The sequence below is a fragment of the Plantibacter sp. LMC-P-059a genome, from assembly GCF_030209505.1.
GTDB lineage: Bacteria > Actinomycetota > Actinomycetes > Actinomycetales > Microbacteriaceae > Plantibacter.
On sequence record NZ_JARVRZ010000011.1, the window covers coordinates 1 to 57671 of the forward strand.

Sequence of the window (57671 nt, forward strand, 5' to 3'; positions counted from 1 at the left end):
CCCTTCGACAAGCTCAGGAACCGAAAGTGGTCGCGCGCCCTTCGACAAGCTCAGGAACCGAAAGTGGTCGCGCGCCCTTCGACAAGCTCAGGGACCGAGAGTGGTCGCGACGCCCTTCGACAAGCTCAAGGACCAGGGGTGGTCGCGAGCCCTTCGACAAGCTCAGGGACCGAGGTGGCGGGGTGCAGCACGAAGCCCCGCCGTCGACCGGAGTCGAGGACGGGGCTTCGTTGGAGGTGAGTCAGCGGTGACTAGGCCGTGACCTGCGCGCCCTTGCGGCGAGCAGCAGCGACGAGCATGCCGGCAGCACCCAGGAGCAGCAGCGCAGCAGCGCCACCGACGAGGACACCCGAGTCCGAACCGGTGTCAGCCAGCGTCGGAACGACCGGAGCACCAGCGGCGACCGGGTCAGCGATGACCGCGATGGAGTCAGCGCGGGCGATGCCGGCGCTGTCGGTCACGGTGAACGTGTAGGTACCGACCTGGATGCCCTCGCCCTCGAGGGTGAGGCCCGCAGCTGCGAAGCCACCGGTCTCGTCGGCGATGACCGTGTTGGCACCGTCAGCCGAACCGAAGATCTCACCGTTCGGGTCGGTCACCGCGAACGACAGGGTGTCGCCCGGGTTGAAGCCCGTGACGGTCACGCTGAAGCCGGCGCCACCGGGGCGGACGTCGGAGAAGTAGATCGTGTCGGGGTCGACGACAACCAGCGGGTTGAAGACCGGTGCGACGACCGCAGCAGCGAAGTTGTACGTGTCGGCACCGAACGTGATGGTCTGCAGCGTGTCGACCGTGCCGGCGTTGGCGAAGACACCGAACGCGAGGAGGTTGAAGTCTCCGAGCGCAGCGTCGACCTCGGCGACCGTGTAGTTGGTGTCCACGTCGAGGCCAGGAACTGCCTGGCTGACGACCCAGTCGCCGCCCAGGTTCTCGACACCGGGAAGCGCGGGACGCAGGGTGGTGAACGTCGCGTCCGTGCCGTCGGCGAAGACCGGGATCTGCGCGTACAGGTCGTCCTCGACCGAGGTGTACGTGAGGCCGCCTGCGACGGTCGTGAAGCCGCCGGCCTCGACCGCGATGCCTGCGTCTTCGTTGAACCCGTAGATGATCTGCGAGTCGCCGGTCATGGTGAGGCCGGCCTCGCTCAGGACGGCCGGAGCACCGGGAGCGGCGACGCCCTCGTGCCAGCCGGTGTAGTTCGTCTCGTCGGGCGCGATCTGGTCTGCGGTGACCTGGATCTCCGCTGCGGACGCGGGGCCTGCGATGAGGAGGGTGGAGCCGGCGACAACTGCGAGGCCGGTGGCGAGAGCCGCAGTGCGGCGTGACGTCTTCAAATTCACTGAGGTGAGTACTTTCGTCTAGGGGTCCGACAGCGTGACGTACGCGCCGGTTTCCTGAGACTAAGCGGATTCACAGGCAAAGGTAATAGGGGGAACCACTCATTCTTTTGTCCTCCGCTCGGGGGACATAGGTGAGTGACACTTCGACAGGCTCAGTGACCGGAGCCCGTTCGCCGGGTTCGCCAGCGGATGGCGCTCGGGCCGCGTCTTGCGCGGGTCGCCGGGGCCGCCCTTCGACAGGCTCAGGGACCAGGGATGGCCGCGGAACCCTTCGACAGGCTCAGGGAGCGGGGGTCGCGTCCAGGACGGCAGCACCCTTCGACAAGCTCAGGGACCGGGGATGGTCGCGGAGCCCTTCGACAGGCTCAGGGACCGGGGGTCGCTAGGCCAGGGCGGCGACCGTCTGGCGGGCGATCTCGAGTTCCTCGTTCGTCGGGACGACGAGCACTGTGACCGGCGAGTCGTCCGTCGAGATCACTCGGATGCCACGCACACGCTCCGCGTTGCGCTCCTCGTCGAGGACGATGCCGAGCCCCTCGAGCCCCTGCACCGCACCGGCACGGATCTGCGGCGCGTTCTCCCCGACGCCGGCCGTGAAGACGACGACGTCGAGACCACCGAGCACCGCGAGGTACGCGCCCAGGTAGTGCCGCAGGCGGTGGACGGTCACGTCGAGCGCGAGCTGCGCCGCCTCATCACCGTTCGACGCCGCGTCCGAGACGTCGCGCATGTCGCCCGTGCCCGACAGGCCGAGCAAGCCGCTGCGACGGTTGAGCAGCGTGTCGAGCTCGTCGAAGCCGAGCCCCGCCTTCCGGTGGAGGTGGAACAGCACCGCCGGGTCGATGTCGCCCGAGCGCGTGCCCATCACGAGGCCTTCGAGCGGGGTCATGCCCATCGACGTGTCGACCGAACGGCCTCCGTCGACGGCGCACACCGACGCCCCGTTGCCGAGGTGGAAGACGATCTGCTTCAGCTCACCGAGCGGGCGGTCGAGGTAGGCGGCCGCCGCCTCCGACACGAACTTGTGCGAGGTGCCGTGGAACCCGTACCGACGGACCCGATGCTTCGCCGCGAGCTCGGCGTCGATCGCGTAGGTGTACGCCGCTGCCGGGATCGTCTGGTGGAACGCGGTGTCGAACACGGCCACGTGCGGCACGTCCGGGAACGCCGCCTGCGCGGCGGTGATGCCCTGCAGGTTCGCGGGGTTGTGCAGCGGGGCGAGTTCGGAGATGTCCTCGATGTTGATCTTCACGAGATCCGTGACGACCGTCGGCTCGAAGAAGCGCTTCCCGCCGTGCACCACCCGATGCCCGACCGCGATCGGCGCATGCTCCTGGAGCGACGGACCGTGCTCGGCGAAGGCGTCGAGCATGACGCGGAACCCGGCCGTGTGGTCGGGGATCGCCCGCTCGATGATCCACCGCTCCTCGATGGGCGTCGCGTCAGTGTCGGTCGCATCACCCTCGGTCTCGTCGGCCTCGCCCGAGGTCGCGTCCTCATACGTCATCGCGCGGTGTTCGGCCGCGCCCGTCGCGTCGCCGATCCGTTCGACGAGCCCGCTGGCGAGCGTCCGCTCCGTCTCGACATCGATGAGCTGGTACTTGAACGACGAGGAACCGGAGTTCACGACGAGGACGGTGGGCATGTGCGTGTGGACCTATTCCTGCTCTTGCGCCTGGATGGCGGTGATGGCGACCGTGTTGACGATGTCCTGCACGAGGGCACCGCGCGACAGGTCGTTGATCGGCTTGTTCAAGCCCTGCAGCACCGGCCCGATGGCGACGGCACCGGCCGAACGCTGCACCGCCTTGTACGTGTTGTTGCCGGTGTTGAGGTCGGGGAAGATGAACACCGTCGCGCGGCCGGCGACCTGCGAGTCGGGCATCTTCGTCGCGGCGACCGCGGCGTCGGCGGCAGCGTCGTACTGGATCGGCCCCTCCACGAGGAGGTCGGGGCGACGCTCCCGGACCTGCCGTGTGGCCGACCGCACCTTCTCGACGTCGGCACCCGCACCGGAGTCTCCGGTGGAGTAGGACAGCATCGCGATCCGCTGCTCGATCCCGAACTGCTCGGCCGTCTCGGCCGAGGAGATCGCGATGTCGGCGAGCTGGGCGTCCGTCGGGTCGGGGTTGACCGCGCAGTCGCCGTACACGAGCACGCGGTCGGCGAGCGCCATGAGGAACACGCTCGACACGACGGAGACGCCGGGCTTGGTCTTGATGATCTCGAACGACGGGCGGATCGTGTGCGCCGTCGTGTGCGCGGCACCCGACACCATGCCGTCGGCGAGGCCGAGGTGCACCATCATCGTGCCGAAGTAGGAGACGTCGGTGACGGCGTCGTTCGCCATGTCGATCGTGACGCCCTTGTGGGCCCGCAGGCGTGCGTACTCCTGAGCGAACTTGAAGCGAAGCACTGCGTCGAAGGGGCTGACGATCGTCGCCTTGCTGAGGTCGATGCCGAGCTCGATCGCCCGCGACCGGACCTCGATCTCCTCACCGAGGATGGTGAGGTCGGCGACCTCGCGGGCCAGCAGCGTGCCGGCGGCACGCAGGATGCGGTCGTCGTCGCCCTCCGGCAGCACGATGTGTTTGCGGTTCGACCGGGCCCGCTCGAGCAGACCGTACTCGAACATGAGCGGCGTGACGACGTCGGCTCGCGCGACGTTGAGCAGCTCGAGCAGCAGCGGAGCGTCGACGTTCTGCTCGAACAGCGCGAGTGCGGTGTCGTACTTGCGCTGCGAGTCGGCGGCGAGGCGACCGCGGGTGTTCATGACGCGGACCGCCGTGTCGTACGTGCCGAGGTCGGTGCTGACGATCGGCGGGATCTCGCCGAGGCCCGAGATGAGCTCCTCGACGGCCTCGGGCAAGGGGAACCCGCCGTTCAGGACGATGCCGGCGATCGACGGGAAGGTGTCGGAGGCGTTCGCCATGAGCGCGGCGAGCAGGACCTCGGTGCGGTCGGCGGGGATCACGATGACCGCGCCCTCCGTCAGCCGCGGCAGCACGTTGACCATCGACATGCCGGCCACGACGACGCCCAGTGCCTCACGGGTGAGGAGTTCGGCGCTGCCCTTCACGAGGGTGCCGTCGACGGCTTCGAGGATGCTGTCCATCGTCGGCGCGATGAGGAAGGTGTCCTCCGGGATGGCCCAGACGGGCACCATCGCTGCGCCGGCGGCGTGACCCGCCGGGGCGACGACGGACGCACCCGAGGAACCGTTGGGGTGGATCGCGTCGCTGATCGCCGCCGTGATCTCGAGCAGCTTGTCGGGGTCGGCACGGTTCGCGACGACGGCCAGCAGCTGGGCGTGGGCGTCGGCCAGCTCACCGAGTGCGAGCTCCGCGATGTTGCGCATGTCGTCGGGCGTGCGCGCGAGCGACTGACCGAGCTGCTCCCCCGACCCCTGGCCGGCGCGGCCGCCGAGCACGAGGAGGACGGGCGCACCGAGGTTCGTGGCGATCCGGGCGTTGTAACCGAGCTCCGTCGGGCTGCCGACGTCGGTGTAGTCCGAGCCGAGGATGACGACGGCGTCGCACTGCGCTTCGACGTGCTTGTACCGCTGGACGATGCGCGAGAGCGCCGCCTCGGGGTCGGCGTGCACGTCGTCGTAGCTCACGCCGATGCAGTCCTCGTAGGAGAGGTCGACGCCGTCGTGCTCGAGCAGCAGCTGCAGCACGTAGTCGGGTTTCGTCGTCGAGCGTGCGATGGGCCGGAACACCCCGATCCGCTCGATCTGATGACTCAGGGTGTCGAGCACCCCGAGGGCCACCGTCGACTTCCCGGAGTGTCCTTCGGCAGAGATGATGTAGATGCTTCGCGCCACGCGTTCCAGCCTACGGGGGCGGCGTCCGTGGGGGCTGGGTAACCGCACAATGTCGGGTTGCACTGGCGCGAGCAGGCCCGGTGGAGGAAGGTGCCGGGCGCACGAAAAGACTCCCCGCGCACCCGCCAGAGCCCGGTTACCCTTGCTGCGTTTCCGCCCTGGGGGAGTTGGCCTGGATGGCGCCACGCGGGGAGCCGTCACCCAGTGTACCCGAGCCGCGGCCGGGTTGCGTACGCTCCGTCGGAGGCGTTGACTGGCGGATCTGGGGCCACCGGCCACAGACCCTCGATCGACCGCCGCCCCCACGAACGCGCGGCGCGAGGATCGACACCGCATCGAACGAGAGGACTCACATGACCGACGTCGTCATCGCCGGAGGACACGGACAGATCGCGCTGCACCTGCAGCGGCTGCTCGCCGAAGCAGGCCACACCCCCGCGGGCATCATCCGCAACCCCGAGCAGGTGGGCGAGCTCCAGGGCATCGGCTCCCGCGCCATCGTCCTCGACCTCGAGCACTCCTCGCCGGCCGAACTCGCCGACGAACTCGCCGGAACCGACGTCGTCGTGTTCGCGGCCGGAGCCGGCCCGAACAGCGGCGCCGACCGCAAGCTCTCCCTCGACCGCGACGGGGCCGTCCTCCTCGCCGAGGCAGCCGAACTCGCCAAGGTCCCGCGCTACATCATGGTGTCCGCAATGGGCACCGACGACTTCGACCCGGAGTCGGACGACGTCTTCCAGGTGTACCTGCGCGCGAAGTCCGAAGCGGACGCCGACCTGCGCGGCCGCGACCTCGACTGGACGATCGTCCGCCCGGGCGGCCTGACCGACGACGCCCCCGCCGGCACGATCACCGCCGCGAAGACCACCGACCGCGGCTCGATCCCGCGCGCCGACGTCGCCGCCGTGCTGTTCGCGCTCATCGAGTCCGGTGCGGCCTCCCGCACGCAGTTCGAGGTCATCGGCGGCGAGACCCCGATCCGCGAGGCGCTCTCCGCGCTGTAAGACATCCGCACCTCGACAGGCCCGGCGAACGGCTCCCCGTTCCCGGGCCTGTCGTGGTTTCCGGCGCCCTCGGTCCATGTCCCGGTCCCTGAGCCCGTCGAAGAGTGGGCACCGCCGCAGCTTCGACCGTGTGCGATCGACCCCGAGCACATATGAAGCTCCTGTGCGGCATCGCCTAGGGGTGTTACCTGTTCGTTATCAGTCCTAGGATCGGGCAGACGGGTTCCGGCCCGGACGATGCACGCAGCGCGACGGAGGCCGACGATGGACCAACGCTACGACCCCGCGTTCCAGCGCGGACACACCGACCAGCGCTCCCGCCCGAACGCCGTCGACTCCGGCCGTCGGAGCCGCCTCGCCTCCCTCGAGGAGGTCGCGCCGCAACTCATCCAGCCGCCGACCGACGGCCGCCCGGTCCGTCCGCCCACCGACGACCGCTTCGACGACGGCCCACGCGCCCGCGTCGAACCCTTCCGCCAGGGAGCACCGACCGGCACCGCCCCGGAAGCCGGCCCGTCCGCCGAGGACCTCGCCCGCTGGGCCGACGAGGACGACGCGGCCCGCGCCGCCGCATCGGCCCGTGCCGCGCAACTGGAACGCGCGCTGTGGGCGGTCGGTGTCGTCCTCGCGGTCGGCGGTGGCCTCGCCATCTGGTTCGCCACGAGCAACGGCTACCGCGGTTGGAACGGCACCGGAGAAGGCCCACCGATGGCGTTCCTCGTCTTCCAGACCATCCTGTCGATCGGTCCGTGTCTCGTGACGGTCGGGCTCGCCACCATCGTCGCGCTGCTGTTCAGGCGTTTGCACGACCACGACCGCAGGAGCCGACCATGACCGAGCAGAGCAGTCTGGGCCGCGCGACGAGGGACTCCGTCGCCGAACTGAACCCCGCCTTGACCGCCGTGGAGTTCCAGCTCCTCGCCGAACGCATCCTCGACAACGTCGAACGCGTCATCGACGGCAAGCCGTTCGCCGCCCGCATGGCGCTCATCGTGATGCTCGCCGAAGGGCACCTGCTGATCGAGGACGTCCCCGGCGTCGGCAAGACCGTCCTCGCAAAGGCCCTCGCGGCCTCCGTCGGCAGCTCCGTCCGCCGCATCCAGTTCACGCCCGACCTGCTCCCCTCCGACGTGACCGGCGTCTCGATCTTCAACCAGGTCGATCGCGAGTTCGAGTTCAAACCGGGCGCCGTGTTCGCGAACATCGTCATCGCGGACGAGATCAACCGCTCCTCCCCGAAGACGCAGTCGGCGCTCCTCGAATCGATGGAGGAGGGCCAGGTCACGGTCGACGGCGAGACCCACGCGCTGCCGTCACCGTTCACCGTCGTCGCCACCCAGAACCCGCTCGAGATGGAGGGCACGTACGCCCTGCCGGAAGCCCAGCGCGACCGCTTCATGGCGCGCATCTCCATGGGCTACCCCGACCCCGACGCCGAACTCGCGATGCTGCGCCAACGCGACACGGTGAACCCACTGGACACGATCGGCCCGGTCGCCTCGCGCGGGGACGTCGAACGCCTCATCGCCTGGGCACGCGGCGTGTTCGTCTCACCGATCGTGGAGCAGTACTGTGTGTCGCTCGTGCAGGCGACGCGGGTGCACCCGGAACTCCGCCTCGGGGCGAGCCCCCGTGCCACGCTGCAACTCATCCGCGCCGCGAAGGTCCTGGCGGCGCTCGACGGCCGCGAGTTCGTCCTCCCCGACGACATCGACCAGCTGCTCGCCCCGGTGCTCGCGCATCGCCTCATCCCGACGCGCCGCGCAGTGAGCGCCCACGACCGCTCGGGGGTGCAGGCGGTCGCCGAGGTGCTCGTCGAACTCCTCGAACGGACCCCGGTGCCGCACTCCGGCCGAGCCGAGGCGAGGTCCTGACCGTGCACCCGCACAGCGAACGTCGGGTCCTCGCGACGCGTCGGGCGGTTCCGGGCCCATGAAGCGTCGGATCCCGTTGACGAGACGCGCCGTCGGCGTACTCATCGCGGCCGGCGCGTGCCTCATCTTCGCGCGCGGGATCGGGTCGCCCGAGCTCCTCGCCGCCGCCGGACTCCTCATCGCCCTCGTCGCCGCCAGTTTCGGCGCCGTCTACCTGGAACGCCCCTCGCTCCGGGTCGACCGCACGACGCGGCCGGACCTCGTCGCCGTCGGCGGTCGAATCTCGGTCGAGGTCTCCATCGCCGAGACGAGCGCGCTGCCGCACGTGCACACCGAGTGGAAGGACCGCATCCCGTCCGGGCTCGACGGCGACGCGAGCGGCACGCTCCCGAGCACGGGCGTCGCCGGCATCGGTTCGCGCCGGCGGACCGCCGAATACACGGTGACGGCGTTGCGACGCGGCCAGCACGAGCTCGGTCCGCTCGGCCTGGCGGTGAGCGACCCGTTCGGGCTGGTCGTCCGCCGGCGGAACGTCGGTGGGACCCACGCGGTCGTCGTCCTGCCTGAGGTCGTGGTCCTGCCGGAGATCCCCGCGCTGACCGCCAGCCGCGACGGCTCCACCCGGCCTTCGTCCCTGCGCGCGGGCGCCGGGGAGGACGACGTCATCGCCCGCCCCTACCTCCCCGGCGACGCGATCCGGCGTCTGCACTGGCGGGCGAGCGCGCACCACGGTGAGCTCATGGTCCGCCAGGAGGAGCAGCGCAACGACCCCGAGGCGACCGTGCTCCTCGACACCGCCGCCGCCCACTGGGCCTGGCCCGACGACGACCCGTCCCACCTGCCGGCGTTCGAGCAGGCCGTCTCCCTCGGCGCATCGATCACCGCGCACCTCGTCGACGCCGAGTACCGGGTGAACCTCGTCGGTGCCGGGAACGAGGCACTCTCCCGCGAGGTCGGCGCCGGCTCGGCGGCGAACGGCCTGCGCTCCAGCCCCGTCGGCGGCATGGGCGACGCACTCGAACGCGGCGGGCAGCACCTCGAGGACGACGACCTCGACGCCGCGCTGCTCGACCTCGCGCTCCTGCGTCCGTCGCACGAGCCGACCCGGTTCCTCGACCTCTCCCCCGTCATCGCTGCGCGTCGCACGCAGCCCGTCATCGCGATCCTCGGCGATGTGGAGGAGGGCGACCTCGGCGAACTGACGGAGGTCGCACGGCTCTCCCCGCTGCCCATCGCGCTGCTGCCCGCCGGCGCGCGACGCCGGACCGTCGAGCTGCTGGAGCTCGCCGGGTGGCGGTGCCACGTCGGCGAACGCGGCGCATCGTTCGCGGCGCTGTGGCTCGACAGCAGTGGCCCCGCGACCACCGCCGGGTCGTCCCGGTCGACCGCCGGAAACGGTCGTCGCGGGGGTGCGTATGTCCGTCGCTGAGGGACGTCGCGCGGCCGAGACCGCCAGCGCCAGACAACGGGCGGCCGGTCCCGCCTCGCGCGACCGGGCACGCCCGACCGGAGCCGGGACCAGCGGCGGATCGTGGTCCGGGGTCGACAGCGGTCGACCGGAAGACCCACGTGCGTCCGCGACCACCGGAGACCTCCGGCTCGCCCTCGCCGCGTTCGCCCTCCTCGTGACCGGCGGCCTCGGTTTCGGCCGCGTGCTCGACACGCTCGACTGGTGGGTCGTGGCGAACGTCGTCATCGCGATCGTCCTCGCCAGCGCCGTCCTGCTCCGACGCACCAGGCTGCCGGCGGTGTTCGTGTGGATCGGTTCCGCCGTCGTCTGGCTCATCACCATCACCATCGGCTTCGCCAGCGGCACCGCCATCCTCGGCGTCGTGCCGACACCGACCACCCTCGCAACCTTCGAACGCCTCCGCGACGCCGGGTTCCAGACCTTCCACGACGGGTCCGCGCCGCTGGACACAGACGCCGGGGTCGTCTTCGTGATGGCCGCCGGCGGTGGCCTGGTCGCCCTCGCCGTGGCCTGGCTCGTCCTCGGCCGACATGCACCGGTCCTCGCGGGCGTCCTCGTCTTCGCGGTCTACGCCGGCCCCACCGTCGCCGTGTCGTTCCCGCTCGACCCCTGGGTGTTCGCCGCCGTCGCGCTCGCTTTCCTCTGGTTGCTCCGCGAGGACGTGCGACGCCGGGAACGGTTGCGAGAGGCCGCCTCGGCCCGTGCGGCCGGCGCCACCCGACGGACGGGAACGACGGCGATCGCGGGGCGCTTCGGCAGTGTCGGCCCCGCGGTCCTCGTCGGCGCGGTCGCCGTCGTCGTCGCCCTCCTCACCCCGGCCGCCCTCCCCGACCTCGCCGTCCGCGACGTGACCGCCGGTGCCCGCGGCAACGGCCCCTTCGCCAACGGCATCAACCCGCTCATCTCCCTCGGCCAGAGCCTGCGACGCCCGGCGAACACGACCGCGCTCGAATACACGACCACCGCCGACGACGCGCCTTACCTCAAGGTCACCGACCTCAGCGACTTCACGGGCAACGTCTGGGGCCCCGACAACTCCGGCTACAACGACGGCAACTCACTCGACGCCTTCCCCGCGCCGGCCGGGCTCAGCGAGGCTATCCCTGTGGAGACGTTCGAGACCACCGTCACGGTGGACTCGCTGTCGAGCCCGTGGCTGCCCCTGCCCTATCCGACGCAGAAGGTCGACGGGCTCCGCGGTGACTGGCGGTTCGAAGCCGCCGGGCTGACGGCGATGGCGGAGCGCGGGTCCACCCGTGGCCAGACGTACACGGCGACCAGCACGGCGATCCTGCCGACGGCGCAACAGATGCGCGACGTCCCACCCGTCGCCGACCCGGCGTCCGCGGCCCCGTACCTCGAGCTGCCCGATGAGCTGCCGCAGATCATCCGTGACACCGCCGCCGAGGTCACCGCGACCGCCTCGACCGACTACGACCGGGCGATCGCCCTGCAACGGTACTTCCGCAGCTCGTTCGAGTACTCCGAATCGGCACCCGTGGAAGAGGGCTTCGACGGCAGCGGCGCGGAGGTCATCGCGACGTTCCTCGAACGCAAGGCCGGGTACTGCATTCACTTCTCCTCCGCGATGGCCGTGATGTCGCGCGTCCTCGGCATCCCGGCGCGCATCGCCATCGGGTATCTGCCCGGCACGACCATCGACAACACGCCGTCGAACCGCGGCACCTACATCGTGACCTCCGACCAGCTGCACGCGTGGCCGGAACTGTACTTCGAGGGCGTCGGCTGGGTGCCGTTCGAACCGACCGCGAGCCGTGGGGTCGTGACGCAGTTCACCGACACGAGCGCTGCGACACCGGGAAGTGGATCGGTGAGTCCCGACAGCCGTCCGGCTCCGACCGCGGCATCGACGCCCACGCCGACGGCTGGGGCCCTCGGCGGATCGACGGCCACCCAGACCGGCGGTGGCCTGCCCGCCATGCTGGTGCCGCTCGCGATCCTGCTCGGCGTGCTCGTGCTCCTCGCCACACCCTCGATCGCCCGCGGTGTCCGGCGGGCGGCCGGGCGTCGACGGGCGCACGCCGCCGGGACCTCGGCCGGCTGGGCGTGGGCGGAGTTCGTCGACAGCGCTAGGGATCTCGGGTTCCCGGTGACGACGTCGGAGTCGCCGCGCGGTTTCGCGGCGAGACTGCACGGGCAGTTCCAGGTCGATTCGCCCGCGATCGAGCGGCTCGTCACCGCCGTCGAGCGGGAGAGTTACGCGCGGGCCGACACCGCCCGCGCGTCCGGTGGCGAGCCTGCGGCGAGCGCCGACGCCGTCGAGGCCGCGCTCGGTGAGGCGAGGGTTGCCCTGCGCGCCGTGAGCCCGCCGATCGAACGGGTCCTGTCGGTGGTGTTCCCGCGGTCGCTCGTGTCGCACCGGGACCAACGCGTCGACTGGCGGCCCCCTGCCGCGAGCTGATCCGCCGGTGGCGACCGGTGCGAGGTGCCGGCAGGTGGCGCGCGGGGGTCCGCGAACCAGGTATGCTGCTATCTGGCCGTTTTTCACAAACAGCCGAGGAGAATTCGCCTAGTGGCCTATGGCGCACGCTTGGAAAGCGTGTTGGGTTAACGCCCTCGGGGGTTCGAATCCCCCATTCTCCGCCAGCAATACACAGAACGCCCCACGGATTCGTGGGGCGTTCTGTGTTTCCGGGGTTTGTGTCTTCGGGTCCGCCCCCTCTCCCAGCGCGGTGCGCTGACGTGAACGCGGGTCGTACGCGTGAGCGCGGGTCTCCGGAGGGGTGCGCCCGCGGCTCCGACCCGCGCCCGGGCCGAACTGTCGGTTTTCGCGTCAGAGCACCGCGCTGGCAAGAACAGATCGTTCATAGGTTGACGGTTAGAGATCGAAGCGTTAGTGTTCTAACCATGGACGACGAGACACCCGCCTTCACCAGCACCCTGCAGATGGTCCGTTGGATCGGGTGGGCACAGCGCAAGGCCGGCGAGGACTGGATCCGCGCCCGCGAACTCAGTCACGAACAGGCCTTCGTCCTCGGGTACCTCGTCCAACATCCAGGCTCGATCCAACGCGACATCGCCGAGGTGAGCCGGACGAGCGCCGCCAGTGTCTCGAGCCTCCTGCAGGGGCTCGAGCGCCGGGACCTCGTCGAACGCCGTGCGGAGGACGGGAACGCGCGCACCAAACGCGTCTTCGCCACGCAGCTCGGCGCCGACCTCATCGACGGGTTCGAAACCGCGATGGCCGACGCCGACGACACCATCCTCACCCCGCTGGACCAGAGCGAACGCGACACCCTCCACGCTCTGCTCACGAAGCTCACGGCGAACCTGCCGCAGCCGACCCGCTGACCACCGCTCGGGGAACCCGAGCTCCCTGACCGCCCGGCGAGACCAATCGCCACGCGCGTCACCCACCGCCGACGGCGATGGCCACCGCCATCACGCTCACCATCGCCACGACGGCGCTGTCCGTCGCGCCCGGACGCCCGCTGAGCTCGTCCGCCCAGCCCCCGACCGTCACCCTCCTCGCAACTCACCCCTCGCCTCGCCGGCGCTCATCGTCGCGCCCGGAACCTGCCCGAAACGGAGCCTCCCATGCACCCCGAACACCACGCCCATCACGAAGCCGACGCGTCCGTCGCCGACAACACCGCTTCCCCGACCGCCGCCACCGTCGAGCCCGGCGCGTCACCCGACCACACCCCGACCCTCGCCTCGTCCGCTGCGGACACGGTCGGGAGCAACCGCTGGTACCTCTCGACCGCCCCGATCATCCGAGCGCTCGTCCACCTGTGCGTCCCGATGGCGGCCGCTCTCGTCGTCAGCGCCGTCTACAACCTCATCAACGCCGGCGTCGTCGGTTCGCTCCACGACACCACCCTGCTCGCCGCGATCACGCTCGGAGCGCCGATCCTCGGACTGATCATGGCCATCGGCGACCTGTTCGGCGTCGGCGGCGGCGCGCTCATCTCGAGGCTCCTCGGCGCCTCGGAACGCGACCCCGCGCAGGCCGGTGACATCAAACGCGCCGCCACCTTCGCCGTCTGGGGAGCCTTCCTCACCGGTGCCGTCCTGGGCGGGATCGGCCTCGTCTTCCTCGGCCCACTCGTGTCGCTGCTCGGGGCGGATGCCGTCACCGCGCCGGCGACCTCCGCGTTCATCGGCGTCATGCTCGCGTTCGTCCCCGTCATGGCGACCGCATTCTGTCTGGAACAGCTCGTCCGAGCCGAGGGTGCTGCCCGTCAGGTGATGATCGCGCTCATCGCCTCCGCCGTCGCCAACCTCGTCCTCGACCTCGTCTTCATCCTCGGGTTCGGCTGGGGTGTCGCCGGTGCGGCACTCGCGATGGGCCTCGCCAACCTCGGTGTCCTCGTCTACTTCGTCGCGTGGTTGCAGCGCAACAGCGAGTACGTGAGCCTGGCACCGCGCTGGTTCACGCTGTCGTCGACCATCCTCAAGCCGATCCTCAGCGTCGGCGTCAGCACCCTGCTCCAGTCGGGATTCCTCATCGTCACCGCGCTTGTGCTGAACACGCTGGCCGCGGGCTACGGAGACGCGCCGCTCGCCGCCATGGGGGTCGCGGTCCGGATCGCCCAGGTACCGGAGTTCCTCGTCATGGGGGTGACGTTCGGTGTGCTCCCCCTTCTCGCCTACGCGTTCGGCAAGGGTGACGGTGCGCGTCTGCGTTCGGCCCTCCGAGCCTCTGCCCTCACGGTCGGCGGGATCTCGGTGCTCTTCGCCGGCGTCGTCTTCGTCCTGCGCGAGCCGATCGTCTCCGCGTTCATCGCCGATCCGGCCGTCCTCGGGCTCGGCGTCACGATCCTCGTCGCGCAGCTCACCGCGATGATCGCCAACGGCTTCACCGGGCTCATCACCTCGCTCTTCCAAGCGACCGGGCGGGCACTCGCTGCGACGGTCATGGCCGTCACCCAGGGGGTGTTGTTCGTCCCCATCGTGCTGCTCGGCAACCTGTGGTTCGGACTCGGGGGCATCGTCTGGTCGCTGACCGTCACGGAGGTCATCGTCTTCCTGGTGGGCGTGCTCCTGTGGCTCGGCTCGCGGGCGGCCATCGACCGAGGGCTCGCCGCCGGCTCCCCGGAACGAGCCGACGCGCAACTCGCCGACGCCTGACGGGCTGCCAGCGCGGTGCGCTGACGCGAGCGCGGGTCACCCGTGTGGGCGCGGGTCTCCAGAGGGCCGCGCCCACGCGCATGACCCGCGCTCACGCCGACAACCCCGACCTCACGTCAGCGCACCGCGCTGGGGCCCGAACCAGGGCGCTCGGGTCGGCGCACCGCGGTGGCGACACCCCCCCCGGGAGCACGGGCCGTCCCGGGAGCATCACCGCACCGGGGCGTCCAGGGGGATCCGCATCACCGCGTTCTCGATGAGCACCCCGCGACGCTCGACCCGCTGCTCGCGGACCACGACGAAGCCGTGACGCTCGAACACCGGCTGCGCGGTCCGACTCGCCTGCACGGTCACCTCCCGGAGCCCCACCGCCCGGGCTTCGTCGAGCACCTGACGGATGAGTGCGGAACCGACACCGCGTCGTCCGGCGTCCGGATCGACGAACAGCATGTCGAGGTAGCCGGTCTCGAGGTCAAGGTCGGTGAATCCGACCACCGCGTCGTCGATGACGGCGACCCACGTCGTCACTGCGGCACGTCGCGCGGCCCAGTCGTCGAGCACGGCGCCGGCCGGGTCGTCGGGCACCCATGCGGCGAGCTGCTCGGCCGCGTAGTGGGCGGCAGCGGTCACCCGCACCGCGCGTTCGAAGACCTCTCGGGTCGCTCGGGCATCGGCATCGCGGTAGGGGCGGATCAGGACATCGTCGAGCACGCGGGTCAGCCTAGCCGGACCGCCGCGACTCCGCGGGCGGCGGCGTCAGCCCTCGATCGCCGGGATCTGCGCGAGGTCGGTGTACACGGGGATCCCACGCTCGCGGGCGATCGCGACGTCGGTGTCGGCACCGGAGGACTCACCCGGCAGCCGGAGCACCGCGTCACAGTGCTGCAGCAGGCGCCTCGCCGTCTCGTACATGACGTCGCCATCGCCGGCCGCGGTTCCGGCGTCGATCCCGCGGAGGATCGGAAGAGCGACCCACTCGCCGATCATCGGCACGTGACCGAGGGCGTAGATCGGCGCGGCAGCGGCTTCGAGGCGTTCAAGGTTGCGGGCGATGGCGGCCGGGTCGCCACCGGTTCCGGAACGGTAGGGGCCGGCGATGAGGATGAGGAGTGGTGTGTTCATGCCCAGCACTGTAGCGTTAACCACGCACAAACGTGCAACATCGTGAAGGAGTACGCATGCTGAGCGCACAACGTCGAACGCACCTCCTCGACCTCCTCGAGCGCGAGGGCCGGATCGTGGCCAAGGAGGCCGCGGCCTCGCTGAGCGTGTCTGAGGACTCGATCCGCCGCGACCTCCGCGACCTCGCCGACGCCGGTCAGTGCATCCGCGTCTACGGCGGAGCACTGCCGGTGCCCGCGGCAGACCGCCCCTTCGCGGAACGGCTCTCCCTGGAGACGGACAGCAAGGAGCGCGTCGCCCGGGTCGCCGCTGCACGCATCCGCCCGGGCAGCACCATCATCATCGACGCCGGCACCACGGCCCTCGCCCTCGCCCGCCTGCTCCCCGACGACCCGACCCTCACCGTCATCACCCCGAGCCCCGCCGTCGCCCTCGCCGTGGCCGAGCATTCGCCGGCACGCGTGATCATGATCGGCGGCGAACTGGGACGGCACTCGATGGTCGCCAATGGAGCCCTTGCAGCCGAGGCGATCCGACGGCTGAGCGCCGACGCGTGCTTCCTCGGCGTCACCGGGGTGCACCCGGAGCAGGGTCTCACCACCGGGGAACTCGACGACGCCGCGACGAAACGCGCCCTCGCCGAGCGCAGCACCGAGGTCTACGTGCTCGCGAGCGAGGAGAAGATCGGCGCCGTCTCCCGGTACCCGGTGCTCGACCTCGACGAGGTCACCGAGGTCATCGTCGACCCGGAGGGCACGACCACGACCCCGTGAGGTGGCGTCAGGCGCGCCGGCGCGTCAGATGGCCGGAACAGGCAGGCGACGAGGACGGCCAGGCGAGCACACCGGCCAGACGATCGGGGACCTCAGACGATCCGCGAGCTCAGACGATCGGGTACGTCTCGGCGAGGAACGCCGCATACCCACCCGGCGTGCGACCACGGCGACGCCCCGAGGTCTCGACCGCGCCGTCCAGCGTCGGCACGACCCGGAATCCCGCCGCCCGCGCCCGCTCGACGACGTCGACGTCCTCGTGCTCGGCCAACTCGCGGAACCCACCGATCGCCTCGAGCCGATCGGCCCGGACACCGAGGTTCGCCCCGTGGACGTTCCCCGGCAGATGCCCGGCAGGATGCGTCTCCAGCCACCGCTCCACATCGCGCTCGGAGAAGTCGCCGAAGTCGGGACGGACTGTACCGAGCAGGACGTCCACGCCGGCGTCGAAGGCGTCGGCGTGGACGGACAACCAGTCCGCCGGGACGCGAGAGTCGGCGTCCGTGTTCGCGATCCACCGCTCCGTCGGGCCGGCCTCGCCGAGTTCAGTCGCGGTGTCGACACCCGCGCGGCGGGCCGCGCCCACGCTGCGCTCATCGACAGCCACCACCGCCGTGGTCGGCCCGCCGTCGTTGCCGGACCCGGCGTCGACGCCAAGACCGGCGAGGCGCTCCATCACGATCCGGGCGGTGTCGTCACGGCAGTCGTCGAGCACGACCACGAGGCCCACCTGCAGGCCGGGGCGACGACGCTGCACCTCGGCGCGGGCGATGAGCACCGCGTCCAGGCAGGCGCCGATCAGCTCCTCCTCGTCGTGGGCCGGCACGACGACGTCGATCCGTCGCAGCATCAGGACGTCAGACCGTCCACCGAGGCGACGCTCGCCTCACCAGCCGGCACGAGGACGTCGAGCAGGAAGTCGTCCTCGACGTGCTGGACCGAACGACGGCCGGGCCAGCGTTCGAGCAGCCGACGGTGGACGAACTCGGCCGAGGTCGCCGCGTGATCGTCGGGATGACGCCAGTGGCACGCCACGATACTGCCGTCCGGGGTGAGCGATCCGAGGATCCGGTCGATGACGCGGTCGAGGTCCGCCTCGGACAGGTAGTAGCCGACCTCGGACAGCACCACGAGGTCGAACTCGCCGTCCGGCCACTCGTCCGGTACGGTCCGGCGTTCGAACCGGGCGGTGGGGACGTGTCGTCGGGCGAGCTGCAACGGCGCCTCGGCGATGTCGACACCGAGCACCTGGTCACTGCGTTCCGCGAGCCTCGCGGTGAGCACCCCGGTGGCGCAGCCGAGTTCGAGCACCGAGCGGTACCGCTGGCGCGGCAGCGCGGCGAGGAGCACCTGACGCTTCCGCGCCTCGTACCAGGACCCGAAGTCCCAGCCGTCGGGGTGCTCGCGGTAGTGGTGTTCGAAGGACTCCTGCGACCGCGAGCCGTCAACCTGCCCGACCGCCGCCGTTTTGAGCACGTCAGGTTCCGCGGCGAGGTCGAGTGCCCGCTCGTTCGGGAAGAGCACCTCGAAGCGACGCGCGTAGTGCTGCAGGTGGTGGTGGTCGACGATGGCCTCGTCGCCGGGGGCGTCGGACAGCGGTTCCGTCTGGGACGGGTAGGCGTCCATCGCGGCGATCTTCGCCCCGTGCGCCGCGGCGTCGAGCGGCACGATGCGCGCCTCGTTCCACGGCAGCGTGTCGTCGTCAGTGTCGGCCCAGTGCCAGAGCCAGATCGGGAACTCGACGAGCGCGAGGTCTCGTTCGATCGCGAGCGCGGCGGCGAGCTCACCGGCGATGCGGTGGTCGCGGTGGCCGTCGCCGCGCCAGGGGGCGACGATGAGCGGCTGCGTTCCGGCTGCGTCGACCGCCGAGCGCAGGGACGCGGCGATGGCGGAGCGTTCCGCGTCGAGCCCGCCGTCCGGGACCCGCAGGACCTCGTGGGCGACCCGGGCGCCGAGTCTGGTGACGGCCTCGATGAACTCGGCCTCACGGCGGGGAGCGAGCTCCTCCGGGGTGGTCGTCGGCGAATCGGGGTGCGAGCCCTCACCGAGCGTGACGAGGAGGACGGTGACGGGGATCCCGGCGGCTGCCGCTGCGGCGATCAGCCCGCCGGCGCCGAGCGACTCGTCGTCCGGATGGGGCGAGAGGACGACGAGGCCCGTCGCCTGCCGCCAGCCGTCCCAGACGGGCAGGTCGAGCTCGTGCAGGCGCGTGCCCCAGGCGGCTGCGGAGGTGCCGGGGTCTCGGTGGTCGAAGGCGGGCATCAGTCGGCCTCTACCAGCATGCGGCCGTAGCGCGCGAGGTCGCGATCGCCGTGGTCCTGCTGCACGTACAGCTCGAGGTCGGACATGCGCTCGAGGTAGGCGGGTTCTGCGGTGAGCGGACCGGGCCCGAGCGCGCCGAGGACGCCGGAGCGGATCGCGTCGACCCGGGCACGGACCGTCGACCGCACGCGCTGCGCGAGACGAGGACCGGCAGCGCCGTCGGCCTGGCCCCCTTCGATCGCCGTGGCCGCGTCAGCGATGGCCTGCTCCGCGATCGCGAGATCGATGGCGGCCGACCCGAGGGTGCGGAGGAGGAGTTCGGCGTCCGGTCGTGCGCGTGCCGCAGTGAGCAACCGCTCGACGAGGGTGCTCGCGCCGCCCCACCAGCAGGCCGCGACGCCGATGCCACCCCAGGAGAAGCCGGGTCGCCGGAGGTACCAGCCGTCGTCGCCGACGGGTGCTGCGGGAACGACGTCGAAACCGACGGGGGCGCTGGGGACGAGCGGCATTCCGCGGGCGAGCCACGCGCTGTCGTCGGTGGTGACCCCGGGTGCGGACAGCGCGACGGCGAAGAGGCGCCGCACGTTCGGCCCGGTGTGGGCGGTGACGAGGGCGTCGCTGAGGCTCGAGGCGAGCGAGCACCACGGCTTCGTCCCGCTGAGGACCCAGCCGGCGTCGACACGGACGGCGTCGAGCCGGACGCCGGGTGCTTCGGCCGCGAAGACCCCCCACGTGGTGTCGGGCGAGGGCTCGAGCTCCGCCTGGCGCAGGATGGCGAGCGCGTCGAGGTGCGGTTCGACGACGCGCGCGAGGGTGACGTCGACGGCGGCGATCGCGGCGAGACCCGCGAAGACGCGCCCCGCGGTGTGCTGTTCGAGCGGACCGACGAGCTCGACCGCCTGTCGGGTGAACGCGAGCCGCGATGCGAGATCGGTGATCGAGCCCGCCGCCGCAGCGTCGAGGGCCGGGAGGTCGAGCGTGATGCCGCTGGTCGGCCAGGCGGTCGACTGCAGACGGATCATGCGATCCGGTTCTGGTGTCGGGGTTCCATCGGTGCGCGCATGCGACCTCCTCGCGTCGTGGAGCTCCCAGTCTCGCACCCGCTCGCGCAGACCCGACCGGGTGGACCGAGGTGATCGACCCTGCTAATGCGGCCAGCGCGGTCCGCTGACGCGAGCGCGGGTCACCGGCACGAGCGCGAGTCAGGGTCATCCGACCAGCGCGATGCGCTGACGCGAGCGCGGGTCACAGCGGTGAGCGCGGGTCTCCGGAAGGGCGCGCTCACGCGCCTGGCCCGCGCCCGCGCCGATTCCGTGCCACTCGCGTCAGCGCACCGCGCTGGCAACCGACCACGACGCACTCCGACGCACGCCGTGCGAGGAGCCGGCGGGATCAGTCGCGGAAGAGGGCGCTGTACGCGTTGATCGCCGGCTGCCCACCGAGGTGCGCGTAGAGCACGTTGCTCGACGCCGGAATGTCACCGCTCGTCACGAGGTCGATGAGCCCTGCCATCGACTTCCCCTCGTAGACCGGGTCGATGATGACGCCCTCGAGTCGTCCGGTCAGCCGGATCGCCTCCATCGTCGATTCCACCGGGATCCCGTAGAGGTCGCCGGCCCAACCCTCGAGCACGGTGATCTCCTCGTCCCGCAGATCGCGGTCGAGCCCGATGAGCGACGCCGTGTTGCGGGCGATGCGCGCCACCTGGTCGCGGGTCTCCTGGATCTTGGCGGAGGCGTCGATCCCGATGACCCGGCGGGGTCGATCCTGGCCGGCGAACCCGGCGATCATGCCCGCGTGCGTCGAGCCGGTGACGCTGCAGACCACGATGGTGTCGAAGAACACGCCCAGCTCGCGCTCCTGCTGCTCGACCTCGGCGGCCCAGTTCGCGAACCCGAGCCCGCCGAGCCGGTGGTCGGAGGCACCCGCCGGGATCGCGTACGGGACGCCGCCGCGGTCGCGCACGTCGTCGAGGGCGCGCTCCCAGCTCGACTTGAAGCCGATGCCGAAGCCGGCGGGGTCGAGACGCACCTCGGCACCCATGATGCGCGACAGCATGATGTTGCCGACGCGGTCGTTGACCGAGTCGGGCCAGTCCACCCAGTTCTCCTGGACGAGCACGGCCCGCATGCCGAGCTTCGCCGCGACCGCCGCGACCTGCCGCGTGTGGTTCGACTGGTACCCGCCGATCGAGACGAGGGTGTCGGCCCCCTGGGCGATGGCCTCCGGGATGAGGTACTCCAGCTTGCGGGTCTTGTTGCCGCCGTAGGCGAGACCGCTGTTGACGTCCTCGCGTTTGGCCCAGATCGTCGCGCCACCGAGGTGGGCGGTCAGCCGGTTGAGTTCGTGGACGGGGCTCGGTCCGAAGGTGAGCGGGTAGCGGGCGAAGTCGCTGAGGGACATGGTGCTCCTGGAGGTCGGTGGTGCGGCGGGTGTGCTGGTGGCGGTGATGCGGCTGTGACGGTTCGGCGGGTGGCGCAGGGGAAGCGGCTGTCCGTTTGGACCGCGCTCGTCAGTCCTCGTCGAGGTGGGCGACGACGAGGTCGGCGAGCGTCGTCCAGTTGCCCCGGACGAGTGCTGCGGCGGCGTCGACGTCTCCCGCCGCGCACCGATCGACGAGCGCGTCGTGCTGCGCGATCGACCCCCGGGCGGCGACCGAGGAGAACCGGAGGCGTTCGACCCGGCGCAGCAGGGGCGTGACGGCTTCGAGCGCGTCGCGGACGAACGGGTTGCCGGCGACGTCGACCGCGACGGCGTGGAACGCATCGTCGGCCTCGAGCGCGGCATCGGTGTCGTCCCGCTGCAGGGCTGCCTCGAAGTCGCGGTTGGCCGCGCGCATGCGGTCGAGGTCGGCGTCGGTCAGGTGCGGCACCGCCTCGCGGACGGCGAGTTCGTGCATGGCCGCAGCGACGGCCTGTGCCTGCAGCGTCGCCCTCGTGTCGAGTGGGGCGACCACGGTGGACCGACCCGGTTTCGCGATCACGAGCCCGCTGCGAGCCAGCCGGAGGACCGCCTCCCGGATGGGCGTCCGGCTCACGCCGAGCCAGCGCTCGAGTTCCGTGTCGACGAGCTTCTCGCCGGGCGTGAACGTGCCGTCGACGATGGCGTTCCGCAGGGAGCGGTAGACGTCGTCCCTGAGGAGGGCTCGGCGGTGCGGCTGGGCGGTTGCGGGAGCGGGCATGCAATATATTGCACATCGCAAAGCGGAGAAGTCAAGTGACGGCCGTCGATGCATGGGGCTGGTTCCCCCGAGACCGCCGGAGTAGGACATTCGTCCTACTTGTCCCCCAGATGGCGGATTGTCGCACCACTGAAAGCACGCCACGATGGTCGGCGGGGAAAGAGGTGCGCGTGATGCAACGGGGGGATGAACCGGTGACGGTCCGGCCGCACCCGCGCATCCTGTTCAACACCGTCCTGAGCGCCGCCATCGTGATCCTGCCCGTCTGGGGCGTCTCGCTCTGGCTCGTCGGCCCCGCCCCGAGCATGGAGCACACCTGGGTGGTCACGCTCGGCATCGTCGGCCTGATCGCCCTGCTGATCCTCGCGACCCTCTCGCGTCGCCGACGCATCGTCGTGTGCCACGACGGCTTCATCGAGCAGCCCGTCCTCGGACGCCAACGGTTCGTCCCTCGTCAGGCCATCGGCCGCAGCCTGCTGTTCGAATTCGGCGGACGCGGCCAGCGGACGAGTTCACAGTTCTTCGTCTGCGACACGGAGAACCGACCCCTGCTCCGCATGCGCAGCAGCCGCTGGAGCAACGACAGCATCACGGCCGTCGTCGCCGCCTACGAGGGTCCGGTGGAGCGGCCTCGGCAGCCGGTGTCACTCGACGACCTGCGGGAGGACCACCCCGGTCTCCTCACGCCCCTCGAGCGCCTGCGGTGGGCGCGCGCCGAACTGCTGTAGTCGGTACCCGCGGAGCGCCCGGAGTCAGAGCGCTTTCGCGTACCAGACCGCGCCAGGGTCACCGTCGACGCGGGTGAAGCCCGTCCGCTCGTAGAACCGCTGTGCGCCCGTGTTCGAGACACCGACGCCGAGGTGGACCCCTGGCACGCCGCGTTCGGCGAGCAGCCCGCAGAACGCGTCGATGAGTCGCCTCCCGAGCCCCATGCCCTGCGTCTCCGGGAGGAGGTCGATGTGCAGATGCGCCGGGTACTGCGCGAGGAGCTCGGGTGCCAGGCCGATCCGTTCTGTGGCCGACCGGACGATCCCACGCTCCTGCTCGGAGGCGGCACCGGAGGACGCGGCCGCCTCGTACTTCCCGACGACCGTCGGCCACCAGCGTTCGACGAACCAGCGGTCGAAGGCGGCGGTGTCTGCCGTGCCGAGGATGTAGCCGATCGGGCCGGCGCCCGCATCGACGAGGAGTGCCAGCTCCGGCTCGTGGTCGACGTAGGGCAGCGCGTAGACGTCCGGCAGCAGCTCGTCCGTGCTGAAGTGCCCGGTCGCGTCCGCCCCGGAGTCGCCAGTCCGGGTGCAGATCGTCGCGACGGCGGAACGGTCGGTGGGGCGGTAGGCGCGGATCTCGGTCACCGCGCCAGCCTAGACCCCGGCCCCCTCGCCAGACCCCGGCCTCTGCTCCCCGGCCCGCGGCCCCTGGTCTCAGAAACCCCGGTCCCTGAGCTTGTCGAAGGGCGGCGTCCGCCCGGAGGCCCGTCGTCCAACGGAGCAGCCGAGGTGCGGTCCAGCATTCCGCGCGGCAGGGATGCAGGCCCGGCTGTCTAGGCTGGCTCCCATGAAGTGGCGAGCGGGGACGGTCGACGCAGCCGTCGAGCAGTGGGACCTCGTCCGCGACGGCGAGCTGATCGTCACGCCGTCGAGCCGCCTGCTCCCGGTGACGCACCGTGGCCGACCGGCGATGCTCAAGGTCCCCCTCGTCCACGAGGAGGCGCTCGGTGGGCGGCTCCTCGCTGCCTGGCGTGGCGTCGGGTGCGCGGCGGTGTTCGTCGGCGACGAGCATTCGGTCGTCCTCGAACCAGCGGTGGGCGGACGCGACCTCACCTCGTTGACCCGGGCGGGTAACGACCTCGGGGCGATCGGGGTGCTCGGCTCAGTGCTCGGCGTCCTGCACGGGGCCCTCGCGGCTCCCGCACCCGCTGCGACCACGGCTCACGACACGGGCGACGTCCTCGCCGAGCTCCCCTCGCTCGACGAGTGGTTCCGCGCGCTGCTGCTCACCGATGCTGCGGCGCTCGGCGCACTGACCGACGACCCGGCGAGCGCCGCGTTCCTCGGTCGCGGGCGGATCCTCGCGCGTCGCCTCCTCGACGACACGACGCCCGCCGACACGGTGGTCCTCCACGGCGACCTGCACCACGAGAACGTGCTCGAGTTCGCCCCCGGGGACTGGCGGGCGATCGACCCGAAGGGCATCGTCGGTCATCGTGCGTTCGACGCGACGGCGATGCTCGCGAATCCGGACCGGGCGACGGCGCAGGACCCCCGGCTGCTCGAGCAGCGGGCGGAGCTGCTGGGTCGCTCGCTCGGGATCGGCCGGACCACGATCCTCGAGTGGTCGGTCGCCCGGTCCGCGCTGTCCGCCGTGTGGTCACTGGGGGACGGGTTAGTCGAGGACTCCCGCGACAGCATCGCCGTGGGTCTCCTCGCGGAGCGCGCCCTCCGCACCGGACGCTGAGCCCCGCGACTCAGGGGCTCATCGACTCAGCGGCGGCGGCGCGTCCCGAAGATCCCCTCGACCACGCCCGTGAGGATCGAGCGCGTCGCCTTCGACCCGAGGATCTCCTCGAGCGGGCTCTTCGACGAACTCGACGTCGACCTCGTGGACGTCCGCCTCGTCGTCCCGGCGGTCTTGCGGAGCAAGCGCTCGTACTCAGCGTCCGCCTTGCGCTGGGCGGCGGCCTGCGCCTTGTCCGCAGCGGCCTGCTGTTTCGCGAGCTCCGCGGCGATGCGCTGACGTTCGAGTTCGGCCTCCGCGGCGAGTGCGGCCTGGTTCGCCTCCTCGAGCTTCGCGGTCAGGATCTCCCGCGCCGACTCCCGGTCGACGGGGGTCCCGTACCTCGCGAGCAGCGGTGACGCGGCGATGGTCGCGTCGATCGCGGCGTCAGGTGTCGGCGACATGAGTCCCTCCGGCGCGCGCAGTCTCGTCCAGGCGACCGGCGACGGCGCACCCTTCTCGTTCATCACCGTCACGACCGCCTCACCCGTACCCAGGGAGGTGAGCACTTCGCCGAGGTCGTACCCCGACGTCGGGTAGGTCGACACCGTCGCCTTCAGGGCCTTCGCGTCGTCCGGCGTGAAGGCGCGGAGGGCGTGCTGCACCCGCGAACCGAGCTGCGCGAGCACCTCCCCCGGGACGTCCTTCGGCGTCTGCGTGACGAAGAAGATCCCGACGCCCTTCGAGCGGATGAGCCGCACCGTCTGCGTGATCTGCGCGAGGAAGTCCTTCGACGCGTCGCGGAACAGCAGGTGCGCCTCGTCGAAGAAGAACACGAGCTTCGGTTTCTCGGGGTCGCCCACCTCGGGCAGGGTGTTGAAGAGGTCGGCGAGCAACCACATGAGGAACGTGGAGTACAGCGCCGGCTGGTCCTGGACCCCGGGCACCTCCAGGAGGCTGACGATGCCCCGACCGCTCGGGTCGAGACGGATGAAGTCCGCGGTGTCGATCTCCGGTTCGCCGAAGAAGACGTCCGCGCCCTGGTCGGCGAACGTGATGAGTTCGCGCAGGATCACCCCGACGGTCGCACCCGACAGCCCACCGAGGTCCTTCAGCTCGCTCTTGCCGTCGTCGCTCCCGAGGTAGGTGAGGACGGCGCGCAGGTCGCTGAGGTCGAGGAGCGGGAGGCCGGCCTGGTCGGCGTAGTGGAAGACGAGACCGAGGCTCGACTCCTGGGTGGCGTTCAACCCGAGGACCTTGCTCAGCAGCAGCGGGCCGAAGGCGGCGATGGTCGCCCGGATGGGGACGCCCTTGCCCACCCCGCCGAGCGCGAAGTACTCCGTGGGCGTGGCGGCCGGGGTCCAGTCCTGGCCGATGCCGCGGGTGCGGTCGAGGAGCTTGGGGCTCGACTCCCCCGGTGTCGCGATGCCGGAGAGGTCACCCTTGATGTCGGCGGCGAACACCGGGACGCCCGCCGCGGAGAGCTGCTCGACGAGCCCCTGGAGGGTGCGGGTCTTGCCGGTGCCGGTGGCGCCCGCGACGAGGCCGTGCCGGTTCATGACGCTGAGGGGGATGCGGACCTGCACGCCCGGAAGCGGATCACCGTTGACCAGCGCACCCATCTCGAGCGCGGGGCCGTGCACGACGTAGCCGTCGCGGATCCGCACCACGTCGTCGAGACCGAGGGGGCCCGGGCCGATCGTGTCGATGGTGAGCGCATCGGCGGGGAGCGCATCGGCGGGGAGCGCATCGGTAGCGAGCGGTTCAGCAGTCGCCGCGACCGGCTCCGACGGGACGACGGTGGTGGGCGCCTCGCCCGGAGCGCTGGCCGGAGCAGTGCCCGGTACCCCGCCCGTCGCCGTGATCCCGGCTCCGGCGAGCGCCGCTGCCGCCTCGGCGGCCTTCACCTTCGCCGCGGCGAGCGCCGCCTGCGCCTGGGCGGCTTCGAGTTCGGCCTGGGCCTGCTCGGCGGCTGCCTGGAGTGCGGCGATCTGCGGGTCGGATGCTGCATCACTGGGCGTCATGTGCCGAGCCTAGCGACGCGCTCCCCACCGGTCGAGGGGTCGCGCGAGGGCGCGACGGCCGCACCCCTCACCACTGTTCGCGCGTGCGCTCCTGGTCGACGACGGCGGCCAGGTCGGACAGGCGACGGAGTCCGGCGAGTGGCTGCGCCATGCGCGTGTTGTGTCGGATGCGCGGTTCGACGCGGTCGAGGAAGGCCCAGTATCCGGCGGTGAACGGACAGGCGTCGTCGCCCAACCGCACCTTCGGGTTGAAGACGCAGCCCCCGCAGTAGTCGGACATCTTGTCGATGTACGCACCACCTGATGCGTAGGGCTTCGTCGCGACGATCCCGCCGTCCGCGTGCTGCGACATCCCGATGACGTTCGCCGGCATGACCCAGGGAGTGCCGTCGACGAACATGTCGATGAACCAGTCGTTGAGCGCGACCGGGTCATACCCGTGCTGCAGGGCCCAGTTGCCGAGCACCATGAGCCGCTGGATGTGGTGCGCCCACCCATGGCGACGCATGCCGTCGATCGTCTCGCGGAGGCAGTTCGACTGGATGGCGGCGGCGTCGAGTTCGCGGAACGCAGCGGGGAGCGGCTCGTGCGCTCCGAGGGCGTTGTGGCTCGTGCGGTACGGCTCGCCGAGATGCCAGTAGAGGTGCCAGACGTAGTCCCGCCAGCCGATGATCTGTCGGGTGAAGCCCTCGACGCTCGCGAGCGGGGCACGACCGGCGTGGTGTTCGGCGACGACCGCCTCGACGGCGTCGCGCGGGTCGAGCAGGCCGAGGTTGAGCGGCGCGCTCAGCAGGGAGTGCGCCATCGTCCAGTCACCGCCGAGCATGGCGTCCTCGAACGGCCCGAAGTCGCCGAGCCTCGTCTCGATGAAGTCCGCGAGCGCCGCTTCCGCCTCGGCCGCGGTGGCCGCGAAGCGTCGGGGCCCGTCGTCGCCGACCAGCTGGACCAGCCCGTCGCGCTGCCACCGGTCGAGGTCCTCCCGGACCTCCGCGTCGATGTCGTCCTCCTCCGGCCAGAACGGCTCCGGCAGGCCGAGCCGGGCGGCGCCCTTCGGCGGCGGGTTCCGGTTGTCGTGGTCGTAGTTCCAGCGGCCACCCTCGGGCTGGTCGCCGCGCATGAGGATGCCGGTGCGTTCACGGACGGTACGGTAGAAGTCCTCGAGGAGGAGCCGCTTGCCGTCCCGCATCGACGCCCACGACGCGAAGTCCTGCTCCGAGGTCACGAAACCGCGACTCGGCAGCACCCGCAGACCGCGCTCACGGACGAACCGCCGAGCCGTCCACGAGGGCGGATCGATCACCTCGAGGTCCGCACCGACGTCGATGACGTCCTCGTACCGGTCGACCTGATGGAACTCGGCCCGGTCGCCCAGCTCGGCGGCCCGATGCCGGATCGCCGAGAGGAAGAGGTGGGCCTTCGCCCGGTGCATCGGTCGCTTGGTGAAGGTCGACCGCGACTCGACGAGCAGCATCGGCCCGCCGTCGTCGAACGCCGGGCCCAGCTGCCCGGTGAGGATCCACCGACGGCGAGCGGGAGCGGCTGCATCGTCGTGCTCGGCGACGCTCCGACCGGTGGTGTCCATCGCCTCAGGGTACGTGGGACGACGGACACCACCGGGGGCTTGCCGACTGGATCGGGCTCTGCTGCCAGCCCGTGCCGCCCGGCTCTGCTCGGCTCGTGCTCAGAGGGTCGCGGCGAACGGGTCCCAGTCCTCGGCCACGAGTGGCACCGGTGCGACCCGACTCTCCACCTGGACGGTCTCGCCCGAGACGACGGACTCGTCGATCGACACGAGCGTGTCGAGCACGTGGTACCCGAGCGCTCCCGAGGCGAGCGGCTGACCGCCCGAGCGGATCGCGCGCGCGAGGTCGAGCACGCCCGTGCCCCGACCGGCGAGCACACCCTCGGTCGGCACGACCTCCCACTCCGGCTCCTGCTGCATGCGCTCCATCGGCGCCGCCCGGGTGATCCGCACTTCGCCGGTGAACATGTTCGGGTCGGGGATCACGAGGGTCCCCTCCGTGCCGGTGATCTCGACGACGCCCATCTTGGCGAGCGGCGACTCGAAGCTGAACACGCTCTGACTCACCCCGCCGTCGACGAAGCGGGCGATGGCGCTGACGTGCGTCGGCACCTCGACGGCGAACTCCGTGCCGGTTCGGTCGCCCTGCTGGATCGTGCGCGTCGCCCTCCCACGGGAACCCGCGGCGGAGACCGACGCGACCGACCCGAACACCTGCACGAGTGTCGTGAGGTAGTACGGCCCCATGTCGAACAGCGGTCCGCCGCCCTTCGCGAACAGGAACTCGGGGTTCGGGTGGAAGATGTCCGGGCCCGCGTACTGCATGACGGTCTGCGCCGTGAGCGGCTGCCCGATGTCGCCCCGGGCGATCGCGCGACGGGCGGACTGCACGCCGGGGCCGAGGACGGTGTCGGGGGCGATGCCGACGAGGAGGCCTGCCGCGTCCGCCTGCTCGAGCAGCGCCAGGCCGCTCGCCCGGTCCACGCTGATCGGCTTCTCGGTCCAGACGTGCTTGCCCGCGGCGATCACCTGGGAGGCGACCTGCGCGTGGACGGCCGGGATCGTGAGGTTGACGACGAGCTCGACCTCCGGGTTGGCGATGACGTCGGCGGCGGTCCCCCAGGCACCGACACCCCACTTCTCGGCCTGCGCCTTCGCGCGGTCGACGTCGAGGTCGCCGAGGATGACGACGGTGACGTCGGGGAACGCGGTGAGGTGCTCGAGGTAGGTGTCGCTGATCATGCCGGTGCCGATGAACCCGACGCCGACGGGGCCGCTGCCCTGCGCTGCGCGGGGTGCCGCCGCGGGCATCGTGCCGTCCGCTGCCGCGGGCATCGTGCCGTCCGCTGCCGCGGGCATCAGCGGGCCGCCGCTTCGGTCGAGACGAGCTGTTCGGCGACGAGCGCGTCCACACTCGCCTGGATGCCGTCGAAGATGTCGCCGGCGCCGTAGTGGTCGAATTCGATGATCGCGAAGCGTGCCGACGGCGCCGCGGCGAGGGATTCGCGCAGCGGCACCTCGCCCTGACCGAACGGACGCTGGTCGAGACTCGTGGGCACGAACGGTGCGGCACCCGGTGCGAAGGGGTCCGCCGGGAGCAGGCCGTCCTTCACGTGGAGCGCCTGCACCCGGTCGCCGAGCCGGGCGAGCAGCGCCGGGACGTCCTGCCCGGCGGTCGCCGCCCAGAACAGGTCGACCTCGAGCGCGACGTCGTCACGCAGCTGCTCGGCGAAGACCTCGAAGGCGCTCCGGCCGCCGAAGGATGCGACGAACTCCTGCGAGTGGTTGTGGTACCCGACGCGGAGACCGTGGTCGGCTGCGCGCTCAGCGGCGGCGTTCAGGCGTGCGGCGGTGTCCGCGACCGCGGCCTCGTCGAGCCAGCGGTCGGGGCTCACGAAGGCGTCGATGACGATCTCGAGGCCGAGCGCCGTTGCGGCGGCGAAGACGTCCTCCTGCGAGGAGACCGGCATCACCTGATCGCCGAACCGGATCTCGTCGGAGAGGAGGGTGGCGTGGCCGGTCCGGGCGGCGAGCCCGTGGCGGTCGAACGCCTCGCGGAGCTCGGGCGCCCGGGAGACGAAGTCGAAGGCCTCGACGTCGCGGAGGCCCATCCCGGCCAGCCGGGCGAGCGCGTCGTCGAGTCCCTGGTCGAGGTGCTCCTTGATGCTGTAGAGCTGCACGGAGAGCGCTGGTGCGGTCATGGTGTTGCCGTCCGTTCCGGCGCCGACGTTGGCGCCTGTGGTGATGGTGGTGGTGACGCAGGAGTGGTGTGGCGGAGCAGGCTCGTGGCGGTGGCTCAGCCGCGGGTCGCGATGGACCCGGTGACCGTGCCGTCGGCGTTGCGGATCATGCGGTGCCGGACCGGGAGGATCGTCAACGCGCCGAACACGCAGATGACCCCGGCACCCCAGAACAGCGCCGTGTAGTTGTTGCCGAGCCCGCCCAGACCGAGCAGGACCGCGCCGACCGCTCCGGCGAGCGACTGCGGCAGGGCGTTCGCGATGTTCAGCACACCGAGGTCCTTGGCCGCGTCGTCGGGGTTCGGGAGCACGTCCACGACGAGCGCCGTGTCGACCGCGACGTACACGCCGTACGCCGCACCCATGATCGCCTCGACCACGTAGAACATCGGGACCGTCGTCGTGTGGGCCAGCAGCACGAGCCCCAGGCCGAACACCACGGTCGAGCCGATGACGAAGACCTTGCGGTTGAGCAGGCGGTCGGAGAGCCAGCCGCCGACCTTCGCGAGCACGACGAGCGCGATCGTGTAGATGAGGACGCCCAGGGTCAGCGTGTTGACCGCCTCCTGCTCGCTCAGCCCGACCTCCTCCTGCAGGAAGAACAGCCGGAACGCGACGAAGAGGAAGGATGCGAGCGTGAGCAGGAACCGCGAGAGCCAGACCCAACCGAAGTCGGGGTGCTTGAGCGGGTTCACCCAGAAGGTGAAGAGCAGTCCCTTCCACCCGCCGACGTCCGGACGCTTGGTGATGGGGCGGTCGGGCAGCACGAAGCAGTAGAGCCAGACGGTGATGAGCGCGAAGACGGCGGGCGCCACGAAGAGGAGCACCATGTTCGTGACGAACCAGCTGGCGACGAACGCTGCGGCGAGGATGCCGAGGTTCTGCATGACGCCGACGTTCGCCGAGACGCTGCCGCGCTGCTCCGGCGGCACCTGGTCGGCGATCGTGGTGAGCAGCGGGCCGAGGATGGCGTTGCCGGTGAGCTGCGCGAGGCACCAGCCGACGATGAGGACGGGCACACTGGGGGCGAGCGCGACGATCGTGAGCGAGACGACGAAGCCGATGGCCCCGAGGAACATCCACGGACGACGGCGGCCGAAGCGCGAGAGCGTCAGGTCGGAGAGGCGACCGATGACGGGGTTCGCGACGAGGGCGAACAGGGCGGCGATGGAGAGGACGTTGCCGTTGACGACGGCGGCCTGATCGCCCGGGACGAGCTGCTGCGTCTTGAGCGCGAGGCTGACCGTGACCGGCGCGAGCAGGGCGACGAACAGGCCGAACTGGGCGAGGGCCATCGTGCTGACGACGCGCTTCGACGCCCGCTCCGTGGGGCCGCTCGGGCCGGTGACCAGGCTGATGTACGGGCCGCTCGAGGCTCGCTGGCCGGTGGGTTTGGGGCCGCGGGGGGTGGTGGACATCCGGATTCCTCTCAACGCTGAGCTGCTGCGGACTGACTCTGGTCCACGGATGGTGCGGTGCTGGAGCGATCACGGTAAACCGATCACTGCACGGCTTTGAGTATATCCACGAAACCCGAGTGGTCAATAGGTTTTCACGGCTTCACCCGACGCCTGTGGTGGAGTGCCAGCGCGGTGCGCTGACGCGAGCGCGGGTCATGGAGGTGAGCGCGCCTCTCCGGAGACCCGCGCTCGCGCAGGTGGGGTGCGCTCGCGTCAGCGCACCGCGCCGGCACCACCCGAACACTCACGCGCCAGAGCACCGCGCTCGCGTCAGCGCACCGCGCCGGCGTCGTCCCGGACGAGGAGGTGTCAGGCGCGCTCGAGGTCGCCACCCATGTCGATCGAGGGGTCGAGACTCCACTGCACCTGCAGTCCGTCCGCGATGGCGATCATGATCCGCGCCACATGCTCGGCATCGAGCTCCGCCCGCACGACGCCCTCCGCCTGCCGCTCACGCACGACCTCGACGAGACTCCGCCGCACCCCGGCGACGTGCTCGACGAAGAACGCCCTGGCCGGGTGGGCCGGATCCCCTGCCGCAGCGGCCATCGTCAGGTAGAGCTCGACGAGCCCCGGGACGTCGCTGTTGTGCCGCATGACCGCGACGAGCCCCTCGATCGCGTCCTGCGAACCGGTCGCCGCGAACTCCTCGGAGTCGACGGCGTCACGGACGCGCAGGATCGCGGCGAACAGGTGCTCCTTGGAGGCGAAGTAGTGCATGAGCCCGGGCAGGCTGACCCCGACCTCGCGGGCGACCTCGCGCAACGACGTGCCCCGGTACCCCTCGCGCGCGAAGACGGCGAGGGCAACGCGCAGGATCTCCTCAAGCCGCGCGACGCCCTTCGCGTAGGATCCCCGAGCCGTCATGTGCTGATTGTAGGGCTGCGCGACGAGGGCGACGAGGGGGTTCTCCCCTCGCCGCCCTCGGGTACCCGGAACGCGTCAGGCGCCGAGCGCGACCGCTGTCCACGACACCGGCGGCAGGGTGATCGTCAGCGTGCCGTCAGCGAGGACGGCGCTCTCGTTGGCGACGAGGCCGACGCGCTCGCGGTCGTCGATCGTGTTCTTCGCGTAGACGTCGTCGTCATGGATGCCGTTCGCCTCGACGACGGACCCGACGCCGAGGGCCGAGACGTCGACCGTCACCGTGATCGCCTCGTCCTGGCTGCGGTTCACGAGGAAGACGGCAGCGGTCCCCGCCTCGGCGTCGTAGGTGGCGACCGAGTCGACGAGCGGTGCGGCACCGTGCACCTTCGTGGCATAGCTGGCGACCTCGATGCGCGGTGCGATGACCACGCCGGCGGCCAGGCGACTCGTGACCGAGAAGGGGAAGAAGGTGGTCTGCCGCCACGCCTCCCCGCCGGGCTCCGTCATGATCGGGGCGATGACGTTCACGAGCTGCGCGAGGCTCGCCGAACCGACCCGGTCGCTGTGCTTCAGGAGCGTGATGAGCAGGTTGCCGAACACGACCGCGTCGGCGACGGAGTACACGTCCTCGATGAGCCGGGGCGCGTAGGCCCACTCCTCGATCGTGCCCTCGATGGCGTTCCACTCGTCGAGGTACCAGACGTTCCACTCGTCGAAGGAGAGCTGGATCTGCTTGTCGGAGTGGCGCTTGTGCTGCACGTGGTCGGCGGCCGCGACGACGGTGCGGATGAAGTACTCCATGTTGAGCGAGGAGGCGAGGAACGAGCCGAGGTCGCCGTCGCGCTCCTGGTAGTAGGCATGGCAGGAGATGTAGTCGACCGAGTCGAAGCTGTGCTCGAGGACGGTGCGCTCCCAGTCGCCGAAGGTCGGCATGGAGGAGCTGGACGAGCCGCAGACGACGAGCTCGAGCTTCGGGTCCACCATCTTCATCGCCGACGCGGTCCGGGCGGCGAGCTTGCCGTAGTCGTCGGCCGACATCGCACCGACCTGCCACGGGCCGTCCATCTCGTTGCCGAGGCACCACATGCGGATGCCATACGGCTCCTGCGCACCGTTGGCGATGCGCTGGTCCGACAGGGCCGTGCCGCTGGGGTGGTTCGTGTACTCGAGGAGGTCGAGTGCTTCCAGCACCCCGCGCGTACCGAGGTTGACAGCCATCATCATCTCGCTGCCGGTGAGCTTGCACCAGCTCGCGAACTCGTCGACGCCCACCTGGTTCGTCTCGAGCGAGTGCCAGGCGAGGTCGCGCCGCACGGGCCGGTCCTCCCGTGGGCCGACGCCGTCCTCCCAGCGGTAGCCGGAGACGAAGTTGCCGCCGGGGTAGCGGATGGTGCTCGTGCCGAGTTCCTTGACGAGCTCCACGACGTCACCGCGGAAGCCGTCGGCGTCCGCCGTCGGGTGACCGGGCTCGTAGATGCCGTCGTAGACGCACCGACCGAGGTGCTCGACGAACGAGCCGAAGATCCGGCGGTTGACGGGGGCGACCGTGGCGTTCGGGTCGATCGCGAGGCGTGCGGTGACCATGGGCGGTCCTTTCGATGGACGTCGTCGTCGTTTCCAACGTTGAAGGTAAACGTTGTAATGAAAGTCTGCCCGCGGGTCCCCGGGCTGTCAAGCGCGACGATGCACGCCGGAGCGGGAGGTCGTCAGCGGGTGGTCGACTCGCGTTGGACGAGCTGGAAGTCGGCGTACACCCGGCGAGCAGACGGCGCATCGCCGCCCGACGACTCGATGCGCTCGACCAGGAGGTCGACGGCGGTCGAGGCGATCTGCTCGCGGCCCGGAGCGATCGTGGACAGCGACGGCAGCGAGTACCGGCCCTCGTCGATGTCGTCGAAGCCGATGACGGCGACCTCCTCCGGCATGCGGATCCCGCGCTCGGCGAGGACGCGGATCGCTCCGAGCGCGAGCGCGTCGTTGAACGCCACGATCCCGTCGAACCGCAAGCCCTCGTCGAGCATCTCGCGCATCGCGACCGCACCGTCGAAGCGGTGCCAGACCGCGACGTCGCGCACGAGCTCGGGGACGACCGGCAGACCAGCGGCCTCGAGTGCGGCGCGATAGCCGGCGAAGCGGAGGCTGGCCGAGCTGACCAGGTCGCCGCGGTGGGCGCCGAACGCGACGACCCGCTGACACCCGATCGACAGGAGGTGCTCCGTCGCAGCCCGGGCCCCCTCGGTGTTGCGCATGGTGACGTGGTCGTTCGGCGCGTTGAAGATCCGCTCCCCCAGCAGCACCATCGGGATGGAGACGTCCTCGATGACCGCCAGGTCGTCGTCGCTCAGCTGCAACGCGCTATAGAGGACACCGTCGACGGCCCGCAGCCGAGCTCCGCGCAGCAGGTCCGCCTCGCGCGCCAGGTCTCCACCGCTCTGCTCGATGAGGAGGGACAGGCCGCGTCGGGCGGCCGCGCGCATGACCGCATCGGCGAGCTCCGCGAAGTACGCATTGCGGAGGTCGGGGACGATGAGGCTGATCACGCCGGAACGACCGGAGCGGAGCCCACGGGCGGAGAGGTTCGGCCGGTAGCCGAGTTCCGCGATCGCGGCGAGCACCCGCTCCTTCGTCGCCGCCTTGATGTGCGGGTAGTCGTTGACGACGTTCGAGACGGTCTTGGCGGACACACCGGCGAGCTTCGCCACGTCGTGCAGGGTGGTCGCCATGATCCTCCTCGGCGGCGACCGTGTCGGCCGCTCGGTACGCACTCTACAACGTTGAAGGGATGCCGCTCCGGCCACCGGCCACGTCCGTCGCGTCCGTCGCCGACATCGTCGCCACGCCTCTCGGCGCCGTCGACTCGCGCGGCACCACGCGGAAGCCGCTGACGACCGAGCGCGGCGCCTGTGGTTCGCCCGTCTCACCGATCCGCTCGATGAGCAGCTCGACCGCGCGCTCGGCGATCTCCTCGCGGCCGATGTCGACCGTGGACAGCGCCGGCAGGGCGTAGCGCGTCTCGTCGAGGTCGTCGAACCCGATGATCGCGACGTCCTCGGGGATCCGACGCCCGGCGTCCTGCAGTACCCGCATCGCACCGAGTGCCATCGCGTCGTTGAACGCCACGACCCCGTCGAACGGGATCCCCGAGGCGATGACCTCGCGCATGGCGTTCGCGCCGTCGCTCCGGTGCCAGCTCACGACGGTGCTGACGTAGTCCGGATCGGCCTCGATGCCCGCCGCGGCGAGCGCCTCACGGTAGCCCTGCAGCCGCAGCTCCGCGGGCCCGAGGGTGTCGTGGGGATCGGTACCGAGGGCGACGATGCGGCGTCTGCCCAGGGCGAGCAGGTGCTCGGTCGCCGCGCGGGCGCCGTCGACGTTCGCCATCGTCACGTGGTCGCGCTGCCCGTCGAAGACCTGCTCACCGAGCACCACCATCGGCCCGTCGGGGAGGAGGGCGCTGTCCTCGCGGTCGAGGCTGAGCGGGCTGTAGAGGATGCCGTCGACGAGCTGCATGCGAGGTCCGCGGAGGATCTCGAGTTCGACGTCGCGACCACCGGCGACCTGCTCGATGAGGACGGAGAGCCCGCGCGCCCGCGCCTGGCGCATGACCGCGTCCGCGAGCTCCGCGAAGTAGGCGTTGCGGAGGTCGGGGATGATGAGGCTGATGACGCCCGAGCGGCCGGAGCGCAGGCTGCGAGCGGAGAGGTTCGGGCGGTAGCCGAGTTCGGCGATCGCCTGCTCGACCTTGGAGCGGGTCGCGTCGCTGACGTAGGGGTAGTCGTTGACGACGTTCGAGACGGTCTTGATGGAGACACCGGCGCGCGCGGCGACGTCATGCATCGTGATCGACACGCGTCTCCTCCCGGCCCGGCTCAGCTGTCAGCAGACTACCCGTCCGGCGTCACCCTCGGCGTGACCTGCTGGTGGCGGTGGCCGTCGCCAGCGCGGTGCGCTCGACCGAGCGTGGGCCTGTGGCGTGAGCGCGACCCTCCAGAGAGGTGCGCTCACGCCGTAGCCACGCGCTCACGCCGGTGCGGTCGGTTTCGAGCCGGCGCACCGCGCTGACCCGACTGCGAGCTGGCCGAGTCGGGTCCGTCAGGCCTCGGCCAGCGGGACGCGTTTCTTCGGTTCCGCCGACATGCGTTGGAGCAGCGGGACCGCGACGATGAGCGCGACGCCGGCACCGAGGAGGAGCCCGCCGACGGTGTCGCTCACCCAGTGGGCGCCGAGGTAGGTGCGTGACAGCATCATGAGCAGCGTGTAGGCGACCCCGATCAGCCACACCCACACACGCGGGAAGATGATCCCGAACGCGACCGCGATGGTCGCCGCGTTGGCACTGTGGCCGGACGGGAACGACCCGAAGTCGGCGTGCACGAGGATGTCCTCCGGCCGCGACCGACCGACGATGTTCTTGATGACCTGCACGGCCCCGGCGCTCAGTGCGGAGACGAGGGCGAAGTACAACGCGGCCCAGGGGCGACGCAGCAGGAGGAGCACGGCGATCCCGAGCAGCGGCACGACGAAGATCGCGACGACGCCGCCGCCCAACCAGTTCATGACGAGTGCTGCTTGGACGAGCCACGGGGAGCGCTCCTCGAGCACCTCCTGCATCCACTCCTCGTCGAACCCGAACGGAGCGTTCGGCCCGCGCTGGAAGAGGAGGACGCCGAGCAGGAGGACGAGGACGACGGCGATCGCACCGCTGATGAGCGGCCACCGCCGGGACACCTTCGCGGCGAGCTTCGGGTCGGGTCGGATCGACGCCGGATCCGGGTCCATCGCGAGCGCACCCTGTTCGTCGAGCGTCGGCGGGACGCTCTCGTGGAGCTCCGGAGCCGGACCGGCTGCGGGGTCGTCGTGGTCGTCAGGTGCCGTCATCGTCCCATCATGCCGTGTCGGGAATGGATCGCGCGGAGGCTTGCGCCCAGTGGACGGAGCGGCACGGACGCCGCGATCCCGACGCGGACGCCGTCGCGGGCGATACTGGGACGATGACCGCCGACGACCCGACCGCCCGCCTCGCCGACGACGCCCGATGCCCGTGCCTCTCCGGTGAGACCTACGGCGCCTGCTGCGGACGGCTGCACCGCGGCGAGGCTCCGGCCGCCACGGCGGAGGCGCTCATGCGGTCGCGCTTCTCGGCGTTCGCGGTCGGCGACGCCGGCTACCTCCTCCGCACGTGGCACCCGAGCACGAGACCGGCTGCGCTCGACCTCGACGACTCGCTCCGCTGGTACCGACTCGACATCCTCGCCACGGCACGCGGTGGACTGCTCGACACCGAGGGCATGGTCGAGTTCGTCGCGCACCACAAGATCCCGGGCGTCCGCGGCTCCGCCGGGAGCCAGCACGAGCGGAGCCGGTTCTCGAAGGACACCGGTGCCTGGACCTACGTGGACGGCGTCGACCCCGGAGCCTGAGCGGGGGTCGCGCCCGAGGCCACGGTCCAGCCGCAGACTCCAGCGCGGTGCGGCGACGCGAGCACACCGGAACCGGCGTCAGCGCGGTGCGGTGGCGCGAGCACACCCGGATCGGCGCCGGCGCGGGTCAGCACGGTGAGCGCACTCCTCCGGAGCACCGCGCTCGAGTCCTAGCCCCGCGTTCACGTCAGCGCACCGCGCTGGCGCAGCACGAAGGATGCGTCAGCCGGCGAGCGCCGGGACCTTCTTCGGCTGCACGATGAACCAGAGGGCGCAGACCGACACGACCGAGGTGGCGGCCATGACCGTGCCCATCGGGATCGCGGTGCCGATGCCGAACACCCCGACGATGGGCGAGATGATGCCGGCGAGACCGAAGTTGAGCGCGCCGAGGAGCGACGCCGCCGTTCCCGCCTCGTGTCCGTGGTTCGCCAGGGCGAGCACCTGGACCGCCGGGAAGCCGAAGCCGCACGACAGGATGAAGAAGAACAGGGGCACGAGCACCCCGAACAACCCGACGTCGGCCATGGTGAGCGCGACGATCGTGAGCGCGGAGATGAGCTGGACGATCGTGGTGCAGGCGAGGATCCACTGCGGCCCGTACCAGCGCATGAGGCGCGAGGAGATCTGCACGCCGGCGACGATCCCGAGCGAGTTCACGGCGAAGAGGAGTCCGTACTCCTGCGCGTCGAAGTCGTAGACCTCCTGGAACAGGAAGGAGGAGCTCGACAGGTAGGCGAAGAGCCCGGAGAAGCTCATGCCGCCGATGAGGGCGACACCGACGAAGACGCGGTCGCTGAACACCGAACGGTAGCGGTCGCGCACGGTGCTGTGGCCGGCGTCGCGCCGACGCGCCGGCGGCAGGGTCTCGACGATCCACAGCGACACGGCGATGACGACGAACAGCCCGTACGCGGCGAGGAAGACGAACAGCCCCCGCCAGTCGAGGACGAGCAACAGCTGCGACCCGATGACCGGGGCCGCGATCGGCGCGAGACCGTTGACGAGCGCGAGGCGCGACAGCATCCGCACGAGGGGCTTCCCGCCGAAGAGGTCGCGGACCATCGCCATCGCGACGACACCGCCGGCTGCGGCACCGGCCCCCTGGAGGACCCGGAACACCATGAGCCAACCGATGTCGGGTGCGAAGGCCGCACCGACCGAGGCTGCGATGTGGATGCTCGTCGCGAGGATGAGCGGCAGGCGACGACCGACCTTGTCGCTCCACGGCCCCATGAACAGCTGCCCGACCGCGAACCCGATGGTCGTGCCCGTCAGGGTCAACTGGATGAGGCTGACCGGGACGTCGAGGTCCTGTTCGAGGATGGGGAACGCGGGCAGGTAGAGGTCGATCGTGAACGGACCGAGCGCGGTGAGCGCGCCGAGCACGAGGATGTAGACGAGGCGCTGCCGGCCTGAGAGCGAGTCGCCCGGGTGGACGACGGTGATTCCTGCGGTGTGCACGGGTGTACGGATTCCTAGCGAGGTGTGGGCGGAACGGGCGGCGGTGCGGAACCGATGTCGAATCGATTCGAGAACGAGGATCAAGGCTAGCAGCCGGAGGTCCGGTTCTGCGACGACACCTGACGCCTGTTTCGTCGTGATCTCGCTCCACAACCGCTGTGGGGTGCGGTGGCCGCGCGGTGCCGGCGGGAAGTGTCCAGCGTCCGTTTCGCGACGCCCGCTAGGCTGTTCCGGCTGCAGGTGACCGCGGTCGAGACGTCCGCCGAGCCGCCTGCCCGGAACCGGTGGCCCGCCGGTGTCCGACGCAGCAGACGCCGACGGAAGAGAGCCATGCCAGACGACGCCCGAGCCCCGCTGCCCTTCCAGGTCGACCTCCGCGGAGTCGTCGACCTGCTGAGCCGGCACATCTACTCCGGCCCTCGCGTCTACCTGCGCGAACTCCTGCAGAACGGTCGCGACGCGGTCGCCGCCCGTCGTGCCCAGGACCCGACCGCTCCGTCCGGCGCGCTGCTCATCACGCCGCATGTGACGGACTCGCCCGACGGCACCGGCTCGCCCTTCCGATTCCAGGACAACGGGATCGGGCTCACCCGCGACGAAGCGGCCGAACTCCTGGCGACGGTCGGCCGCAGCTCCAAACGCGGCGACCTCGACGAGCTCCAGCGTGGCGACTACCTCGGTCGGTTCGGCATCGGACTGCTCAGCTGCTTCATGGTCGCCGACACCATCACCGTCCACAGCCGTTCGGCCCGCGGCGGACCGGCCATCGAGTGGATCGGTCACACCGACGGCACGTTCACCATCCGGGAACTCGACGAGGAGACCACCGCGGCCCGCCCGATCGGCTCGGAGGTGCTGCTGGAGCCTCGCCTCGACGGCCCGCTGCACGACGGCGGGCTCCTCGGGCACGGGACGGTCCTCGGCCTCGCGACGAGCTTCGGGCGGTACCTCGACCTCGACGTCGACGTGGTCGACCCGACGACGGCGACGTCCACGCGCGTAAACGTCGAGCCCGTGTTCCGCACGCCGGCGACCACCCCACGGGAGGAGCTGCTCGCATTCGGCGAGGAGCTCCTCGGCACGCGCCCCTTCGACGCCGTCGAGATCGTGGTGCCCGGCACGGACACCCGCGGCACCGCCTTCGTCCTGCCCTCGCCACCTCCGCCGGGCGCGCGGCAGGCGAGCCGGGTCTACCTGGGCGGCATGCTCCTCAGCGAGCAGGTCGACGACCTCCTGCCGGACTGGGCGTTCTTCGTGCGCTGCATCGTCGACACCACCGGCCTCCGGCCGACGGCCTCGCGGGAGCAACTCGTCCAGGACGACGCCCTGGAGTTCACCCGCGAGGCCATCGGCGCCGCGCTCCGACGCTGGATCCTCGACCTCGCCCGCCAGCGCCCGCACCGCTTGCAGGAGTTCATCGGCGTCCATCAGCTCGGCATCAAGGCCATCGCCGCACACGACGACGACCTCGCGACCGCGGTGGTCCGGTGGCTGCCGATCGAGACCTCCGCCGGCACCATGACCATCGACGAGCACCTCTCGCAGGCCGGGGTCATCCGGTACACGGCGACGCGGGATGAGTTCCGGCAGATCGCCTCGGTCGTCGACCCGGCCTCACCGATCGTCAACGGCGGGTATGTCTACGACCAGGAGATCCTCGAGCGCCTGCCGTCGTTGATCGACGGCGTCCGGGTCGAGCGGGTGACGGTCGCCGACGAGCTCGACAACCTCGAGCCGCCCCACCTCGACGATCTCGCCGCGACGACCGCGTTGGAAGACCGCGCCAGCCGGGTGCTCGACGAGGTCGAGTGCCGGGTGTCGGTCAGGCGGTACCGCCCCGACGATCTCGCCGCCCTGTACGTCGCCGACCCCTCCGTACTCCGCCGTCTCGAACGCCACCGTGCGGCCGCCGTCGCCCCCGGCATCTGGTCCCAGGTCGTCGGCGCGGTCGACTCCTTCCTCGCCGAGGCGAAACCGGACGACGGCGACGCGACGGCCGCGGCACGCCTCTGCCTGAACTGGAACGCGGCGCTCGTGCGCCGGCTGGCCACGCTCGGCGACGACCTCGTGTTCGAGCGCAGCATCCAACTCCTCTACGTGCAAGCGCTCCTCGCCGGCCACCGCCCCCTGGAGGCCCGCGACCGCCGCATGCTCGACGCAGCCATGACCGACCTGATCGGCCTCAGTGTCGGTCTCGACGACAAGGAACTCCGATGAACGACGCAGCAACCACCCCCGTCTCCACCGACCTCGACCCCGACGCGAGCGTCGAAGACCTCCTCGCGGAGGCCGACACCCTGCCGTGCGGGCCGGCCGAGCGCGCGCTCCTCGACGAGGCGCTGCGACGCGCCGACGCGGCCGGCGACGAGGAGGCCGCGTACGCGACCCGGATGCGGCTGACCCAGTCCGCCCACATGACGGGCGACACCGACACCATGTTCAGCTCCTTCGGGTGGTGCGTCGGCAAGCACGACGCGGACCCGCAGCGCTTCCCGATCACGGTCGACGGCTGCGACCTCCTCTTCCAGTACAAGTGGATGGCCGGACGACTCTCGACGAACCCGACCTTCTCGCTCACGCAGATCGAGGCCATGCACCAGGACATGCAGGCCAGGTACGCGGCGGCCGGCGCCACGATGAGCGGCGTCGTGCAGTCGCAGTTCCACATCGCGACGGTCACCGGACGGCTCGACGAGGCGGCGGCGCTCCTCGAACGCCGGTCGAGCATCGAGGACGACCGGTACAGCCACTGCGAGGCCTGCGTCCGCAATGAGGACGCCTGGTTCCACCAGCTCCGCGGGCACGACGACGAGGCGATCCGGATCTACGACGAGATGTTCGAGAACCGGATGAGCTGCGGTGAGGAGCCGGAGACGAGCGAGGCCCAGGCGCTGCTCCCCTACCTGCGCGCCGGCCGACTCGACGACGCCAAGGCGGCGCATCAGCGCAGCTACCGCGTGGCGCGTTCCAACGCGGACGGGTTCGGCATCATCGCCGACCACCTGATCTTCTGCGCGGTCACCGGCAACGAGGCGCGTGGCCTCGCGATGCTCGAGCGTCACCTCCCGACGCTCGTCAACGACCCCATCAACCTGTCCGGGCACACCGACGGCCTCACCGCGGTCGGCGTGCTCCTCGACGCGGTCACGCGGGCCGGCCACGGTGGTCTGCCGGTGCGTGGCGCCGACGCCCCCGAGCTCGCGCGCTACCTCGGGGTGACGCCGGCCGACGGCACCGACCGGGCGCCCCACGGCGACGTGGATTGGACCGTGGCCGCGGTCGCCGAGCGGGCGTGGGCCTCGGCCGAACGGCTCGCTCAGGCGTTCGACGAACGGAACGGCAACGACTTCCGCACCGCACGGCTCGAGGCGGCACGCGCGCTCGCGACGGAGCACTGGGACCTCCCGCTCTCCGTCGAGGGCTTCGCCGCACCCGTCGTCGAACCGGAGCCGGCGGCGACCGCCGCCGAGTGGCGTGAGCGCACCTCGGCCCTCCTGCAGAGCGCCGACACGACGGGGGCGATCGTCGCGGCCGAACAGGGCCTCGCCCTGCTCGCCGACGAGTCGGACCCCGACGAGAACCTCCGCGCCGGACTCTTCGGCGTGATCACCCAGGCGGCCGTCATCCAGGGCGACGAGGAACGCGCGGGTGCCGCGTGGACCGACCGCGGCGCCGCCCTCCGTGCAGCCGGCCGCAGCGCCGTCGCCGAGCTCGAGGGCCGCTTCGGTCCGGCGCTCCTCGGCACGGCCACGGAGGAACGACTCACCGCGTTGCTCGCGGAACTCGACGAGGCACGCCTCGTCCCCGTCGATCCCGATCTACTCATCCACACCCTGGTCATCACCGCCCGGCACGCCTTCGAGCTCGCCGGCCAGCAGACGGAGCAGGACGCGGCGGAGCACTTCATGGCGATCGCCGACCGACTCGCCGGTGAGGCCGTCCTCGCCGCCGCGGTCGACGATCCCGGCGAGGCCGGTCCCCCGGCGCGGCTCCTGCACGCCCACCTCTTCGCGGTGACCGGACGGATCCAGGAGGCCGAGGAACTCCTCGACCCGCTCCTCGAGCCCGAGCAGCGGGCGTCCGTTCGGCTGCCGGCGCTGACCCTCCGCACCCGCATGCTCGGGGGCGCCGGGGCGTTCGCCGAAGGGGTAGCGCTCGCCGACGAACTCGTCGGCCTCCAGACCACGCTCGGCAACCGGCTCGGCATCATCCAGGCCTGCACCCTCTCGGCCGCGCTCCTGAGCGACGCCGATCGCGACCGCGAGGCGGCGGCCAGGATGCAGCTCGCGATCACGCATGCTCGGCGCGCGGAGGTCGAGGACGTCGATTCGCTCACCCTGCAGCTGGCCCGGTATCTGCAGTTCGCCGGCGACGCCGCCACGGCCCTCGAACACTACGACGAGGTCTACCAGGCGCGGCGCGAGCAGGCGGCCCCCGGTGAGCTCGCCGACCTCCTCGCGAACATGGGCGAGGCCGCGCGCATGATCGGCGAACACGGTATGGCGTACGGGGTGTGGCGTGCTGCGCTCGACGACGCCGCCGCGGTCGGCAACGACCAGGTCGTCATCCGCACGGGGTTCGGTCTGAGCACCCTGCTCCTCCAGTTCGAGGACGACGACGCGGTCGAGGTCGTCGACCAGGCCCTCACGGCAGCGCGTCGCCTGGGCGATCCGCAGCTCCTCGTCCAGGCGCTGCAGCGGGCGGCGAGCGCGCGGGCGGCGTTCGGCGACGACACCGGGCTCCCCTTGTTCGAGGAGGCCCGCGAGCTCGCGACCGCGCACGAGGCGGCCTGGCTCGTTGCGGACATCACCGACTCGGAGGCCAGGGCCCTCGGCGCGCTCGGACGGACCGACGACGCGACGGCGACCGCCCGTCGCGCGGCGGCGGGATTCGTGGCGGCCGGCGACGAGAACGGAGCCGCGGTCACCGAGGTGTTCGCCGCGCGATCGCGGGTGGCGGTCGACGACCACCTCGGCGCGGTCGAGCTGTTCCGTTCCGCTCGCGGGCGGCTGCCGGCGGGTTCGCCGGACTGGACGACGGTCACGGCCGAGCTCGCCGACGCGCACGAGCGCTTGGAGCAGCACACCGACGCTGCGCTCCTGCGCGCCGAGATCGCGGAGTGACGGGCGCCGTCGGACGGGTGCCCGCAGCGCCCGTCCGGCGGCGACGGTTCCGGACCTAGGGCAGGCGGGCGAAGGCGCGCACCGGGAACGTCGCGAAGCCCTCGACGAGCGGAGGGGTGGCGGTGAACGTCGCGCCGCTCGCGGGCAGCTGCTCGAGGCCGGTCAGGTGCTCGACCACCTGGATCCCGGCGTCGAGCAGGAGGGAGTGCGCCGGACGCGCTCCGCCGGACCCCGTTTCGGTGTCGTCGATGTTGATGGAGTCGATGCCGACGAGGACCACGCCCTGCTCGACGAGGTGACGGACACCGTCCTCAGCGAGGTAGGGCGCGTTCGAGCGGTACGCGTCGGTCTCGAAGTGCCGGTCCCAGCCGGTGTGGAGGAGCACGGCCGTCCCGCGCAGCTCGCGGTCGAGGAAGACGTTCGCGCCGATGCCGCGCTCGGACGAGTCCTGCAGGTGGAAGACCTCGGCGGGGAGGTCGACGAGTCGGTCGAGCGTCAGGCTCGCGAGGTCGCCGCCGCCGGCATAGCGGTGGAAGGGGCTGTCGAGGTACGTCCCGGTGTTGCCGATCATCTCGATGACGTCCATCGCGAACTCGGTCCCCTCCGCGTAGTTCGCGCGCGAGTCCTCGCGGGTGAGAAAGGGACGGATCACCGGCTCCGGCAGGCCCGGGTAGGTGCGGAGTCCGGCACGGATCGGGTGGCTCAGCTCCACGAGCCGTCCCTCGGGGCGCGGCCGCCGCTGCGTCTCAGCCGCCGTCTCGGTGGGCAGCTCGAGCCCCGCGGCCGCCGCTGCGGCGAGGATCCCGCGGGAACCCTTGTGCTGTTCGCGCACGATCTCGAGCTTCGTGATGCGGATCTCACCGACCATGGCGAGACCGAGATGCGTGACGAGCAGCCGGCCGATCTCCTGCTGCTGCGCCTTCCCCTTCGCTTGGGCGATGGCAGGTGGGAGGTCGAGGCGGAAGTCCTCGACGGCGAGGCCACCACCGTTCAGGAAGCTGACGGAGGCATCGAGGACGGCGCGTTGTTCGGTCATGCCTTCATTCTGGCGCGTGGCCTGAGCCGCGCCGAGGGATTCCCGGCCATGCCTCACCGATATCCGGCCACGAGCGCGGAAGTAGGCTGAAGGACGTGCAGGCGCTTCCCGAACCACTCGACACGAATGCGCTCACCCGACCACTTCCCGGCCACGAGATCCGAGCGCAGTGGCCGGCCTTCGTGGCGGAGGACCGCGATGCCCGCGATCGCATCGGGCGACTCCGACGGCTCACCACCACCCTCGGCGCGTTGGGCGGGCTCTTCGGCATCTTGTTCTTCGGGCTCGTCGGCCTGCTCGCCTATGCGCAAGGCGGTCGGAACGCGGGTGGGATCGCGTTCGGCATGGGCACCCTCGTGGTGGTCATGATCCTCCTCGCCGTGATCCTCGTCCGGATGACGATCCGGGTCTGGTCGCGCAGGACCCTGAAGCGCACGCACCTCCGTCTCGCCGCCTTCGCCGAGGCGAACGGGTTCGACTACCGGGTCGGTCCCATCGCCCTGCAACGCGACATGCCCTGGCGGAGCCGCGGGTCGGCGAACCTGCACCGGGTGTTCCGGAGCCGCCAGCCACGCGGCATCGAGATCGCGAACTACGAGGTCATCGGCAACCGCAAGAACCTCGCGGCCCCCTTCGGCGGCTACTGCGCGCTCCGGATACCCGTCGCGCTCCCCCACATCCTGCTCCGCGCCCAGGACGGTCGCCGCCGAGGCATGACCGGCGCCGGCGCCCCGGCCGACGCGCAACGCCTCAGCCTCGAGGGCGGGTTCGACCGCCACTTCCAGCTGTACTGCCCGGTCGGCTACGAGGCCGACGCGCTCTACCTGTTCACGCCCGACGTGATGGCGCGCCTGCTCGACCATGTGCGCGGCTTCGACGTGGAGATCGTCGACGACTGGCTCCTGCTCGTGACCACCAAGGACCTCGTCACGACCAGACCGGAGGACTGGCGGGACATCGCGGACGCCGTCGACGCGCTCGATGACCGCGTCGAACGCTGGGCCCGGTGGCGCGAGACCCGAGGTGACCGACGGAGCGTCACGGCGGACGCGTCGGCCTCGACGACGGCGGCCGGCCGGGTCAGCACCCGTGGTCGGCGCCTCGCCGTCCGGATGAGCCTCGACGACATCCTCATGTGGAGCGCGCTCGCACTCTTCGTCGTCGGCTTGGTCTTCGGGCTCTTGCGCTAGCCGGCTCGAGCGGTCCGGTCAGTCGCCGTACTCGTCGAGGAAGGTGTCCGACTCGGCGTCGAGCGCGCAGCCCTCCGCCGCGGCTTCCTCGGGCGTGCGGTCGCCGGCGTCGACGATCCCGCTCGCACGCGTCTTCGACGCAGCGTTCCATCGCCCGCTCGGCGGCCGCCGGATCCGCCGCGGCGAACCCGCCCGTCACTGCGGCGATCGCGAGGACCGCGCCGACACCGGCGACGAGGACGGTCCCGCCGATCGCGAGCCTCCAGCCGAGCCCGGTCCGCCCGGTCGCCGCTTCCTCGTCCTGCCCCGGTGCCCCGGCCTGCTCGAACACGTCCGTCATCGGTCGACCCCCGTCGTTCCACGCGCCACCCCCGGCGCCTCGCCCCAGGCTAGCAAGCGCCGACGTCGCCCCGCACGATCGGCGACTCCGGAACGCAGGACGGCCTCCCACCGTCCGGTGGGAGGCCGTCCTCATGGGACTGCTGGCTGCTTAGAAGCCCTGGGCCAGACGGTAGTACGCGTTGTTCCAGCGCACCTCACGCTGGAAGTCGCGCGTGGTCGTCGACTCGTCGATCACGAGGAGCTCGGTCTTCGCGATCTCGGCGAAGTCGGCGAACACCTCGACCCCGACGGCCGTCGTCATCACCGTGTGGTGCGCGGCACCCGCGGTGAGCCAGGCGGCGGCCGACGTCGCGAAGTCGGGAGCCGGCTTCCACACGGCACGACCGACGGGCAGCTTCGGCAGCGCCTCGATGGGCTGGACCACCTCGACGACGTTCGCCGTCAGCCGGAAGCGGTCGCGCATGTCGCTCATGGCGACGACGACGGCGGGGCCGGAGTCGGCCGTGAAGACCAGGCGCACCGGGTCCTCCTTGCCGCCGATGCCGAGCGGGTGCACCTCGAGCGTGGCGCGCGCGGAGGACAGCGTCGGGCTGACCTCGAGCATGTGCGCCCCGAGGATGAGCTCGTTGCCGGGCTCCATGTGGTACGTGTAGTCCTCCATGAGCGAGGCGCCGCCGGGGAGGCCTGCACCCATGACGGACGCGGCGCGCACGAGGACGGCCGTCTTCCAGTCACCCTCGGCACCGAAGCCGTAGCCGTCGGCCATGAGGCGCTGGACCGCGAGACCGGGCAGCTGACGCAGCTCGCCGAGATCCTCGAAACTCGTCGTGAACGCGGCGAAGTCGCCGGCCTCGAGGAACGACCGCAGGCCGAGCTCGATCGCGGCGCCGTAGCGGAGCGACTCGTGCCGCTCGCCGCCCTTCCGCAGCTCGGGGACGACGTCGTACAGCTCCTCGTACTCGGCGACGAGCGCGTCGATGTCGGCGTCCGTCGAGGCGTGCACGGCCTCGGCGAGTTCGTTGACGCTCCAGGTGTTCACCTGCACGCCGAACCGCAGCTCGGCCTCCGTCTTGTCACCCTCGGTGACGGCGACGTAGCGCATGTTGTCACCGAAGCGGGCGAGCTTCAGCTCGTGGGTGGCGGCCCAACCGGCTGCGGCGCGCTGCCACGTGCCGACCTCGCGCTGCACCCGCGGGTCGGAGACGTGGCCGACGACCGTCTTGCGGGCGACGCCGAGGCGGGTCTGGATGTAGCCGAACTCGCGGTCGCCGTGGGCGGCCTGGTTGAGGTTCATGAAGTCGAAGTCGATCTCCGACCACGGCAGCTCGACGTTCGCCTGCGTGTGCAGGTGCAGGAGCGGCTTCTGGAGGGCGTCGAGGCCGGCGATCCACATCTTCGCGGGGCTGAAGGTGTGCATCCAGGTGACGAGGCCGATGACGCTGTCGTCGGCGTTCGCGTCGAGCATCGCGCGACGGATGGACTCGGAGTCCTTGAGGACGGGCTTCCACTCGATCCGGACCGGGACGTCGGCGGCGGCACCGAGCTCGGCGGCGATGGCCTGCGACTGCTCGGCGACCTGGCGGAGGGTCTCCTCGCCGTAGAGGTTCTGGCTGCCGGTGAGGAACCAGACGGTGTAGTGGTCGAGGGTGGTGGTGGGCTTCGGCATAGGTGGGTCTGCTTTCTGGTCTGGAGTGGTGTTCGCGGTCCCTGCCCTTCGACAAGCTCAGGGACCGGAGGGGGTCAGGGACCGGGGGGTGTCAGGGACCGGGTGCGGTGGCTGGTCTAGAGCGCGCCCTGGGGCGCCTGGCCGTAGACGTTCTGGTAGCGGTCGAACAGGGCGTCGATGGCCTCGGTCGGCATCGGCTTCGGCTCGCCCAGCTGCCGTGAGATGTGCACGGTCCGGGCGACGTCCTCGACCATGACAGCCGCCTTCACGGCGTCCCGCGCGTCCTTGCCGATCGTGAACGGGCCGTGGTTCTGCATGAGCACGGCGCGCGACCGGTGGCCGGTCAGCGTCTCCACGATGCCGCGTCCGATCGAGTCGTCGCCGATGATCGAGAACGGCCCGACGGGGACCTCCCCGCCGAACTCGTCGGCCATGGCGGTGATGACGCACGGGATCGGCTCGGCGCGTGCGGCCCAGGCGACCGCGTAGGTGGAGTGCGTGTGCACGACCCCACCGACCTCGGGCATGTGCCGGTACACGTAGGCGTGGGCGGCCGTGTCGCTCGAGGGCGACCGGTCGGAGCCGGGCGTACCCGGGATGACGTTGCCGTCGAGGTCGCAGAGGATCATGTTCTCCGGCGCGAGGTCGTCGTAGTCGACGCCCGACGGCTTGATGACGAACAGCTCGGCGCCGGGCACCCGACCGGAGACGTTGCCGCCGGTCCAGATGACGAGGCCGTAGCGCACGAGCTCGCCGTGGAGCTTCGCGACGTCGGCGCGGACGCGGGCGATCGCGACCTCGATCTCCGGTGAGTAGGTGTTCACGAGGTTGCTCCTTCGAGGGCGGTGGTCTCGGTGTCGGACGGCAGACTGTCGGAGCCGCCACCGAGGGCGGCCCGGCGCAGGCGCTTCAGCCGCTTCATGACGTCGTTGGCTCCCCGACCGAAGTAGTCGTGGAGGGTCGCGTACTCGGCGTAGAGCAGGTCGTACGCGTCGGCCGCGGCCTCGTTCGGCGTGTAGACGGCGCGGTCGACCTTGCCCATCGCGGCACTGGCCGCTGGGACGTCGGGGTAGGCACCGGCCGCGACGGCCGCGTGGATGGCGGAGCCGAGGGCCGGACCCTGGGCGCTCGCGGTGATCGAGATCGGCAGGCGCAGGATGTCGGAGTAGGTCTGCATGAGGAACGGGTTCCGCTGCAGACCGCCGGCGACGATGAACTCGGTGACCGGCACGCCGGAGGCGTTGAAGGTCTCGACGATCTTGCGCGTGCCGAAGGCGGTCGCCTCGAACAGCGCCCGGTAGACCTCTTCCGTGCGGGTGGAGAGCGTCAGGCCGAGGACCGTGCCGGAGAGTTCGTGGTCGACGAGCACCGAGCGGTTGCCGGAGTGCCAGTCGAGCGCGACGAGCCCGTGGGCACCGACCGGCTGGTCCTGGATGAGGGAGGTGAGGTATTCGTGGATGCTGACGCCGCGCGCGGCCGCCTCCTCCGTGTACCGGGCGGGGACCTGGTTCTCGACGTACCAGGCGAAGATGTCGCCGACACCGGACTGGCCCGCCTCGTAGCCGTACAGACCGGCGATGATGCCGCCGTCGACGACGCCGCACATGCCGGGGACCTCGCGGAGGACGTCGCCGTTCATGACGTGGCAGGTGGACGTGCCCATGATCGCGACCATCTGACCTGGCGAGACCGCCTGTGCCGCCGGGGCGGCGACGTGCGCGTCGACGTTCCCGACCGCGACCGCGATGCCCTCGCGGAGTCCGGTCCAGGCCGCGGCCGCCGCCGAGAGCGTGCCGGCGGCGGCGCCCAGCTCACCGATCTCGTGCTCGACCTTGTCGTCGGCGAAGCGCTCGAAGGCCGGGTTGAGGGCTGCGAGGAACTCGTGGCTCGGGTAGGCGCCGTCCTGGTAGATGCCCTTGTATCCGGCGGTGCAGGCGTTCCGGACGTAGCGTCCGGTCAGCTGCCAGATGATCCAGTCGGCGGCCTCGACCCAGTGGTCCATGCGCTCGTAGAGCTCCGGGTCCTCCTCGAGCAGCTGGAGGCCCTTGGCGAACTCCCATTCGCTGGAGATGAGTCCGCCGTAGCGCGGCAGCCACGACTCGCCCCGCTCGGCGGCGAGCTCGTTGATGCGGTCGGCCTGCGGCTGCGCGGAGTGGTGCTTCCACAGCTTCACGTAGGCGTGCGGGCGGTCCGCGTACTCGGGCAGCTCGTTGAGCGGGGTGCCGTCCGCGATGACGGGGACCATCGTGCAGGCCGTGAAGTCGGTGCCGATGCCGATGACCGCTGCCGGGTCGATTCCCGCGGCCTCGACCGCACGGGGCACGGCGGATTTGATGACCGCGACGTAGTCGGCCGGCACCTGCAGCGCCCAGTCGGGCGGGAGGGTGGCGCCGGTCGAGGCGAGCTCACGGTCCATGACGGCGTGCGGGTAGTCGAGGACGGCGGAACCGAGTTCCGCGCCGTCGGACACGCGGACGACGACGGCCCGGCCGGAGAGCGTGCCGAAGTCGACACCGATCGTGTAGGTCTCGTCGGGGTCCGTCTGCGACTGGGCGCCGGACGCGCTGGGGGATGCTGCGGTGTGCTCGGTGTTCACCGGCTGGACTCCTTCGTCTGGTGGTGCTGGTTCGTCGGGTGGTGCGGAAGCATGCGGCGTCCCGGGGACGCTCGGGGTGGGTGGGCCGGGGTCGGATGGGGGTTCGACGGCGTCCGGGCCGGTCCCAGTGTACAACGTTGTATATCGGCCTGGCCAGCGCCGGTCATGCGAGGCCGCCCATCGCGTCGAGGACCGCGAGGACCGCGTCCCGATGCCCCCTCGCGTCGCGGTCGGGACGGGTCTCCCCCACCACCCGACCGTTGCGGACGGCGATGACCCGGTCCGAGACCTCGACGAGCGCCGAGGGGTCGTCGCCGGCCACCACGACCGCGCGACCGGAGTCGGCGATGGCGCGGATGAGGTCGACGCGTTCGGCTGCACCGGCGTCGCGGCGGTCGCCGAACGGTTCGGCCAGGAGCACCACCCGTGCCGGTGTGTCGAGGAGCGACCGGAGCGACGCGGTGAACTGCTCGGCGGTCGGGCCGCGATGCGCACCGGGCAGCGCTGGGGCCAGGCCGCTCGCCGCGGTGGTCGCCGGATACGCCCGGCGGCCGTCCGCGAGCCCGGTCGAGACCATGCGGGTGAGCGACGTCGGCGACACGCTCGAGGGCACGCCGCCGAGGAACGCGAGGTCGTAGCGGATCGGATGTTCCGTCGTGTAGAGCAGTCCCGCGGCCCGTGCGCGGTCCATGGTCGAGAGGTCGACGGTCTCGCCGTCGATGGCGACCGTTCCACTCACCGTGGCGCCGTACGAGCGGCCGAACAGGCTGAGGAGCACCTCGCCGGCGCCGGAGTCGAGGGGGCCGAAGAGGCCGAGGACCTCGCCGGGAGCGCACGTGAGACTCAGCCCGTCGACGACGGTCCTGGTGGCGTCGGCGGGGTGGCTCGCATGCCACTGTTCGACACGCAGCCCACCCGCGCGCTCGGTGGGACGGGCGTCGCGATCCGGGCAGGACCGCCCGCTGTCGCTCGTGCGGTCCACACCGCGGAGAGCCGCGGCGTTCCCGAGGCCCGCTGCCAAGGCGTCGAGCACCCGTCGCTCGTCGGCCGCGTCCGACACCGGGAGCGTGCGGGGGCCGCCCGCGCCGGATCCGGTTCCGAGCAGGGTGACCGCCGAGGCGACGGCGGCGAGACCGGTGACCGTCCCCGTGACGAGCAGGACCACCGGTGCGGACCCGGCCCGCCGAGGCGTGGCGGCGACGGCCCGCAGGGCGGCCTGCCAGTGCTCGCGTTCCGGCGTGGACAGACCGGCTCCTGACTCGTCGACGATCACGACGGCGGCCCCGGCTGCGACCGCTCTCGCGAGCTCGACGAGTCGGCGTTCCAGGGTGGTCAGTTCCGCGACCGCCGTGGTCGGCTCGGTCGTGAGGCCCACGGTCGCGAGCGCTCGGACCACGCGCTCCCGGTCGGTCCCGCGCGCATCGACGCCGGGGCGCCCGAAGCGGAGGGCGGCACGGACGGCGGCACCGAAGCCGTCGACACCCGAGCCATGCTCGTTGCCGAGCAGCACGTTGTCGCCGACGTCCTGCGTCCAGCTGATCGCCTGGCCGCCGGTCACCACGGCGATCCCCGCCGCACTCGACGCCGCACGCGAGATGAGGGTGACGACCTTCCCCTCGATGCGCACGACCTCGGCGGCCCTGCGTCGTCGCCGTCCGCCCGTGGCTCCCGAGAGGGCTTCGACGAACCGCCGCGTCGCCGACCGCGACCCGACGACCGCGTGGACGACGCCGGCCTCGACGGCGAGCACCGTCTCGTCACCGTCGAACACCTCGAGCACCGGTGGCGTCGAAGCCGTCGCATCACCGCCCGGACCACGCACGGAGGCGAGCGCCCCGGCCTGTTCGCCGGTGCGCTCGCCTCCGTGGTTCGCGGTCATCGCTGAGGGTGACTGGTCGTTCGTGCTGGACAGCTCGCCGCCCGAGCGGGGCTGCGGATCAGCGTCCGCCGCTGCGGCGCTTGTTGTAGACGTCGAAGGCGACGGCGAGCAGGAGCACGAGGCCCTTGACGGCCTGCTGCCACTCGATGCCGAGGCCGATGATCGACATACCGTTGTTCAGCACGCCGATGATGAGACCACCGATGATCGCGCCACCGATGGTGCCGACACCACCCTGCACCGCGGCTCCACCGATGAACGCCGCGGAGATCGCCTCGAGCTCGAAGCCGTCACCGGCCTTCGGGCCCGCGAGGTTCAGGCGGGCCGTGAAGATGAGGCCGGCGAGCGCCGCGAGGAAGCCCATGTTGACGAACAGGAAGAAGTCGACCTTGCGGGTCTTGATGCCGGACAGTTCGGCCGCGTGGCGGTTGCCACCGATCGCGTAGATGTGGCGACCGAAGACCGAGCGGTTCATGACGATGCCGTAGACGAGCACCAGGACGGCGAGCACGATGAGCGTGACCGGGATGCCCTTGTACGCGGCGAGGGCGTAGACGAAGAAGCCGATACCGGCGGTGATCAGGACGAGCTTGGCGACGAACCACGGGAAGGGCTCGGTCTCCTGGCCGTACTTCTGGCGGCCGAGGCGCGTGCGGACCTGCTGCACGACGAGGCCGATGACGGCGATGACGCCGATCCCCAGCGTGAGCGGGTCGATCGGGAAGTCGCCGAACACGTCGTTGAGGAAGCCGTTGCCGAGGGCGCGGTACTCGGCCGGGAAGGAGCCGATGTTCGCGTTGCCGAGGACCACGAGCGCGAGGCCGCGGAAGATGAGCATGCCGGCGAGCGTCACGATGAACGCCGGGATGCCGACGTAGGCGATCCAGAAGCCCTGCCAGACGCCGACGAGGGCACCGATGGCGAGCGAGAGGATGACCGCGATCCACCACGGCATCTGCATCTGCACGGCGAAGACACCGGAGACGGCGCCGACGAAGGCCGCGACGGAACCGACCGACAGGTCGATGTGGCCGGCGATGATGACCATCACCATGCCGATCGCGAGGACGAGGATGTACCCGTTCTGCACGATCAGGTTGGAGATGTTCTGCGGCCGCAGGAGGATGCCGTCGGTGATGACGGCGAAGAACACGACGACGAGCAGGAGGGCGATGAAGATGCCGTTCTTGCCGAGGTCGCTGAGGATGTGGGTCAGCCAGCTCGTGAACCGGTTCGTGGCCGGGTTGACGAGGCCGCCGGCAGCGGTGCCGTCCCCTGCCGGGACGGTGGGTTTGGTGTCCAGATCGGACATGGTGGTTCTCCTTCGATCCGTCCGCGCCCGCTTAGCGGGGCTTCTCCATGGTCATGAGCTTGAGGAGCGCTTCGGGGTTCGCTTCCTCGATCGGCAGTTCGCCGGTGATGCGGCCCTCGCTGAGGGCGTAGATGCGGTCGCAGATGCCGATGAGCTCGGGGAGCTCCGAGGAGATGACGATGACGCCCTTCCCCTCGGCGGCGAGGCGGTTGATGATCGTGTAGATCTCGTACTTCGCGCCGACGTCGATCCCGCGGGTGGGCTCATCGAGGATGAGGACGTCGGGGTCGGAGTAGATCCACTTCGACAGCACGACCTTCTGCTGGTTGCCGCCCGAGAGCTTGCCGGTCTTCGCGAGCACGTTGGGAGCCTTGATGTTCATGCTCTTGCGGTACTCCTCGGCGACCTTGTACTCCTCGTTGTCGTTCACGAGTCCGCCGCGTTCGAGCTTCTTCAGCGAGGCCATCGAGATGTTGCGCTTGATGTCCTCGATGAGGTTGAGGCCGTAGTACTTGCGGTCCTCGGTGGCGTACGCGAGGCCGTTCGCGATGGCTTCCGACACGGTGCGCGTGCGGATCTCGGAGCCGTTCTTGAAGACCTTGCCGCTGATCCGGCTGCCGTACGACTGGCCGAACAGGCTCATCGCGAACTCGGTGCGTCCCGCGCCCATGAGGCCGGCGATGCCGACGATCTCACCGGCACGGACGTTGAGGTTCACGGCGTCCACCATCACCCGGGTCGGGTCCTGCGGGTGGTGGGCGGTCCAGTCCTCGACGCGCAGGATCTCGGCGCCGATGTTCGGCGTGTGGTCCGGGTAGCGGTGCTCGAGGTCGCGACCGACCATGTCCTTGATGATGCGCTCTTCGGTGACGTCGTTCTTCACGATCGTCTCGATCGTCTTGCCGTCGCGGATGACCGTGACGGTGTCGGCGACCTTCTTGATCTCGTTGAGCTTGTGGCTGATGATGATCGACGTGATGCCCTGCTCCTTGAGGTGCAGGATGAGGTCGAGCAGGTGGTCGGAGTCCTCGTCGTTCAGGGCCGCGGTCGGCTCGTCGAGGATGAGGAGCTTCACGCGCTTCGAGAGGGCCTTCGCGATCTCGACGAGCTGCTGCTTGCCGACACCGATCTCGAGGATCTTCGTCGTCGGGTTCTCCCGCAGACCGACCCGGGCGAGCAGTGCTGCCGCCTCCTGGTTGGTGCGGTTCCAGTCGATGAGGCCGAGCGGCCCCTTCAGCTCGTTGTTGAGGAAGATGTTCTCCGCGATGGAGAGGTAGGGGCTGAGGGCCAGCTCCTGGTGGATGATGACGATGCCCTTGGACTCCGAGTCACGGATGTCCTTGAACTCCATCGTCTCGCCCTCGAACACGATGTCGCCCTCGTAGGTCCCAAACGGGTACACGCCCGACAGCACCTTCATGAGGGTGGACTTGCCGGCACCGTTCTCGCCGCAGATGGCGTGCACGGTACCGCGCTGCACATCGAGGGTGACGTTCGAGAGGGCTTTGACGCCGGGGAAGGTCTTGATGATGTTGCGCATCTCGAGGATGCTCGTCGTCTCGGCTGACACCTGAGTCTCCTTACTGGTGGTCGTCGTTGAGCCTGGCCGGTGACCTCTGGCACTTCGTCCTGCTCAGGGACCGGACATGGTCACTGAGGTGGTCGAAGCGTCGAGGTGCGGGCCCGGGCCCCGAGACAGGCTCGGAGAGCGGAATCCGCTCCCCGAGCCCGACTGGGGACTTCGGTGGGTGTTAGCCCTTGATCTCGTCTTCGGTCCAGTACCCGGAGTCCACGAGGACCTCCTGGATGTTGTCCTTGACGACGATCTGCGACTCGAGGAGGAAGGACGGGACGACCTTCTTGCCGTTGTCGTAGTCCTCGGTGTTGTTGACCTCGGGCTTCTCACCGTTCAGGACGGCGACGGCCATCTTGACGGCTTCGCTCGCCAGCTGGCGGGTGTCCTTGAAGATGGTCGCGTACTGCTCACCGGACTCGATGGCCTTGACCGAGTCGAGCTCGGCGTCCTGGCCGGAGATGACGGGCCAGCCGTCGCCCACCGAGTAGCCGGCGTCGGTCAGTGCCGAGATGATGCCTCGCGAGATGCCGTCGTAGGGCGACAGGACCGCGTTGACCTTGGAACCGTCGGAGTAGGTCGACGTGAGGATGTTCTCCATACGCTTCTGCGCGGTCTCGCCGTCCCAGCGGAGCGTTGCAGCCTGCTCGAACGAGGTCTGGCCACTGGCGACCGTGAGGGTGCCGGCGTCGATGAACGGCTTCAGGGTGTCCTGCGCGCCGTCCCAGAAGAACGTGGCGTTGTTGTCATCGGGCGAGCCGGCGAACATCTCGATGTTGAACGGACCGGCGGGTGCGCCCTCGGTGGGCTTGCCCTCGAGGTCGACGAGGCCGAGGCCGTTGAGGACCGAGTTGGCCTGCTGCACGCCGACCTTGTAGTTGTCGAACGACGCGTAGTAGTCGACGTTCTCGCTGTCGCGGATGAGGCGGTCGTAGGCGATGACGGGGATGTCGCCGTCCTTGGCCTCCTGCAGCACGCTCGTGAGCGTGGTGCCGTCGATCGACGCGATGATCAGGACGGAGGCGCCCTTGGTGATCATGTTCTCGATCTGCGAGACCTGGGTGGGGATGTCGTCCTCGGCGTACTGCAGGTCGACCTTGAAGCCCTCCTTCTCGAGCTGCTCCTTGACGGCGTTGCCGTCCTGGATCCAGCGCTCGGAGCTCTTGGTGGGCATCGCGACGCCGACGAGCTTGCCGTCGCCTTCGCCGCCGCCCGATCCGCCGCTTGCGCCGCCGGAGCAGCCAGCGAGCGACACGACCATCGTGCCTGCGGCCAGCGTGGCGAGGAGCATTCTCTTCTTCACTGTGTGGTTCCTTCCCTAGGGGGTTGCTTGGACGTCGTTGTCATGCGCAGGTCGAACGGCGTCGATGTGTCCAGCTCATCGAGGCCGCTCGTCGGCTACGTGGCGTTCGCGGGTGCGGGTGCGGACGCCTCGTCGTGGTGCCGGCGAGGGTGCAGGGAGAGGTGGCCGGCGGGAAGCCGGGCCGAGAGGGAGTCGTGGTCGGTTCGATCGGTGCCGCGGATCGGGAGGAGGCTCATCGCCCACCTGCTCGCTCCGTTGCGCTTCGTTCCCA

At 70.7% G+C, this 57671-nt stretch carries 45 protein-coding genes, 1 tRNA gene and 1 other RNA gene; 15 read left to right on the forward strand and 32 right to left on the reverse strand.

Annotated elements, in window-relative coordinates; all coding sequences use genetic code 11:
• Positions 1–251: 251 nt before the first annotated feature.
• The 4 genes from QRN27_RS18080 to ffs form a co-directional block, all read right to left on the reverse strand.
• Positions 252–1340 carry a hypothetical protein gene (locus QRN27_RS18080; protein WP_285043438.1) on the reverse strand — a complete coding sequence of 363 codons (1089 nt, stop codon included), beginning with the start codon at positions 1338–1340 and terminating at the stop codon, positions 252–254.
• A 382-nt stretch (positions 1341–1722) separates the two neighbouring features.
• Entirely contained in the window at positions 1723–2985 is a 1263-nt protein-coding gene (locus QRN27_RS18085; protein WP_285043439.1) for an acetate/propionate family kinase, read from the reverse strand.
• Between the two features lie 12 nt (positions 2986–2997).
• A complete protein-coding gene (gene pta / locus QRN27_RS18090; RefSeq protein ID WP_285043440.1) occupies positions 2998–5166 on the reverse strand; it encodes a phosphate acetyltransferase in 2169 nt (722 codons plus the stop codon).
• 102 nt (positions 5167–5268) lie between these two features.
• An RNA gene (gene ffs / locus QRN27_RS18095) (signal recognition particle sRNA small type) lies at positions 5269–5365 on the reverse strand.
• Between the two features lie 154 nt (positions 5366–5519).
• Between ffs and QRN27_RS18100 the strand changes: the two genes are divergently transcribed.
• From QRN27_RS18100 to QRN27_RS18135, 8 genes are all read left to right on the forward strand, one after another.
• Positions 5520–6170 (forward strand): SDR family oxidoreductase, encoded by a 651-nt coding sequence (locus QRN27_RS18100; RefSeq protein WP_285043441.1) that lies wholly within the window; start codon positions 5520–5522, stop codon positions 6168–6170.
• Positions 6171–6434: 264 nt separating this feature from the next.
• Positions 6435–7004: a hypothetical protein gene (locus QRN27_RS18105; RefSeq protein ID WP_285043443.1), complete on the forward strand. Its 570-nt coding sequence runs from the start codon at positions 6435–6437 to the stop codon at positions 7002–7004.
• On the forward strand, positions 7001–8044 hold the full coding sequence (locus QRN27_RS18110) for an AAA family ATPase (RefSeq protein ID WP_194670957.1): 1044 nt from the start codon (positions 7001–7003) through the stop codon (positions 8042–8044). The genes QRN27_RS18105 and QRN27_RS18110 overlap by 4 nt, the downstream gene beginning before the upstream one ends.
• Positions 8045–8102: 58 nt before the next feature.
• A complete protein-coding gene (locus tag QRN27_RS18115; protein ID WP_285043444.1) occupies positions 8103–9473 on the forward strand; it encodes a DUF58 domain-containing protein in 1371 nt (456 codons plus the stop codon).
• Positions 9460–11937, forward strand: a complete 2478-nt coding sequence (locus QRN27_RS18120; protein ID WP_285043445.1) for a transglutaminase TgpA family protein — start codon at positions 9460–9462, stop codon at positions 11935–11937. Before QRN27_RS18115 ends, QRN27_RS18120 begins: the two co-directional genes overlap by 14 nt.
• A gap of 97 nt (positions 11938–12034) precedes the next feature.
• Positions 12035–12122: transfer RNA gene (locus QRN27_RS18125), tRNA-Ser, on the forward strand.
• Positions 12123–12383: 261 nt separating this feature from the next.
• The gene (locus QRN27_RS18130; protein WP_285043446.1) at positions 12384–12827 is read left to right on the forward strand and encodes a MarR family winged helix-turn-helix transcriptional regulator; all 444 of its coding nucleotides are present in this window, start codon (positions 12384–12386) and stop codon (positions 12825–12827) included.
• A gap of 246 nt (positions 12828–13073) precedes the next feature.
• Positions 13074–14609 carry an MATE family efflux transporter gene (locus tag QRN27_RS18135; RefSeq protein WP_285043447.1) on the forward strand — a complete coding sequence of 512 codons (1536 nt, stop codon included), beginning with the start codon at positions 13074–13076 and terminating at the stop codon, positions 14607–14609.
• Positions 14610–14819: 210 nt separating this feature from the next.
• Here QRN27_RS18135 and QRN27_RS18140 read toward each other — a convergent pair whose 3' ends face one another.
• Entirely contained in the window at positions 14820–15320 is a 501-nt protein-coding gene (locus tag QRN27_RS18140; RefSeq protein WP_285043448.1) for a GNAT family N-acetyltransferase, read from the reverse strand.
• Positions 15321–15365: 45 nt separating this feature from the next.
• Positions 15366–15731, reverse strand: a complete 366-nt coding sequence (locus QRN27_RS18145) for a DUF4406 domain-containing protein (RefSeq protein ID WP_285043449.1) — start codon at positions 15729–15731, stop codon at positions 15366–15368.
• Positions 15732–15787: 56 nt separating this feature from the next.
• On the opposite strand from QRN27_RS18145, the gene QRN27_RS18150 reads away from it, so the two are divergent.
• Positions 15788–16504, forward strand: coding sequence for a DeoR/GlpR family DNA-binding transcription regulator (locus tag QRN27_RS18150; RefSeq protein WP_285043450.1), 717 nt, complete (start codon positions 15788–15790; stop codon positions 16502–16504).
• A 109-nt stretch (positions 16505–16613) separates the two neighbouring features.
• Here the strand turns inward: QRN27_RS18150 and QRN27_RS18155 are convergent, their stop codons facing one another.
• From QRN27_RS18155 to QRN27_RS18175, 5 genes are all read right to left on the reverse strand, one after another.
• Positions 16614–17354 (reverse strand): glycosyltransferase family 2 protein, encoded by a 741-nt coding sequence (locus tag QRN27_RS18155; RefSeq protein WP_285043451.1) that lies wholly within the window; start codon positions 17352–17354, stop codon positions 16614–16616.
• Positions 17354–18766, reverse strand: a complete 1413-nt coding sequence (locus tag QRN27_RS18160) for a bifunctional PIG-L family deacetylase/class I SAM-dependent methyltransferase (protein WP_285043452.1) — start codon at positions 18764–18766, stop codon at positions 17354–17356. Before QRN27_RS18160 ends, QRN27_RS18155 begins: the two co-directional genes overlap by 1 nt.
• Positions 18766–19788: an acyl-CoA dehydrogenase family protein gene (locus QRN27_RS18165; RefSeq protein ID WP_285043453.1), complete on the reverse strand. Its 1023-nt coding sequence runs from the start codon at positions 19786–19788 to the stop codon at positions 18766–18768. The genes QRN27_RS18160 and QRN27_RS18165 overlap by 1 nt, the downstream gene beginning before the upstream one ends.
• Before the next feature lie 370 nt (positions 19789–20158).
• On the reverse strand, positions 20159–21169 hold the full coding sequence (locus tag QRN27_RS18170) for a 1-aminocyclopropane-1-carboxylate deaminase (RefSeq protein ID WP_285043454.1): 1011 nt from the start codon (positions 21167–21169) through the stop codon (positions 20159–20161).
• 109 nt (positions 21170–21278) lie between these two features.
• Positions 21279–21947, reverse strand: coding sequence for a GntR family transcriptional regulator (locus tag QRN27_RS18175; protein ID WP_285043456.1), 669 nt, complete (start codon positions 21945–21947; stop codon positions 21279–21281).
• Between the two features lie 173 nt (positions 21948–22120).
• On the opposite strand from QRN27_RS18175, the gene QRN27_RS18180 reads away from it, so the two are divergent.
• Positions 22121–22675, forward strand: coding sequence for a hypothetical protein (locus QRN27_RS18180; protein WP_285043458.1), 555 nt, complete (start codon positions 22121–22123; stop codon positions 22673–22675).
• Between the two features lie 24 nt (positions 22676–22699).
• Here the strand turns inward: QRN27_RS18180 and QRN27_RS18185 are convergent, their stop codons facing one another.
• Positions 22700–23302 (reverse strand): GNAT family N-acetyltransferase, encoded by a 603-nt coding sequence (locus tag QRN27_RS18185; RefSeq protein ID WP_285043459.1) that lies wholly within the window; start codon positions 23300–23302, stop codon positions 22700–22702.
• Between the two features lie 202 nt (positions 23303–23504).
• On the opposite strand from QRN27_RS18185, the gene QRN27_RS18190 reads away from it, so the two are divergent.
• Complete coding sequence (locus QRN27_RS18190) at positions 23505–24404, forward strand: aminoglycoside phosphotransferase family protein (protein ID WP_285043460.1); 900 nt, start codon at positions 23505–23507, stop codon at positions 24402–24404.
• A gap of 26 nt (positions 24405–24430) precedes the next feature.
• Here the strand turns inward: QRN27_RS18190 and QRN27_RS18195 are convergent, their stop codons facing one another.
• The 10 genes from QRN27_RS18195 to QRN27_RS18240 form a co-directional block, all read right to left on the reverse strand.
• Complete coding sequence (locus tag QRN27_RS18195) at positions 24431–26407, reverse strand: helicase HerA-like domain-containing protein (protein ID WP_285043462.1); 1977 nt, start codon at positions 26405–26407, stop codon at positions 24431–24433.
• A 67-nt stretch (positions 26408–26474) separates the two neighbouring features.
• Complete coding sequence (locus QRN27_RS18200; RefSeq protein WP_285043463.1) at positions 26475–27989, reverse strand: cryptochrome/photolyase family protein; 1515 nt, start codon at positions 27987–27989, stop codon at positions 26475–26477.
• 99 nt (positions 27990–28088) lie between these two features.
• Positions 28089–29240 (reverse strand): Gfo/Idh/MocA family protein, encoded by a 1152-nt coding sequence (locus tag QRN27_RS18205; protein ID WP_285043486.1) that lies wholly within the window; start codon positions 29238–29240, stop codon positions 28089–28091.
• A 47-nt stretch (positions 29241–29287) separates the two neighbouring features.
• The gene (locus QRN27_RS18210; protein ID WP_285043464.1) at positions 29288–30130 is read right to left on the reverse strand and encodes a sugar phosphate isomerase/epimerase family protein; all 843 of its coding nucleotides are present in this window, start codon (positions 30128–30130) and stop codon (positions 29288–29290) included.
• Positions 30131–30225: 95 nt separating this feature from the next.
• Positions 30226–31587: an MFS transporter gene (locus QRN27_RS18215; protein ID WP_285043465.1), complete on the reverse strand. Its 1362-nt coding sequence runs from the start codon at positions 31585–31587 to the stop codon at positions 30226–30228.
• Positions 31588–31938: 351 nt separating this feature from the next.
• Complete coding sequence (locus tag QRN27_RS18220; protein WP_285043466.1) at positions 31939–32496, reverse strand: TetR/AcrR family transcriptional regulator; 558 nt, start codon at positions 32494–32496, stop codon at positions 31939–31941.
• A 75-nt stretch (positions 32497–32571) separates the two neighbouring features.
• Entirely contained in the window at positions 32572–34080 is a 1509-nt protein-coding gene (gene arfA, locus QRN27_RS18225; RefSeq protein WP_285043467.1) for an arabinosylfuranosidase ArfA, read from the reverse strand.
• Positions 34081–34202: 122 nt separating this feature from the next.
• On the reverse strand, positions 34203–35219 hold the full coding sequence (locus QRN27_RS18230; protein ID WP_285043468.1) for a LacI family DNA-binding transcriptional regulator: 1017 nt from the start codon (positions 35217–35219) through the stop codon (positions 34203–34205).
• A gap of 43 nt (positions 35220–35262) precedes the next feature.
• The gene (locus QRN27_RS18235) at positions 35263–36345 is read right to left on the reverse strand and encodes a LacI family DNA-binding transcriptional regulator (protein ID WP_285043469.1); all 1083 of its coding nucleotides are present in this window, start codon (positions 36343–36345) and stop codon (positions 35263–35265) included.
• Between the two features lie 243 nt (positions 36346–36588).
• The gene (locus QRN27_RS18240; protein WP_285043470.1) at positions 36589–37374 is read right to left on the reverse strand and encodes a phosphatase PAP2 family protein; all 786 of its coding nucleotides are present in this window, start codon (positions 37372–37374) and stop codon (positions 36589–36591) included.
• A 113-nt stretch (positions 37375–37487) separates the two neighbouring features.
• Here QRN27_RS18240 and QRN27_RS18245 point away from each other — a divergent pair, with 113 nt between their 5' ends.
• Positions 37488–37916, forward strand: coding sequence for a YchJ family protein (locus QRN27_RS18245; RefSeq protein ID WP_285043471.1), 429 nt, complete (start codon positions 37488–37490; stop codon positions 37914–37916).
• 222 nt (positions 37917–38138) lie between these two features.
• Here QRN27_RS18245 and QRN27_RS18250 read toward each other — a convergent pair whose 3' ends face one another.
• Positions 38139–39380: a multidrug effflux MFS transporter gene (locus QRN27_RS18250; RefSeq protein ID WP_285043472.1), complete on the reverse strand. Its 1242-nt coding sequence runs from the start codon at positions 39378–39380 to the stop codon at positions 38139–38141.
• 330 nt (positions 39381–39710) lie between these two features.
• Between QRN27_RS18250 and QRN27_RS18255 the strand changes: the two genes are divergently transcribed.
• Both QRN27_RS18255 and QRN27_RS18260 read left to right on the forward strand, forming a co-directional pair.
• Positions 39711–41597, forward strand: coding sequence for an HSP90 family protein (locus QRN27_RS18255; protein WP_285043473.1), 1887 nt, complete (start codon positions 39711–39713; stop codon positions 41595–41597).
• Entirely contained in the window at positions 41594–44503 is a 2910-nt protein-coding gene (locus QRN27_RS18260) for an amino acid adenylation domain-containing protein (RefSeq protein ID WP_285043474.1), read from the forward strand. Before QRN27_RS18255 ends, QRN27_RS18260 begins: the two co-directional genes overlap by 4 nt.
• 55 nt (positions 44504–44558) lie before the next feature.
• On the opposite strand, the gene QRN27_RS18265 is transcribed toward QRN27_RS18260, so the two are convergent.
• Positions 44559–45539, reverse strand: coding sequence for a cyclase family protein (locus QRN27_RS18265; RefSeq protein ID WP_285043475.1), 981 nt, complete (start codon positions 45537–45539; stop codon positions 44559–44561).
• Between the two features lie 95 nt (positions 45540–45634).
• On the opposite strand from QRN27_RS18265, the gene QRN27_RS18270 reads away from it, so the two are divergent.
• Entirely contained in the window at positions 45635–46729 is a 1095-nt protein-coding gene (locus QRN27_RS18270) for a hypothetical protein (protein WP_285043476.1), read from the forward strand.
• A 490-nt stretch (positions 46730–47219) separates the two neighbouring features.
• Here QRN27_RS18270 and araA read toward each other — a convergent pair whose 3' ends face one another.
• The 8 genes from araA to QRN27_RS18310 form a co-directional block, all read right to left on the reverse strand.
• Positions 47220–48737 (reverse strand): L-arabinose isomerase, encoded by a 1518-nt coding sequence (gene araA / locus QRN27_RS18275; RefSeq protein WP_285043477.1) that lies wholly within the window; start codon positions 48735–48737, stop codon positions 47220–47222.
• Between the two features lie 116 nt (positions 48738–48853).
• Positions 48854–49561 (reverse strand): L-ribulose-5-phosphate 4-epimerase, encoded by a 708-nt coding sequence (locus QRN27_RS18280; protein ID WP_056014264.1) that lies wholly within the window; start codon positions 49559–49561, stop codon positions 48854–48856.
• Positions 49558–51255, reverse strand: coding sequence for a ribulokinase (gene araB, locus QRN27_RS18285; RefSeq protein WP_285043487.1), 1698 nt, complete (start codon positions 51253–51255; stop codon positions 49558–49560). The genes QRN27_RS18280 and araB overlap by 4 nt, the downstream gene beginning before the upstream one ends.
• Before the next feature lie 241 nt (positions 51256–51496).
• A complete protein-coding gene (locus tag QRN27_RS18290) occupies positions 51497–53212 on the reverse strand; it encodes a hypothetical protein (RefSeq protein ID WP_285043479.1) in 1716 nt (571 codons plus the stop codon).
• Positions 53213–53270: 58 nt separating this feature from the next.
• The gene (mmsB, locus tag QRN27_RS18295; RefSeq protein WP_194670992.1) at positions 53271–54524 is read right to left on the reverse strand and encodes a multiple monosaccharide ABC transporter permease; all 1254 of its coding nucleotides are present in this window, start codon (positions 54522–54524) and stop codon (positions 53271–53273) included.
• 31 nt (positions 54525–54555) lie between these two features.
• On the reverse strand, positions 54556–56064 hold the full coding sequence (mmsA, locus tag QRN27_RS18300; protein WP_056014741.1) for a multiple monosaccharide ABC transporter ATP-binding protein: 1509 nt from the start codon (positions 56062–56064) through the stop codon (positions 54556–54558).
• Positions 56065–56275: 211 nt separating this feature from the next.
• Complete coding sequence (gene chvE, locus QRN27_RS18305; RefSeq protein WP_056014252.1) at positions 56276–57388, reverse strand: multiple monosaccharide ABC transporter substrate-binding protein; 1113 nt, start codon at positions 57386–57388, stop codon at positions 56276–56278.
• Between the two features lie 107 nt (positions 57389–57495).
• A complete protein-coding gene (locus QRN27_RS18310) occupies positions 57496–57636 on the reverse strand; it encodes a hypothetical protein (protein WP_194670993.1) in 141 nt (46 codons plus the stop codon).
• Between the last annotated feature and the right edge of the window lie 35 nt (positions 57637–57671).

Coding starts and splice junctions, on each gene's coding strand:
- QRN27_RS18085 (WP_285043439.1), bottom strand. CDS start 2,985: ATGCCCACCGTCCTCGTCGTGAACTCCGGTTCCTCGTCGTTCAAGTAC.
- QRN27_RS18100 (WP_285043441.1), top strand. CDS start 5,520: ATGACCGACGTCGTCATCGCCGGAGGACACGGACAGATCGCGCTGCAC.
- QRN27_RS18105 (WP_285043443.1), top strand. CDS start 6,435: ATGGACCAACGCTACGACCCCGCGTTCCAGCGCGGACACACCGACCAG.
- QRN27_RS18110 (WP_194670957.1), top strand. CDS start 7,001: ATGACCGAGCAGAGCAGTCTGGGCCGCGCGACGAGGGACTCCGTCGCC.
- QRN27_RS18115 (WP_285043444.1), top strand. CDS start 8,103: ATGAAGCGTCGGATCCCGTTGACGAGACGCGCCGTCGGCGTACTCATC.
- QRN27_RS18120 (WP_285043445.1), top strand. CDS start 9,460: ATGTCCGTCGCTGAGGGACGTCGCGCGGCCGAGACCGCCAGCGCCAGA.
- QRN27_RS18130 (WP_285043446.1), top strand. CDS start 12,384: ATGGACGACGAGACACCCGCCTTCACCAGCACCCTGCAGATGGTCCGT.
- QRN27_RS18135 (WP_285043447.1), top strand. CDS start 13,074: ATGCACCCCGAACACCACGCCCATCACGAAGCCGACGCGTCCGTCGCC.
- QRN27_RS18145 (WP_285043449.1), bottom strand. CDS start 15,731: ATGAACACACCACTCCTCATCCTCATCGCCGGCCCCTACCGTTCCGGA.
- QRN27_RS18150 (WP_285043450.1), top strand. CDS start 15,788: ATGCTGAGCGCACAACGTCGAACGCACCTCCTCGACCTCCTCGAGCGC.
- QRN27_RS18155 (WP_285043451.1), bottom strand. CDS start 17,354: ATGCTGCGACGGATCGACGTCGTCGTGCCGGCCCACGACGAGGAGGAG.
- QRN27_RS18160 (WP_285043452.1), bottom strand. CDS start 18,766: ATGCCCGCCTTCGACCACCGAGACCCCGGCACCTCCGCAGCCGCCTGG.
- QRN27_RS18165 (WP_285043453.1), bottom strand. CDS start 19,788: ATGATCCGTCTGCAGTCGACCGCCTGGCCGACCAGCGGCATCACGCTC.
- QRN27_RS18170 (WP_285043454.1), bottom strand. CDS start 21,169: ATGTCCCTCAGCGACTTCGCCCGCTACCCGCTCACCTTCGGACCGAGC.
- QRN27_RS18175 (WP_285043456.1), bottom strand. CDS start 21,947: ATGCCCGCTCCCGCAACCGCCCAGCCGCACCGCCGAGCCCTCCTCAGG.
- QRN27_RS18180 (WP_285043458.1), top strand. CDS start 22,121: ATGCAACGGGGGGATGAACCGGTGACGGTCCGGCCGCACCCGCGCATC.
- QRN27_RS18190 (WP_285043460.1), top strand. CDS start 23,505: ATGAAGTGGCGAGCGGGGACGGTCGACGCAGCCGTCGAGCAGTGGGAC.
- QRN27_RS18195 (WP_285043462.1), bottom strand. CDS start 26,407: ATGACGCCCAGTGATGCAGCATCCGACCCGCAGATCGCCGCACTCCAG.
- QRN27_RS18200 (WP_285043463.1), bottom strand. CDS start 27,989: ATGGACACCACCGGTCGGAGCGTCGCCGAGCACGACGATGCAGCCGCT.
- QRN27_RS18205 (WP_285043486.1), bottom strand. CDS start 29,240: ATGCCCGCGGCGGCACCCCGCGCAGCGCAGGGCAGCGGCCCCGTCGGC.
- QRN27_RS18210 (WP_285043464.1), bottom strand. CDS start 30,130: ATGACCGCACCAGCGCTCTCCGTGCAGCTCTACAGCATCAAGGAGCAC.
- QRN27_RS18215 (WP_285043465.1), bottom strand. CDS start 31,587: ATGTCCACCACCCCCCGCGGCCCCAAACCCACCGGCCAGCGAGCCTCG.
- QRN27_RS18220 (WP_285043466.1), bottom strand. CDS start 32,496: ATGACGGCTCGGGGATCCTACGCGAAGGGCGTCGCGCGGCTTGAGGAG.
- arfA (WP_285043467.1), bottom strand. CDS start 34,080: ATGGTCACCGCACGCCTCGCGATCGACCCGAACGCCACGGTCGCCCCC.
- QRN27_RS18230 (WP_285043468.1), bottom strand. CDS start 35,219: ATGGCGACCACCCTGCACGACGTGGCGAAGCTCGCCGGTGTGTCCGCC.
- QRN27_RS18240 (WP_285043470.1), bottom strand. CDS start 37,374: ATGACGGCACCTGACGACCACGACGACCCCGCAGCCGGTCCGGCTCCG.
- QRN27_RS18245 (WP_285043471.1), top strand. CDS start 37,488: ATGACCGCCGACGACCCGACCGCCCGCCTCGCCGACGACGCCCGATGC.
- QRN27_RS18255 (WP_285043473.1), top strand. CDS start 39,711: ATGCCAGACGACGCCCGAGCCCCGCTGCCCTTCCAGGTCGACCTCCGC.
- QRN27_RS18260 (WP_285043474.1), top strand. CDS start 41,594: ATGAACGACGCAGCAACCACCCCCGTCTCCACCGACCTCGACCCCGAC.
- QRN27_RS18265 (WP_285043475.1), bottom strand. CDS start 45,539: ATGACCGAACAACGCGCCGTCCTCGATGCCTCCGTCAGCTTCCTGAAC.
- araA (WP_285043477.1), bottom strand. CDS start 48,737: ATGCCGAAGCCCACCACCACCCTCGACCACTACACCGTCTGGTTCCTC.
- QRN27_RS18290 (WP_285043479.1), bottom strand. CDS start 53,212: ATGACCGCGAACCACGGAGGCGAGCGCACCGGCGAACAGGCCGGGGCG.
- mmsB (WP_194670992.1), bottom strand. CDS start 54,524: ATGTCCGATCTGGACACCAAACCCACCGTCCCGGCAGGGGACGGCACC.
- mmsA (WP_056014741.1), bottom strand. CDS start 56,064: ATGCGCAACATCATCAAGACCTTCCCCGGCGTCAAAGCCCTCTCGAAC.
- chvE (WP_056014252.1), bottom strand. CDS start 57,388: ATGCTCCTCGCCACGCTGGCCGCAGGCACGATGGTCGTGTCGCTCGCT.
- QRN27_RS18310 (WP_194670993.1), bottom strand. CDS start 57,636: ATGAGCCTCCTCCCGATCCGCGGCACCGATCGAACCGACCACGACTCC.